This window comes from Roseibium sp. TrichSKD4 (assembly GCF_000148725.1).
GTDB lineage: Bacteria > Pseudomonadota > Alphaproteobacteria > Rhizobiales > Stappiaceae > Roseibium.
On record NZ_GL476310.1, the window covers coordinates 207,219 to 264,338 of the forward strand.

The following is a 57,120-nucleotide window of genomic DNA, read 5'->3' on the forward strand; positions in this document are numbered from 1 at the left end:
GATGGCGGGCCGTTATGCCCATGCCAAACAGTTCAAGCGGATGCGCCGGGAACTCAAAAAGCTGAAGACCTATCTGGGCCGGGTCTATCGCGACATCTCCCGCAAGATCGCAGGCAACGAAGGTCTTGAGCACCGGTTCTCCCGTCTGCTGGGACTGGTGGAGCGGCTTCTGGCCCAGACCCCCAAGGACAAAAACAAGATTTATTCCATGCATGCGCCGGAAGTGGCCTGTATTGCCAAGGGCAAGGCGCGAACACCTTACGAGTTCGGGGCCAAGGTTGGCATTGCCACGACCAATCGGGAAGGATTGGTTCTTGCGGCGAGGGCTTTTGAGGGCAATCCCTATGATGGGCACACCTTGAATGACACCATCAGTCAGGCTGAGAAAGTCTGCGGCACCAAAGCTGAGCGTGTCTATGTGGACCGTGGCTATCGGGGGCATGATTATGAGGGCGACGCCAAGGTCATGATCTCCGGCCAGAAGCGCGGGCTGACGGCACAGATGAAGCGTGAGCTGAAACGACGATCAGCGATCGAGGCCACCATCGGCCACATGAAAACAGATGGACGACTTGACCGGAACTTCCTCAATGGCAAAAATGGCGATGCCATCAACGCCCTGCTGGCCGCAGCCGGTCATAACCTGCGTCTGATCCTCAATGCACTGATCATTTTGCTGCTCTGGATCACAAACCCCATCCCCAAACCGGTCAAATCGAATATTTGCGTATTGCTTCGGCCACGCGCAACATCAATGGCTTAGACGTTGTTCAGGGCGGACTACTGCACATCTGAAAGTTATTGGGCTGAAGCTTGCTCAATGTTCTTGATTTTGAACACCCAGAAGGAACCGCCTTGGCTTACTTCTCTTGTCAGCTTGGCCATGTCCCCACCCCACAGTGGGACAGCTCCACCATATCCAGACGCAAAACCGATGTACTGTTCGCCGTCCATCTCCCAGGTCACAGGGCAAGAGATGATGCCGGACCCAGTCTGGAAGCTCCATAACTCTTCACCCGTTTCTGCGTGGAACGCCTTCATGTAGCCATCAGAGGTTCCAGTGAAGACTAGGTTGCCGGCTGTAGTCATTGTCCCAGCCCACAAGGGGAGTTCTTCTTTGTGCTCCCAGACGACTTCACCAGTTGTTGGGTTCATAGCTCTTAAAAGACCGACATGATCTTCAAACAGGCGTTTGATTGTAAAGCCCATACCCAGATAAGCAGCTCCTGGAGAATAGGTTACCTGCTCGGTCCAGTAATCCTCGGTCCAATGGTTTGCCGGGACATAGAACAATCCGGTATCCGGGCTGTAAGACATCGGGTTCCAGTTTTTACCACCAAGGAATGGCGGCGAAACCTGAACAGAAGCGCCTCTCTTCTCGCCCTCTGCTGGAGGTGGCGGGCGCTGACCTTGGACTTCGATTGGTCGCCCTGTCTTGAGATCAATACCCTCGGCCCACGTGATTTTGTCCACAAACGGGAAAGCGTTCAAGAGAGCGGTTGGACGGTTGATATCACCTCCCCGCTTAGAGCGTGCGTCAATATCTGTTACATAAAAGAAGCCATTCCGATCGGCATGGGCGCCAGCGCGGTGCTTCTGACCTTCCTTATCTGTGTAATCAAACAGTATAATCTCATTGTTGCCTGAAAAGTCCCAGGCATCGTTTGGCGTGTGTTGGTAGAAGCCAATCAACTCACCATTTGAGGGATCAACATATGCTTGGCCGGATGTAAACAGGCTGTCGCCAGGCCATCTTGTCCAACCGTTCCAAGGGGCAGGATTACCCGCGCCGATAATAATTGTGTTGGTTTCAACATCAAATGATGCTGACTGCCAAGGCGCGCCACCACCATGGCGCCATGCTTCAACCAATTCGCCATTTTCGTCGCGCGGCCAAGATGGCGCGTTAGGATCGCCGGTCGGAGTTGACGGCTCGCCCATATAGCGTCCCACATGGCCCTGCACCAATGGACGCATCCAGACTTCCTCCCCGGTTTCCGGGTCACGGGCATAGAGTTTTCCGACAATACCGAATTCATCCCCGGAGGAACCATGTATCAATAGGTCTCGGCCTGATTTTTTATCATGAATTATAGTCGGCGCGCCTGTCATTGTGTAACCGACTTTGTAGTCACCAAACCTTTTGCGCCAGATAACTTTGCCTGTGTTTTTATCAAGAGCCACTATAGAGGCATCCAACAACCCCATATATACCTTGTCACCATAGATTGCTGCGCCGCGGTTAACTACGTCACAGCATGGACGAATTCCTTCTGGTAGACGCGCAGAAAACTGCCACAGTTTCTTTCCAGTTTTGGCGTCCAGAGCAAACATTCGACTATAGGACGCAGTTGCGTAAATCACCCCATCGTGAACAATTGCTTGAACTTCTTGGCCTCGTTGCCGTTCGTCTCCGAACGAGAAAGACCACGCTGGTACAAGGTCATCTACGTTTTCTGTGTTGATTTTCGTCAGTGGGCTGTAGCGTTGAGCGTCTGGCCCAAAGCCATACATCAGAACGTCTTCAGTCGTTTGAGCGTCATTTACGATGTCTTCCCAAGAGACATCAGCAAGTGCTGTCCCAACCATTGAAAATGTCAATAAGCTTGCAGCTAAAATTCTGGCCTTCAATTTCATCCATCTTCCTCCCAAGCAATTTTCTTTTGCTAAGGGGAGGTTACTGCTCATTATTTTGAACAAACTGAGAGCTTTATAAGAAACCTATAAGAAAACATTGGACATAAGTCTAAACATGTTACTTAGTACAATCATCCCAGCATTGGGCAATCAACTTGGAAATTTCAAACGACGGAAATGAGATGCCAACTGCGTACTGATGGGTCTTTTTCCGAAGCTAGCTCCAGCGATTATTTGTACGCAGACTCAAGTCGAAAACCAACTCCTCGAACCGTCTTAATTGTGATTTCAGAACCGGATGCCGCAAGTTTCCTGCGGAGATACCCTACATATACATCGACAACACCTGTAGTATGCTTTTCTTCGTCCCCCAGACATCTCCCAACAGGCTATCCCGCAACACCGCATCGCCACGGGACTGCATAAGGGAATGCAGCAAATCGAACTCACGTTTGGTCAGTTCAATTATGTTGTTATCGGAGTGTACGATCCGTCGGGACGGATTCAGTGAAAGAGAACCAATGACTAGGTTTTTGTTTTGTTTGTAATCTTTTTGCCTGCGAAGATGCGCGGCAATGCGGGCGGACAATTCAGCTGTTGAAAATGGTTTTGTAATGTAATCATCCGCGCCCAACCTCAAGCCCCTCAGCATATCCGCTTGACTGTCACGACAAGTCAACATCACGATAGGAACTGTGACGCCGCTCTCGCGCAAACGCTGGCAAACTTCAAAACCGCTGAAAACAGGCAACATCGCATCAAGTAGGATAAGGTCAAACGCACCAGATGCCCCTGCTATCAAGCCCAACTCGCCATCGTTCACAACCGAAATCTCTTGTCCGGTGTTTTGGAGGGTTTTTGATATCAGGTCAGAGATATCGGGATTATCTTCAACAACAAGGATGGTCATGACAATCATTCTTTGAACGAAGAAGCGGTAGACGAACTGTGAATTCTGCTCCTCCGTTTACGGTGTTCTCAAAGTTGATATTTCCTTTGTGCTGGTCCGCAATTTGGTTGGCCATTGAAAGCCCAATTCCAGTTCCGCCGCTGAAGAAACTGGTATGTCGATCAAAAATCGACTTGCCTTGTAAAACACCGGGCCCATGATCACATATAGACACGACTGCAAACCCATCTGCACCGCCTAACTTTATTTCTAGAGGCTCGCTTTCAGAGGCGAAACGAAGACCGTTCTCAACAATCGCGTCGAAAAGGCGCACAAGCCCATCACGATCTCCTTCAATCTCAAATGGGCCATCATCTGAGGCTGAAAAACTTATATATTCTGCGTTTGGCAAAACCCTGAGTTCAGCCAATCTGTTGTCCAGAAGTTCGGTGAGCTCAACAACGCACCGTGGCGACGTCAGTCTGCCATCATCAGATTGCGCGAGGGATAGCAGTTCAGATATTCGTTGGTTGACGTTGTCGATTGCCAGAAGTGCGATTGGCACCTCCTGCTCGTTATTCTTGATGTTTTCTATCGACCCACGTGCCACCGATAGCGGTGTCTTCAAACTGTGGCCGAGGTCGGTGAGAAATCGTCGTCTTGTTTCGTCAATTTGCTTCAGCCTTGTGTTGCTTAGCTGCAGAGCGTTTGACCGGTGCTCAAGCTCAAATTTAAGGTCAGACTGTACGGTTCTCGATAATGTTCGCTCATCGGACAGTGCCTTCCGCAATTCAACAACTGCCGACCGAATATCCACGTCTGGCAAATCAATACTCGAAAGTTGAGGTTCGGAATCTGTGCGCAGTTCCATCAGACTCTCAACGAGTAGCTTTCGAAAACCAGCATGCATACTTGCCTGCCAAAGCCAGCCAAAAACGGTACTGCATGCCGCTACAAACAAAAGCACAAACAGCAAACGCGACCATCGCGTTTGCTCAGTCTCCAGTGTTTTGTGTGCTCGTTCTATTTCCCCTCGCTCATCTTCAATGGCTTCCTGAACCAATGCTTGTATTCGCTGCCGAGAAGTCACCACAAGCGAGAGGGTCTCTGATACGTCTAAACCGAGGTCAGCCGAGCCTCTCAAACGTATGAGTTGCCTAGCATGCCCTAAAACCTCAATCAGTGCCTCGCGGAGTTCCCTTGGACGTTGTCGCTCGGCTTCTTCTTCATTTTGCTCATCTTCACCGACAAATCCTATCTCGATCTCGGTGAGTTGATCCAAAACACCGAAAGTATGAATTGCGTCCCGCTCGAAAGCATCCAATAGCTGAAGTGTATCTTTCAGATCAGGGTTCAAGATTAGCGAAATCAGTTGATCATCAAGACGAATGGCAACTCTTTCCAAAGCTACAATTTGTCCGGAAGCTTGTTCTATTCGAGTGGTTAGATGTCTCACGCGCTCGAAATTGAAATAAGTCACTGCTGTAGCCAATGTGACAGTCAACAAGGCGATCAAGATCGACAATAATCGCAGCAGATTGCTCATTTTTGTTCTTTTGTAACAAGGTGCAAGCTCCACCCGCCACTTGCATCAATTTGAACACTTATTTTTTCTGTACTCGCAATTTGGTAAGTTCGCTCCCCAACGCCTCCAATGTGAAGATTTTGGATTGTATTGCCATTTTCGTCCAAAACAGTCGCTACAAGAACGGCATCATTGCTGGAGATCAGAATCTTATCGCCTTTCTAGACTTCAAAAATCGGTGTCTGTCCGGAACGCTCTCCCAAGAAAACTCTTTTCTTCTTAAGCGCGGTTTTGGCGAGCTGATCATAACAGCTAAGACGTTCATCTGGCCTAGGCTTCTCTTGGCAAGCCCGCAAGCTCTCATCTAACTCTGCTGCCCACGCTGCCATGGACTGCAAAATCGTCAGCGAGACCACTAGAATTAAATTTCGCATTTGACTCGACCAAACTCAAACGCCGCAATTACCTTGGGTATACGCCAGAAATTCGCCTAAAAAAGCCCTCGTGAGCTTCGCACATCTAAAATCCTACCGATCAAAGGAAACTCTGAATATTGGACCTAAGTACCGTAAAGGCATCTCACGATATGCCCGGCATTTTACACCCGCTGCCAAATAAATAGCATATGTATCAAATTGTCTTATGTTAGGGGCGAGGGTTTCAATAACACTGAAGGTCCCTGCAACACCTAGTCGAATACTAAACTTTGACGTTAATTCATAATTGTTAGCTAGGTTAGAACTTCACCTCATCTTGAGTATTTGCCCCGCCAGTGAGCGCTGTTCAGATGACGCATTTTGATATAGCTCCACAAAGCCATCGTGTTCGGACAATTTCGGTCTTATGCGCAGTGCCTCAATGAGCTCCCGTCGGCGATTGTCATCCAGCTGGCCGTAGTGCTCCTCGGTCGTGCGCATATGCTCGTGACCAAGGTTCTGGCTGAGAGTCTTGCGTTCTTCCATTATCATTGCGATCTCGTCGATCATCAGAGCGAGCGTCGATCTGATTGCATGGGGGACGAAGTACTTCTGCCCAGCCTTTACGGTGGCATGTTTCAGGGTTTTCCGGACCACCGTTGGGCAGGCTCTGAAACACTTGCTCTCGCTCAGGAGGATCAGCGCACTAACTGGCGATGAAGCCAATCTCGAAACGAAACAGCGTTGGCATTAATTTCGTTGATGGAAAGGTAGTACCCCTCTTGTCCGGTGATGGACGCAAGATGCGCCTGTACTAGCAGACCTTCTTTTATGGCGTTACCGGCAAGCAACTCGTTCACCAGCGCGACCCCGTTCCCATGCATGGCAATTTGTAGCGCCATACCATAGGAATCTGCAAAGATGCTCGGCGCACTGCAGCCGGGGAAAACCTCTCCCCAGGCTCGCCAACCACTTGATGTCCCAACGGTCTCGATCAGCGGCAGTTCTTCCAGTTTCCCTTCAAGGCGGGGAGACTTGAGAGCAACCAGTCTGCTTGGCTCCAGAAGTTCCGCATTTTTTCCAACCTGCTTTTGCGATCCAAAGCGAATTTCGACATCCGCGCGGGCGGTGTGAAAGTCATCTGGCCAAATCGCACTCAGGAACCTGAGCCGAACATCTGGATGGTTGGACATAAAACTGGCGAGGTGCGGCGTGATCACCCATTGTGCGACGCTGACTGACGTTGCAATGGTCAGTTGATCCGCGGTTGGGCCAGCGTCGAAAGCTTCCGTTGCGAAGGCCAGTTTTTCGAGGGCAGCTCCAACCTGAGGCAGCAAGCTTCGTCCATTATCTGTCAGCGACAGCCCTCGCGCATGGCGCGTGAACAGCGCAACACGCAGCCTCGTCTCAAGTGCTTTTATCTGTTGGCTGACAGCCGACTGTGTCATGCCGATCTCGTTGGCAGCGGCAGTGAAACTGAGATGCCGGGCAGCGGCTTCAAATGTACGAAACCATGTCAGGGGTGGTAGCGATTTGGTCATTTGTCAAGCAAGCCATTAGTCATTCTAATACCTAAGCCCATAATTCATTCGCTTGTCAAAAATGCTCCTCCAAAACACAGTTTGCGGACCAAGTGAGGGAGAGCACAGAGTGCAGCCGGACATCCGCAAGATCGTTACCTATGATGAAGAAGTTCTGATTGAGGGGTTTCACCCAGCCGCCACGCCCTGGCGAATGTTTGCGGTCGCATGTGTTGTCCGCAATCCTTGGGCTGGCCGTTATGTGGAGGATCTGAAGCCGGAAATTCAGGCCTATGGGCCGGTGCTCGGGAAGCTGATGAGCCAGAGGATGATTGAGTTTGCCGGAGGCGGCGCAGCCATCGAAGCCTGTGGAAAAGCTGCTGTAGTCGGTCTTGATGGCGAAGTGGAACACGCGTCGGGCCTGATCCACACCCTGCGATTTGGCAATTTTTACCGCGAAGCCGTAGAGGCCAGATCCTACCTGTCTTTCACCAACACGCGCGGTCCGGCGAATGCTCCAATCATGGTGCCTCTGATGGACAAGAATGATGCCGGTCGAAGATCGCACTACCTCACAATCCAGTTTGCGATCCCGGATGCCCCTCGAGCCGACGAGATTGTCGTTGTTCTCGGCGGCGCGACCGGGGGGCGCCCGCATCACCGAATTGGTGATCGCTATCAGGACCTGAAGGATCTCGGACATGACGTGGACAATCCGGCCGCGGTCTGACTTCGGTGCCCTGTCGGCCATATCTCAGGGGAGCGGTCCTAAGCTGGTGCTTGTTCATGGCGTTGGACTTCGGGCAGAGGCCTGGAACCGCCAGCTTGACGCTCTCAGCGAACGGTTTGAGGTTACCGCCCTGGATACGCCAGGTCATGGGGAAAGCCCTATACGCGATCCGTTGTCGGCAATTCAGGACTTTACCGATCTGGTCGCGGGGCAGATACCTGAGCCGGTCATGATCATCGGTCATTCGATGGGAGCGATGATCGCGCTTGATCTGGCAATCCGGTATCCAACGCGCGTGCGCGGAGTTGCTGCCCTCAATGCGGTCTACCGGCGAAGCCCTGAAGCCAGAGACGCCGTCATGGCTCGCGCATCAAGCCTTGACGGACGCTCACCCCCCGACCCGTCCGAGCCGCTTCGAAGGTGGTTTGGCAGTGGTGACAGCGAAGAAAAATCCGCCTGCAGCAACTGGCTGACATCGACCGATCCCGCGGCCTACAAACGTGCCTACAGCGCTTTTGCCCGCTCTGACGTTCCCTCTCCAAATGGACTTGAAGCGATGAAATGTCCCGCTCTTTTCATGACAGGAAGCCGGGAACCCAATTCCACACCGGACATGAGCCGGGCCATGGCCGCAGTCGCGCCAGATGGCAAGACGGCCATCCTGGACGGAGCGGCGCACATGATGCCCATGACCCATGCGGACAAGGTAAACCCGATCCTTTTGGATTTTGCTCTAGGTGTTTGGAAATGACAAAGTTTGATCCACGCGCCTTGCGGGATGCTTTTGGCAGTTTCATGACCGGTGTCACGGTCGTGACGGCTTGCACTCCCGATGGGATGGCCATCGGCTTCACGGCCAACTCGTTCACATCAGTTTCGCTGGACCCGCCGATGCTGCTGGTGTGTCCGGGCAAATTTCTGTCGACCTTCGAAGCCTTTTCCTGTTGTCAGCATTTTGCCGTCAACATACTTGCCGAGGACCAGCAGGACATTTCAAATACCTTCGCCCGGCGTGGCGAGGACCGGTTTGCGAGCGTGGCGCATACGCGCAACCACCGTGGTGTGCCATTGATCGAAGGGGCGTTGGCCAGCTTCTCGTGCATCCGTCGCCAATGCTTGCCAGCAGGGGACCACGCCATCCTGCTGGGCGAGGTCGAAGAGTTTCAGCATGGAGATGGTCGCGGGCTTGGGTATTTTCGCGGGCATTATTTCAGTCTCGGATTGGAGCGTTCCGCTCTCGATCCCGGAGCCAAGGTCGTCACATGCGGTGTGATCCTCGAGATCGGCGGGAGAGTTCTTCTTGAAAAGACAGACAAAGGGTTCAGGCCGCCGCAAGTCAATTTGAAGGACCACTCGCTGCTGCGCCAGTCATTGATTGATGGCATGGCTCGACACGGCATAAGCGTCAAGCTTGGACCAGCCTATTCTGTGTTCGACCATGGCGGAAACCGCACGCACTGCGCCTATTTTCTGGCAACCGGCAGTATGAATGCTGCCCCGGAAAACCTTCATGGCATTGGGCTGCAGGAGCTAGCCGGGCTCGACTACGCCTCTCCAGCGATAGCCCAGATGATGACCCGGTATATGCACGAACAGCGAACGGGGGACTTCTCGCTCTATCTCGGTAGCACCGATCGCGGTGATGTTCACAAGTTTGCTTTGGGAGATTGATAAATGGACTTCTCTCTCTTTGTTCACATGGATCGTTCCAGCCCTGAACAGTCCCATGAGGAACTGCGTCTCGAATACATGGACTTGTGCAAGCTGGCCGACGAGGCGGGCATGCGCGCTGTGTGGACCGGTGAACATCACGGCATGGATTTCACTATTTCGCCCAACCCGTTCCTTGAGCTGGTCAATGTGGCCAATCACACGAAAAACCTCCGCCTTGGAACCGGCACGGTCATTGCCCCTTTCTGGCATCCAATCAAACTGGCTGGGGAAGCTGCCTCGGCAGACCTGATCACAGGCGGGCGTATAGAACTGGGGATCGCGCGCGGGGCCTATTCCTATGAATATGAGCGCCTCATGCCGGGCATGGATGCCTGGGAGGCAGGCCAGAGAATGCGGGAGATGGCTCCCCTTCTCCCGAAACTCTGGCAAGGCGATTGTACCCACGAAGGTAAGTTCTTCAGCTTTCCCGCGGCCACCTCCGCTCCCAAGCCGCTGCAGGCCGATGGCCCGCCAATCTGGATTGCGGCCCGCGACCCCAACAGCCACGAATTTGGAGTTCACAATGGCTTCAACATTCAAGTCACGCCTCTTTGGCAGGGTATCGAAGAAATTGAGATCCTGATGCAGCGCTTCAATGCAGCTTGCCAAACCCTTGACGGGCCGCGTCCGAAAATCATGTTGTTGCATCACACTTATGTTGCTGCGGACGAGGCGGATATTTCTAGGGCTGCGGGTGAATTGTCGCGCTTTTATTGCAACTTCGGAGCCTGGTTTCAGAACAAGAGGCCGGTTTCCCAGGGCAGGCTTCTTCCATTGGACGAAGAGGACTATGCCACCAATGTCATGATGGCACCCGATAATATGCGCCGGGACCTGACAATGGGCATGGCGCCCGAGGTCGTGGACAGGATCAAACGCTATGAAGATCTTGGCTATGATGAGTTTTCGTACTGGATCGACAGCGGCATGAGTTTTGAGCGCAAAAAGGCCTCGCTCGAACGATTTGTCACTGATGTCATGCCAAAATTCCGATGAGGTGCCCCGTGAAAAACAATCCGCATTATCAGCTATTTATAGACGGGCAATGGGTTGAGGGGGTAACGGGACAGGTCATGTGCTCTCAAAACCCCGCAACCGGAGAAGATTGGGCAACCTTTGCCTGCGCTTCGCCGAAAGACGTGGACCGCGCCATTTCAGCTGCCCGCAGAACGCTGAACTCAGCAGAATGGCGGGACATGAGCCAGACAAAACGGGGTAAACTGCTTTACCGCCTTGCTGAACTGATCGAGCAGAATGCCGAGCATATCGGCTGTATCGAGACAACCGACAGCGGCAAATTGCTCGCAGAAACTGCCAGCCAGTCGGCCTATGTCGGGGACTATTATCGCTACTATGCAGGCCTTGCCGACAAAATCGAAGGCTCGGTATTGCCGATCGACAAGCCTGACATGCACGTGTTTACGCGCTTGGAGCCGATCGGGGTCGTTGTGGCGATTGTGCCATGGAATGCCCAGATGTTCCTGACAGCCACAAAACTTGGCCCTGCGCTGGCGGCGGGATGCACTGTTGTTCTCAAGGCATCAGAGATCGCCCCTGCTCCCATGTTCGAGTTCGCCAAACTGGTGGAAGCCGCAGGTTTTCCTGCTGGCACTGTATCCGTCATCACCGGTGATGCTCTGAACTGCGCCATCCCTCTCACCCGTCACCCGGATGTAGACCGTATTGCCTTCACTGGCGGGCCGGAAACCGCTCGCCATGTCATCCGCAACTCTGCAGAAAATTTCGCTGTAACGACCCTCGAATTGGGCGGTAAGTCGCCAATCATTGTCTTCGAGGACGCCGACCTTGATGGAGCTGCCAACGGCCTGATCGCCGGAAATTTTGGAGCATCAGGGCAAAGCTGCGTCGCAGGCTCCAGGGGGCTGGTGCATCGATCAATCTATGAAAAACTCGCGGCCCGGATCGAGGAAAAAATGGCAAATGTTGTCATCGGCGATCCGCTTGATAGAAGCACCCATGTCGGTCCCTTGTGCACGTCGCAACAAGTGGCGCGGATCGAGGAAACATTGGCAGCTTCGAAGACATCCGGTGCCCGTATACGCTTCGGAGGGGCGCGCCTCGATCGACCGGGAAATTACATGGCACCGACGCTGGTTGAATGCGCAAACGCCGAAACCGAAACTCTCAAGGTCGAGATGTTTGGCCCGGTCATGTCGCTACTGCCTTTTGACACGGAGGAAGAGGCAATCGCTCTGGCCAATGCCACGCCATTTGGCCTCGGTTCCGGTGTGTTTACGCAAAATGTCGCCCGTGCCCACCGGGTCTCGGCGCGATTGAAAGCAGGTATCTGCTGGATCAACACCTATCGCGCAGTCTCTCCCATCGCGCCCTTTGGCGGCTACAATATGTCCGGGTATGGCCGAGAAGCGGGGATAGCAGCGATTCAGGACTACATCCGCACAAAAACAACATGGATCAACACATCAGAGCGACCGATGGCAAACCCCTTCGTCATGCGATGAAACACTCGCTATTGGGAGGGGGTCTGCCAAGGCGAATAGTCTTTGCCGGGGCTGGCAGTTGTAGTGAATTCGATCGCGGCGAGAAGTTTTTTCGGGAGTGCTCGATGTAGAATTGGTAAGGCATGGATTAAAAGTGGTCGATGTACTCTCTCCTTGAGATAGCTCTTCGGCCCACCTTCGCAGCGCCCGCTCGTCACCTCATCTCGAGAATTTGCCTCGCCAGTGCTCGCCGTTCAGCTGGTGCATTTTGATAAAGCTCCGCAAAGCCTTCCTGTTCAGACAGCTTCGGCCTTATGCGCATTGCCTCAATGAGCTCCTGGCGACGATTGTCATCCAGCTGGCCGTAGTGCTCCTCGGTTGTTCGCATATGCTCGTGACCAAGGTTCTGGCTGAGAGCCTTGCGCTCCTCGAACGTCGCTGCAATCTGGTCGATCATTAGAGCGAGTGTCGATCTGATAGCATGGGGCACGAAGTACGTCTGCCCAGCCTTTGCGGTGGCTTGTTTCAGGATGTGCCGGACAGATGCTGCAGTTTGCCAAAATTGGCTTTCACCACTTTTAACCGGGATCGCGCTGGGTGAGCGCGGGAAGACCGGTTCATTTTCTGAAGATGCAGTCGTTCCGCGCTCGTTGATCCAGTCGATGAAAATCTGTCCAATGTCCTCACCAACCGGGAACCAGAAGGTTGTCATCGTTTTGGAGAATTTGGTTCGCACCTCCTTTGCATTCTGGAAGATTAGACGGTTCTCCAGATCGATATGCTTCAAACGCATGCTGATGAGGGCTGCATCCCTTACACCGGTCAAAAACAAAAATGCCACGATGGCCCGATCCCGTCTCTGCTGGACGGTATCTTTCGGCAGCGCCAGATCGTCGGTACGCTGACGGCGAACATTTGCGCAACATCATCGACGGCCAGATATCTCTGGTAGGTCGGCGCCGAATTAGCCCCGGAAGCCTTGTTCTATGGGGATGGACGCCACGATGCTGGTTTGGACTTCCGCTCCTGACTGTGGGCAAGGGGCTGAGATGCTTTGAAGCTCCTATTTCCTCTACCCTCAGAAGAGTGGAGGCTTTGGCTCTCCGAGCGAGAACCGCCACAGCTGGTAGGCGGGGTGTCAGAAGGTTCAAGACAATGTGCGGGAAACAAATCGTCTTGCAGAGGCGCGTGCATTTGTACGTCCTTCTCCGTCTCTGTTCAGGGCGGTGTTGGAATACAAGCACTCTTGCGCTTGGAGAGACTGATCGAGAATTAGATCAACCGATCAGCTATAATCTTAGCTAATCGGATTTGCGGTTACATGCAACGAGAGGGCGCTAAAAAAATCGCATGCGAGTGCAGGGTGTGGAAATGCAATTCAATTGATGGGCTAAAAATCTGTCCGAAAAAATTATCTCAATAATACAATTGCTTGAAAAAGAAAATGGCGGAGAGAGAGGGATTCGAACCCTCGGAACGCTTGCGCGCTCAACGGTTTTCGAGACCGCCCCGTTCGACCACTCCGGCACCTCTCCGCGGCGCTTGGTATCAAGCGGATCTTTCAGGTGGCGCGGACCATAGACAAGGCTTTTTTCCAGCGCAAGAGGCGTAGCGAGCAAACGCAAATTTTTTCAAGAGGGGCCTGCAGCTCCAAAACTGTCGTTTTCCGCCGTGGAAGCATTGACATGGGAGGGCAGATGCATATAGTGCGCGAGCTTGAAGTGGAAGGTTCTAGTGGACCTTGCCACTTTCATATTGAACCGGGCCCCGCAGGACACGGATCGCCACAAAGCTCTCCAACCTGCCCAAAGACTTGTTCTGGCACGCAAAGTTTGCTGACCGGAGTAGAGCGCCTTGTTTGATTTCGCACACCAACCTCGAAAACGGGAAGGTGTTTGACAAGAACGAAAAGAAGGACGTGCTAGACATGTTCGCAGTAATCAAATCCGGCGGTAAGCAATACACCGTCGCTGCAGATGACGTATTGAAGGTCGAGAAGCTGGAAGCCGAAGCCGGTTCTTCCGTGACCTTTGAAGAAGTTTTGGTTGTTGGCAATGGCACCGACACCACCATTGGCGCTCCGACTGTTGAAGGTGCGTCTGTTGTGGCTGAGGTTGTCGAGCAAGGCCGCGACCGCAAGGTTATCGTTTTCAAAAAGCGTCGCCGTCAAAATTCCCGTCGCCGCAATGGTCACCGTCAATTCTACACCATGGTCAAGGTCACCGACATCCTGACCGGTGGTGCAAAGCCGGCCAAGAAGGCTGCGCCAAAAAAGGCAGCGCCGAAGGCTGAAGAGAAAAAAGAAGAAGCTGCAGCTGACGACGCTGCTCCGCTCTTCACCGCGCCGGAAGGTGCAGCGGACGATCTGAAAAAGATCTCCGGTGTTGGTCCGGTACTTGAGAAGAAACTGAACGCTCTGGGCATCACTACTTATGATCAGATCGTCAATTTCTCTGCTGACGACATCGCCCGCGTTGACGAGGTCCTGAATTTCAAGGGCCGCATTGAGCGCGACAACTGGGTTGAACAAGCCAAGGAACTGGCAGGCAAATAAGCCGCCGTTTCAAACGCTGAAGCTAACGAATTAGACGAGGAGTACCCTCATGGCACATAAAAAGGCAGGCGGCTCATCCCGTAACGGTCGCGATTCCGCCGGACGTCGTCTTGGTATCAAGAAATATGGCGGCGAAGCTGTCATTCCAGGCAACATCATTGCACGTCAGCGCGGTACCAAGTGGCATCCGGGCACGGGCGTTGGCATGGGCAAGGACCACACGATCTTCGCGACTGTCGAAGGCAAGGTAACCTTCCAGCCGAAATCCAACGGCCGAACTTTTATCAATGTGCTTCCAGTGGCGGAAGCAGCGGAGTAACGCCGACGTGTCATTAAAACTCGCCGGCGCCCCATAAGGCCCCGGAGAGCACGACACCACCAGTCAGAGTTCAAGGGGGAGATGGGGTGCCATCTTTCCCTTTTGCTTTTGAACCTGACTGGAGGAAAAAATGGTTGTTGAAAGTGATGGTCTGTTAGACGAAAGCTGTCTGGGTGCGGCTCCACTGCCGCAGGACGCGGTTCGCGTGTGGCTCGATACACCACGTGTGGACGATATGCCGGATCTTGTTTATCTGGCCAATAACCGAAAGGTGGCGGTGAACCTGCTCCAGCAGCCGTTTCCCTTCACCACCAAGGATGCGAAAGCGATCATTGAAAGGGCCGAGTGTCCGGACGATGGCGCAGCAACCTTTGCGATCCGCATGAAGGCGACAGGGCGTTTGATTGGCCTTGCGCGGTACAAAAGCCTGGACGCAGGCTATTCTGTTCATGTTGGTTTCTGGGTTGGAGAGCCGTTATGGGGCAATGGTTTTGCAACCGAGGCAGTCCATGCACTCGTTGATCATGCATTCACCGAGTCTCAGACTGAGGAATTGACTGCAGCTTGTCGGGTGACCAATGCCGCCTCTAGGCGGGTCTTGGTGAAGTCTGGCTTCCAGTACCGCGATCAAAGCATGATCCATTCTGTCGGTGCAGGCGGCACGGTTCCCATTGAGCGCTACAGCTTGGATAAGTCCGTGTGGGCGTCGTTGAAAGCCTGGGGGAGGATGCAATGACCCTGCCGGAGATTTCTACGCGTCGTTTGATGCTTCGACCGCTCAAACTGGAAGATGCCTCTGCGATCATCGAACTGGGCGGCAAGGATTTTGAAGTCGCCCGCTGGATGACATCCTTTACCTGGCCCTATGAAGAAGGGGCGGCGGAGAGCTTCCTGCGATCGATCATTAGGACTGATCCGGTCGCTGAAGAAGCGGTGTTTGCGATCACCTTGGGCGGTGTGTTCATCGGCTTGGTGTCCGTCCAGGCGCCCGGTGATCTGAAAGACCAATTGCCGGAGTGTCCGACAGTTGGCTATTGGATTGGCCGTCCGTTTCACGGGTTTGGTTACGCCACCGAGGCTGTGGTGGCGGCGCTTGAATGGGGATTTGAAAACCACACATGTGATGCGATAGCCGCGCGGGCCTTTGAAGACAATACGGCCTCCCGCGGATTGCTGCGCAAGCTGGGTTTCAAGCCTTATGCACGCACAATGAGATTTTCAAAGGCGCTCGACCGCAATGTTGACAATGTTGTGGTGCGTTTGGCGCGTAGTGATTTTGACATGCAAAGGGCAGTCGCATGACAAATACTCAAATCAAGACCCAACGGCTGGTGTTGCGCCAGCCGCGGGCGTCGGACATTCAAATGATTGCACAGCATCTGGGCGACTATGAAGTTGCCAAGATGCTGGCCCGTGTTCCATATCCATATGATCTGGAAACAGGCCGCCAGAGATTGCAAAAAATCATCGAATGGTGGGAAAAGCCTTCCTCAGCTCCTGAGCTCGTGTTCCATGTTGACCATAAGGGGCAAATGATTGGCAGTGTCTCCTTCAAGGCATTGCATGAAACCCCGGAGATCGGCTATTGGCTTGGGCGTCCACATTGGGGGCAGGGAATGATGAGCGAAGCTGTTGCCGCTGCGATTGATTGGCTCTTTCAAACAACGGACCATGAGATGGTCCTCGGTACAGCCATGGAAGAGAATACAAACTCTCTGAACGTGCTGACCAAATGCGGATTTGAAGCGATTGGCCGCAGCGCCAGCATGAGCCTGGCTCGTGGGGACTATGTTCCCGACATCGTGATGAAACTCACACGGAATGCATTTACGGCACTCAAGGTGGCGTAGGAACGCCCAGGAAAGAATAATAAGATGAAGTTCCTCGACCAGGCCAAGATTTATGTCCGCTCGGGCAATGGCGGCGCAGGCTGCGTCTCCTTTCGTCGCGAAAAATACATTGAGTATGGCGGACCCGATGGCGGTGACGGCGGTCGGGGCGGTGATGTGATTGTCGAGTGTGTTGATGGCCTCAACACACTGATCGACTATCGTTACAAACAGCACTTCAAGGCCGAAACCGGCGTTCATGGTATGGGTAAAAACCGCACGGGCGCAGATGGAGGCCATGTGGTTTTGAAGGTGCCGGTCGGCACCCAGATACTGGAAGAAGACAATGAGACCGTCATCGCTGATCTGACCGAACTGGGTCAGAAAGTGCATTTGCTTAAGGGCGGCAACGGTGGTTTCGGTAACGCCCATTTCAAATCCTCGGTCAATCAAGCGCCACGTCGGGCCAACCCCGGCCTGGAAGGCGAGGAAAAGTGGATTTGGTTGCGCTTGAAGCTAATCGCGGATGCGGGTCTGGTCGGATTGCCGAATGCGGGCAAATCTACATTCCTTGCAACGGTTTCAGCAGCGAAGCCTAAAATCGCTGACTATCCTTTTACGACCTTGCACCCCAATCTTGGGATCGTTCAAATCGATGGCAACAGCTTTGCCATGGCAGATATTCCCGGTCTGATTGAAGGGGCGCATGAGGGCACAGGATTGGGTGACCGGTTCCTCGGCCATGTTGAACGTACGCGCGTCCTTCTGCATTTGGTGGATGGCTCCAGCGAAGAATATCCCGGTGAAGCTTATCGTGTGGTGCGCGGGGAACTCGACGCATACGGGCACGGACTGACAGACAAGCCGGAGATTGTGGCGCTGTCCAAATGCGATGCACTGACCGAAGAGGTTATTGCGGAAAAGGCGGCTGCTTTGGAAGCAGCCTGCGGCCAGAAACCCCTGATCCTGTCCTCTGCCAGCAAGCGCAACGTCGACACCGCGCTTCGCATGATCGTGCGCGCAATAGACAAGGACAAGGAAGACGCGGCCAATCAGGTTCCCTCCGAACAGGAAGAAGGGTGGCATCCGTAATGAATAGTGCCCGGCGCTTGAAAGGTCATGACCGTATTGTGGTCAAGATCGGGTCGGCGCTTTTGATCGAAAATGGCCGTTTGAAGCGCGACTGGCTGCAGGCCTTGATAAGCGATGTTGTTGATCTTGCAAAAGGCGGGGCGGAACTCCTGATTGTGTCCTCAGGTTCCATTGCGCTTGGGCGCGGCATCCTGGGTCTGCCGAGCGGAGCGCTGAAACTGGAAGACAGTCAGGCCGCGGCATCTGTCGGGCAAATTGCTTTGGCGCAGGCTTATTCGGAAGCGCTGGCGAGCCACGGTAAACTGGCAGGCCAAATTCTCCTGACCCTTGGAGATACAGAAGAGCGCAGGCGTTACCTCAATGCGCGGGCCACGATTGGCACGTTGTTGAAGATGGGCGCGATCCCGATCGTGAATGAAAATGATACGGTCGCAACCTCCGAAATCCGCTATGGCGACAATGATCGGTTGGCTGCCCGTGTCGCTACAATGGCAAGCGCGGATTGTCTCGTGCTTCTGTCCGATATTAACGGGCTTTACACTGCCCCACCAGCAAACAATCCGGATGCGATTTTTCTACCGGAAGTTACCCGCATTACGCGCGAAATAGAAGCCATGGCAGGCAGTGCCGGGTCGGAATTGTCGCGCGGGGGCATGAAGACCAAAATTGACGCAGGCAAGATCGCAACCTCCGCCGGCACCTCCATGGTCATCACTTCTGGCGAGGCAATGAACCCGCTGAAAAAGCTGGATGAAGGTGCGCGTTGCACCTGGTTCCCGGCACTGGCATCCCCCGCCAGTGCCCGCAAGGCCTGGATTGGCGGGCACCTGGAGCCAAGAGGTGAAATCCACCTTGATGAAGGTGCTGTTAAAGCATTGGGGCGCGGCAAGAGCCTGCTCCCAGCGGGCGTGACCAAGGTTGAAGGCCACTTTGATCGGGGAGATGCGGTTTCTCTTCGCGACCCAGACGGGGCAATTATCGGCCGCGGTCTGATTGCTTATGATCACGGGGAGGCAGTTCTGATCGCCGGGCGCAATAGCCGTGAGATTGAGACAATTGTAGGTTATCCGGGGCGGGCAGAAATGATCCACCGCGATGATTTGGCGATGGAAGATGCACTTTCGGGCCGAAACGTATAAACAACACTGAAAGTTTTGCGCAGGCTGATCAGGTAGGGGCAGCGAGAAATGTTGGACAAGGTTGAAGCGGCAGATGTAACCGGTCTTATGGCCGAATTGGGCCAACGCGCGCGCGCGGCAACCCGTGTTCTGGCGACTGCTCCAGCCAGTACCAAAAATGCTGCTTTAACCGGGATGGCATCAGCCATTCGTGCCGCTGCACCCGACATTTTGGCGGCAAATGCACAAGATCTGGAGGCGATGCGTGCCAATGGGCAGACTGCTGCGTTTCTTGATCGCGGAACACTGACTGATGAGCGAATTGAAGCCATCGCGGCCGCACTGGAAGATATTGCAAAGCTGGAAGACCCGGTTGGTAGCGTTATTGCCAGCTGGCCGCGCCCAAATGGGCTGCAGATTGACCGGGTTCGCACCCCGCTTGGCGTGATTGGCGTGATTTACGAGAGCCGTCCGAATGTCACGGCGGATGCCGGTGCCTTGTGCTTAAAGGCAGGCAACGCCGTGATCTTGCGCGGTGGGTCTGACACCATCAATTCCAATCGCGCCATTCATGCGGCCTTGCAAAAGGGCTTGGAAGCTGCAGGCCTGCCGAAAGATGCCATACAAATCGTCCCGGTCGCAGATCGTGCGGCCGTTGGCGAAATGTTGAAGGGGCTCAGCGGCAATCTGGATGTAATTGTCCCGCGTGGGGGCAAGAGCCTCGTCGCCCGTGTTCAAACAGAAGCACGCGTGCCCGTTTTTGCGCATCTGGAAGGCTTGGTGCACATCTTCATCGACAAGGCTGCAGACGCAACCAAAGCAAAAGAGATTGTTTTTAATTCCAAGCTACGCCGCACAGGCATTTGCGGTGCGCTGGAGACGCTGCTGGTCGACGAGACTATTGCAGATAAACTGCTGCCGGACGTATTGGAGGTCCTGCAAAAAGGTGGCTGCGAGATTCGGGGCGATGAGCTAACACAACGCCTTGGCAAGGACGTGGTTGCTGCGACTGAAGCCGACTGGACAACAGAATATCTCGACAAGATACTGTCCGTGAAAGTTGTGTCCGGGCTGAAAGAGGCTATGGATCGCATCGCGCAATATAGCTCCTGCCACACGGATTGCATTGTCACGGAAGATGAAGCCGCAGCAGAGACCTTCTTAAACGAAGTCGACTCAGCCATCGTCCTCCACAATGCATCAACCCAGTTTGCCGATGGCGGCGAGTTCGGAATGGGGGCCGAAATCGGCATCGCGACTGGACGCATGCATGCGCGTGGGCCGGTTGGCGTCGAGCAGCTTACAAGTTTCAAATATCAAGTGCGCGGGACGGGGCAAACCCGTTCATGAAGGCATCGACGAGATCTGGTGATGTTTCGGTAGACTGGCTAAAGCTGCCGCATGCGGAGACCGGCAACCGGATTGGTCTGTTCGGCGGGTCATTCAATCCTCCGCATTCGGGTCATTGGTTGGTAGCGGAAACGGCCCTCAAGCGTCTGAAACTGGATCAGGTCTGGTGGCTCGTCACGCCCGGAAATCCGTTAAAGGATCACGCTGATCTCGCTCCTCTGGACCGTCGATTGCGGGCAACCAGATTGCTGGCGGATCACCCGAAGATGAGGGTGACGGCAATCGAGCGGATGCTCGGGTCTGCCTACACCGAGCGCACAATCGACATGTTGATCAAGATGCGCCCAAGGTTGCGATTCGTCTGGTTGATGGGGGCGGACAATCTAGCCGGGTTCCACTATTGGCAAAGCTGGCGATCAATTGTGGGAAAAGTTCCGATTGCGATCGTCAACCGCCCGGGGGCGTCCCTGTCAGCAGTGTCAGCCCCCATGGCAAAAACCTATGAAAACTACAGGCTTCCAGAAGAAGAGGCTGCTCTTTTGCCGGATCTGCAGCCCCCGGTCTGGACGTTTTTGCATGCGCCCCTTGATGGTGCATCCTCCACATCAATTAGGGAAAATGACCTTACCGTTGACCTCATCTAAGCCTTGCGAAATGTGCTTGTCTTGAAAATGCCAAGGTAGGCGAGGTATTATACAACCGACTGCAGGGTGTGCAGTCAGGGGAAGGTCAACCGGCTTTGCCCCGGAGTAGCCGAGCAAATATGACTGTTTGGACACTTCAAAAAAGCAAAGCGGACTTGAAAGCGAAAGGCGATACCACTGACCATGACCTTAGAAAGTGAGGGGGCGTCCATGTCCACTCCACATCAGACAACCGTAGGCTCTGATCTTGCGGCTGATCTGCTCGACACTGTCCTCACCAGTCTTGACGACTCCAAAGCCGAGGACATCACAACACTCGACATTGCTGGAAAAAGCTCACTGGCAGACCACATGATTGTGGTGTCAGGCCGGTCCCACCGTCATGTGGGAGCAATTGCCGACCACCTTTTGCGTGCCTTGAAAGAGGCAGGAGTGAAAGGGGCGACGGTTGAAGGGCAGTCTGCATGTGATTGGGTGTTGATCGATTCCGGCGATGTGATTGTTCACATTTTCCGTCCGGAAGTACGCGGCTTCTACAATCTGGAAAAGATGTGGGCGCCGGAAGACGAGCAAGCGCCGCAATTTATAGGCTGACCCAAATCGGCAGTCAGTTTGAAACCGGCTGATTGTCGCGCGATTTGGCAAACGTGGAACCGGCCATCTTGGCCGGTCGATAAAAAATGCGCCTGAAAATTGGTTGCATCGGCAAGATGAAAGCCGGCGCAGAAAAAGACCTTTTTGACCGTTACATCGACAGAGCCAGAAAGTCCGGACGGCCGTGTGGCGTGACCGACGTGACTTTGGTTGAGTATCCCGAAAGCAGGGCTCAACGTGCAGAGGATCGTAAACGGGAAGAGGCGCAGCAACTGCTGGGTCAATTGGATGCAAAAGCCAGATTGGTTGCGCTGGATGAGCAGGGCAAGTCAGTGACCAGTGAAGCCTTCAGTTCAAAACTGTTTGCCTGGGGCGATGACGGCGTCTCGGAAATCATGTTTGCTATCGGCGGTGCGGATGGACATCGCGAAGAGCTTCTCCAGCGCGCCGAACTGAAGATCGCTCTGGGTGCCATGACCTGGCCACACCAGATCGTTCGCATTTTGCTCGCCGAACAAATCTACCGCGCCATTACCATTCGTTCCGGGCACCCTTATCATCGCAGCTGAACCTTCTGCCTGCGTTTTGCCGCATTGCCCCGTCTTAACTTGGCCAAAGTGCCATGGCCTGAGCACGAAATATCGTGATCGACATGGTAAACGCTTCGTTAATTTTGGTGCTGCATAAAGACCATATGAAACAGTTGGGTGGACAAAACGGTAAGCGATTTTCCGGGCCTTTGGGTCGCTGGGTCAATCCTGCGTTTTACCTTTCTGCCAGTTTACTTATTGGCTCAACTAGTATTGCCGTTGCGACTGAAGAAAACCAAGCAACCAAGCCAATTGTTGAGCCGACTTCTGAGACCGCAAAAGCTGAAATCCGCAAGCAAGCTCGGGAAGCGGAACTGGCAACACTTTCTCGCGATATCGAATTGTCTGCTGACACGCAGGGCGAAATCGAGCGCGAAATTGCGTTGATCGACCGGGATCGTGAAACGCTGAATGGAAAGATCATCGGCACGGCCGACAATATCAAGCGGATTGAAGGCAAGCTGACAGACACCGAGCGCCGCCTTGGCACATTGGGCGCAAATGAAGATGCGATCCGCCAGTCCTTGAGGGCTCGGCGCGGTGTACTCGCGGAGGTGCTAGCTGGTCTCCAAAAATTGGGCCGTCGCCCGCCGCCTGCTCTCGTGGTGCGGCCAGATGATGCTCTTTCTGCGGTTCGGACAGCGATTCTTTTAAATGCCGTGATGCCGGAATTGAAGCTGGAGACAGAGGCGCTGGCCGCCGACTTGGCCGAGCTGAACCGCTTGAAATCCGAAATCGCGGAGGAAAAGAACCGCCTGCGCGGCGATGCCATGCGACTTGCCGAAGAGCAATCGCGTCTTGAACTGCTGTTGAGCGCCAAACGCCGCGAGCGGGAGCGCACAGCGCAAAATCTGGAAGCAGAGAAAAGACGCGCGCAGGAGTTGGCCGAAAAGGCAGACAGTCTGAAAGGTCTTATTTCCGATCTGGAGAGGGAAATCGCCAGCGCACAAAGAGCAGCCGAAGAGGCGCGGCAGGCTGCTGAAGCTCAGGCAGCGCAAAAACCGGACAAGGCGAATCCTTTTGCCAACGCGGGCCGCCTTGCGCCTGCAGTGGCCTTTGTTGACGTTCAAGGTAAGCTTCCACGGCCGGTTTCTGGAGCACTTTTGCGTGATTATGGTGAAGAAGACGATTTCGGCAACTTGACCGAGGGACAATCGATTTCTAGCCGTGTAGGATCAACTGTAACGTCACCTGCTGACGGATGGGTGGTCTATGCTGGGCCCTTTCGGTCCTTTGGCCAGCTCTTGATCCTCAACATGGGGGATGGGTACCATGTTCTCCTCGCCGGTATGGACCGGATCGATGCGGAACTGGGCCAATTCGTTCTGGCAGGTGAGCCTGTTGGTGTCATGGGGACAACCAAATGGGCGAGCGCTTCAACAATCGGGTTGGGTTCCACTCAGCCTGTACTATATGTAGAGTTTCGAAAAGACGGACGTGCAATTGATCCTGCCCCGTGGTGGGAGAGCACAGAAAAAGAAAAGGCACGCGGATGATAAGGAAAGCTTCTCTGCTGCTCGCTGGCGCCCTGATTGGGGCTGTCGCGGTCACTACACTGTCACAGGTTCCGCTCCGTGTGTCTGATGCGGCCAATGCAGCGGCCTCCGATACGTATCGACAGTTAAACCTCTTCGGTGACGTTTTTGAGCGCGTGCGCTCCGACTATGTTGAGGCGCCCGACGACGCCGAGCTCATTGAAAGCGCTATCAATGGCATGCTGACATCGCTGGATCCGCATTCCAGTTACATGTCCCCGAAAAGCTTCCGCGACATGCAAGTTCAAACCCGCGGTGAGTTTGGTGGGCTTGGAATTGAAGTCACCATGGAAGACGGCTTGGTGAAGGTTGTGTCTCCAATTGATGATACACCCGCTGCGAAGGCGGGCGTTCTGGCCGGCGACCTGATCACCTATATCGACGGTGAGCAGGTGCAAGGTCTCACGCTCAATCAGGCCGTTGAAAAGATGCGTGGCCCGGTAAACACCGACATTGTTATCACCGTCCGTCGCGAGGGTGCCAACGCACCTCTCGATATCACGATTACCCGCGATATCATTCGCATCCGGTCTGTTCGTTGGCGTGAAGAAGGTGACGTTGGTTACGTACGTGTAACGCAATTCAACGAGCAAACTTTTGACGGTCTGAAAAAAGGCATTGAGGAAACCTCTGCCAATATCGGTGGTGATCTTAAAGGCTACATCATCGACCTTCGCAACAACCCGGGCGGCTTGCTGGATCAGGCTATTGCCGTATCCGATGCATTCCTCGATCGCGGTGAGATCGTATCAACCCGTGGCCGGAACGCCGATGAGACCCAGCGATACAATGCACGCGGTGGCGATCTGACAGAAGGCAAGCCGGTGATCATTTTGGTCAATGGCGGCTCTGCATCTGCATCTGAAATTGTGGCGGGCGCACTTCAGGATCATCGTCGTGCGACAGTTCTGGGAACTCGTTCATTCGGTAAAGGGTCTGTGCAGACCATCATTCCGCTGGGTGCCAATGGCGCGATCCGACTGACGACAGCGCGCTACTACACACCGTCTGGAACATCGATCCAGGCCAAGGGCATCACGCCGGACATTGAGGTTCTGCAGGATCTGCCTGAGGAGCTTGTTGGCCGCGCCGAAACCAAGGGCGAAGCAGGCCTTCGCGGTCACCTGGTTGGCGAAGATGCGGAAGAGGGAGAGGAAGAATCCGGTAGTCAGGCCTATGTCCCTGCCGATCCGGAGGAAGACAAGCAGCTGCAACTGGCGTTGGATCTTCTGCGCGGCGTTCAGGTGAACAGCGCCTTTCCGCCTGTCGGTGACGGAGCGTCCGTCCCCAACTGATTTATGGTCTGTAACTGCGGCGGGTATCCCGCCGCAGTCTTGTAGCGTATGCGTTTTCAGAGAGACACCAACGAAAGCTGCTTTTGCGGCTTCAAACCCTGAGCGCCATGGCGAACGAAGATCTATCAGCTCCCCTAGGATTAGGTAAAAGACGGTTTCTCCGGCTGCCTTTCGGCTTGATCGGCATTGGCATCGTTTCGGTATTTGCGACCGTTGCTTTGATCTGGATAGGGATCGTGGATGACCCGCTCGGCGGAGAGCCAACTGCGGTCATCCCTCTCAGCACAGCTGATGGCCTTGCATCTCGCGATATTGAAGTCGTCGAAATTCGCCCGGCAATGGATGGGGAACTCGGTCCGAGCTTACGCAAAAACGGCGGAGACCAACGCTTGGGTCCTCGTTATGAACTGATGGATCAAGAAGCACTCAACGCTGCTGCAGGTGGCTTGCCCAATTATCCAGACCCGCGAGTGAGTGAGCGGACCGGCTTTGGGTTCCTTCCAAGGATCGGTTCCGAGGGTGTCAGGCCGCTCGACGCCTATGCGCGGCCTTTTGAAACCGAATTCGCGTCAACGCCCAAGATTGCAATTGTCATCACCGGCTTGGGGCTCAGTGAAGCAGGGACGCAAAACGTTCTCGATCAACTTCCTGCTGACACGACTTTGGGGCTGAGCCCCTATGGGGCCAATCTGGACCGCTGGATTCAAGGTGCTCGGACTAAAGGTCATGAAATTGTGCTCAGCTTGCCGATGGAACCCTTTGACTTTCCGGATAATGACCCCGGTCCCCACACGCTTCTGGTCAGTTTAACTCAATCCGAATTGACAGAACGCCTCACTTGGCTGCTCACACGCATCACCAACTATGTCGGTGTCATGCCGGAGATGGGGGCACGCTACACATCGACACGGCCAACGCTGCAGCTGCTGATGGAAAAGCTGCGAGATCGTGGGCTGATGTTTGTCGACAATGGAACGTCTTCTCGCTCTGTGGCAGATGAGATTGCTGAAGAAACAACCACGCCATTTAGTGGAGTGGATGTGGTTTTGGATGCCGTTCCTCGCGAAGATGAGATCAATGCCAAGCTTCTTCAGCTTGAGGGAATTGCCCGCGCACGCGGTGTTGCTGTGGCGACCGGATCTGCGCTTCCGGTAACAGTCCGGCAGATCGAAAAGTGGGCGCGGGATCTGGAGGAGCGTGGGCTTCTTTTGGTGCCCGTCAGCGCAACAATTGACAGGTAGAAAACACCGTGAAGACTGACTGGCTTGGCCCTGATTTTCCCAAAGGAAAAGGAGAGCAGCAGTACCGCCCCTGTGTCGGTGTTTTTCTGATAAACGGCGATGGACTTGTCTGGGTCGGTAAGCGCGATGACGGCAGCGGAGAGTCTGCCTACGAATATTCATGGCAAATGCCGCAAGGCGGGATCGACAAGGGCGAAAATCCGGAAAAGGCTGCTTTTCGCGAGCTTTACGAAGAAACGTCAATCAAATCAGTCTCCTTGATCGAAGCTGCCCCCGGGTGGTTCACCTACGACTACCCGCCAGAAGTGGCAGCCAACTCTCGCAAGGGCAAACATTGCGGTCAGGCACAGCGCTGGTATGCCCTTCGATTTGAGGGAAGCGACGGCGAAGTGGATATCATGAGCCCGCCTGACGGCCATTCTGCCGAATTCGGCGAATGGCGTTGGGAGCGGGCAGAAAACCTTCCCGGCCTGATAGTCCCCTTCAAGCGCCCCGTCTATGAAGCGGTGGTTCAGGCTTTTTCTCATCTAACAGCTTGACTTGACGTCCAAATTGTCTTGCCATCCTGTAAAGGTTTGGGAGGACCAATGTGACATTTGACCTTGCGGGTAAGCGGATACTCATAACAGGTGCATCGAGCGGCCTTGGGGCTCATTTTGCGCGTGTTTGTGCAGCAAACGGCGCTTCGGTTGCCATCGCCGCTCGGCGCGCCGATCGTCTTGCAGCGCTTGCCCAGGATCTTCAAGCAGCAGGGGCGGAAGCTATCTCCGTCCACACACTGGACGTCACCGATGAGGCGTCCATCAACATCTGTGTCGCCGAGGCGGCCACCGCATTGGGCGGTCTAGATGTATTGGTCAACAATGCGGGCACTGCCCGCGACGGCTCTCCTTTGAATCAGTCAGCGGCTGATTTCGACGCAGTCATGAACGTCAATTTGCGCGGTGTCTGGTTGATGGCGGTGGCCTGCGGCCAGTTCTGGCGCGATGAGGGCACCCCCGGCGCAATCATCAACACCGCGTCGGTGCTGGGCGAGCGTGTCGCCTCAGGTGTTGCCGCCTATTGTGTGTCAAAGGCCGGGGTCGTGCAGATGACCAAAGCGCTCGCGCTTGATCTGGCGCGCCACAACATCCGTGTCAATGCGTTGGCTCCCGGATATTTTGAAACCGAGATCAATGCCGGCTTCTTCGAAACGGAAAACGGTCGGAAGATGATCAACCGCATCCCGATGCGCCGGATCGGAAACTTTGAGGAACTTGATGGCCCGTTTCTGCTGCTCGCAAGCGATGCCTCCCGCTATATGACCGGGACAATCATTCCGGTTGATGGCGGGCATCTGATTTCATCCATGTAAGGGAGGCTGACATGGACTTCACTCTTTCGCAGTGCGCAGAGGACATGCGCCAACGAGTGCGCAGTTTTGTGGCCGAACATGTCCTGCCCCTGGACGCGGACCCGGCATCCTATAACGAGTTCGAAAACATCCGCATGGACCTGCGCGACACTTTGCGGGAAAAGGCGAGGGCGGCAGGTCTTTGGGCACCGCAAATGCCAGAGGGACGCGGTGGTCTGGACCTGACAATGGTCGAGCAGGCTGTTTTCTACGAAGAAGCCAATCGCTCTATCTTTGGACCAGTTGCCTTCAACTGTGCCGCGCCGGACGATGGCAACATGCGTTGTCTGGAAATGGTCGCGCGGGAAGATCAGAAGGAAAAATGGCTGCAGCCGATCATCGACGGCAAGGTCAATTCATCCTTTGCCATGACCGAGCCACATCCGGGCGGGGGCTCCGATCCGGGCATGATACAGACCCGAGCAGAGCGCGATGGCGACATTTGGAAGATCTATGGCCGCAAGTGGTACATCTCCGGCGCAGCGGTCTCCAAACACTTCATCCTCATGGCGCGGACCGATCCGAACCCGGACGAAAAGCGGCGGCACCTCACGGCCTTTCTGTTTCATGCCGACAGTCCCGGATGGCGGATCGTGCGTCGGATCGGAAATATGGGACCGGACGAGCATGGCGGCGTGTGCGAACTGGAATTCAACGGGCTGGAAATCCCCGATGAGGACCGGCTCATGGAGATTGGCGACGGCTTACGCCTGACCCAAATTCGTCTTGGGCCTGCACGCCTCACCCACTGCATGCGCTGGCTGGGCCTTTCGAAACGCTGCATGGAAGTCGCACAGGACTATGTATCTACCCGTGAGGGTTTTGGCATCAAGTTGGCAGAACGAGAATCTGTCCAGCTGACCCTTGGCGAAGTGGCGCATGATATTCAAATTGGACGTCTGCTGACCATGCACGCCGCCTGGAAACTCGATCAGGGAGGTCGGGCCCGCAAGGAAGTGTCTTCGGCAAAAATCCACGTGGCCGACACCCTGTTCAAGGCCGTCGACACGGCAATCCAGCTAAATGGGGCGAGGGGGTATTCGACAGACACCATTTTGGAATGGGTCTACCGGTATGCTCGGGCTGCCAAGCTGGTGGGCGGGGCTTCTGAGGTGCACAAGATGGTGCTTGCCCGGTTCTATGGTAAGGACAGCAGTGATTACTGGCAGTGGGGCTGAGGTAGACTGATAATCATGGACCGCCTGCCTCCGTATGATCTTGTTGACCTCCGCTTGTTGGTTGCTTTGGCCGAGCATCGGCATTTTGCTCGAGCGGCAGCGGCCTGTGCGTTGTCGCAGCCAGCCTTGTCATCCCGTATTCGAAGGCTGGAGACAACTCTGAACACCCCGCTCATCTTTCGCGGAAAACGCTTCGAAGGGTTCACGCCTGAAGGGGAAAAAGCGCTGGAGTGGGCTCGCCGGATTTTGGCAGACTGTTCGGGACTGGTTCAGGATCTCAATGAAAAGGAAAGCGGTCCCGGCGGCATCCTGCGTCTCGGCGTTGTGCCGTCTGCAACACCCTATGCTGGACAGTTAAGTGGTACTTTGGCGAGCCGGTATCCAAGACTGAGAATTCAGGTGCTCTCAATGTCCTCCAAGGCGCTGGAAGCAGGGCTGGCAGATTTTTCACTGGATGCTGCGATCAGTTACTACGACGGTTCAGAGTCGCGAAGTAGCGGCCTGGTGCCATTGTTTGAGGAAACATACTGCCTTGTGGCACGGCCAGAAGTTGTCGGAAAACCGGTTGGATTGATGACTTGGGAAGACGCAGCCACAATGCCGCTTTGCCTGCTTACCAATGACATGCAGAATCGTCGCATCATCGATCAGGTCTTCAATACTGCCGGGTGTTCACCTGAACCCCGGTTTGAAGCCAACAGTTTCAATGCTCTTTTCGCGCTGGTTCGCAAACATGCCTTTGCAACGATACTGCCGCGGGTTCAGATCGAAGCTGGTCTCACAGACGATCTGGGCGTTTGGGAATTGGTTGCCCCCGTACACAAAAGCTATATTGGCCTCGCTTTTCCTGACCGAGACCCAATGCTGCCCGTGACACGGGCATTGATGGACTATATCCGACAAAACCCCGTTGATTGATTTGCTGGGCTTATCACGTCATTGGCAATCACGATTTGCGCGAATATGACGTAACGTCTTAATCTGGTTGGAAAAATCGCCAGCCAGAGAGAATAACATGACATTCGGCAAGGGGCTTTCCAGAAAGCCGTCCCAGCCCAAGGGTCGTCAGATAGACGATGTGGCGCTGGAAGAAGTGCAAAAGCTGCTCCAAGATGAGCCGCGCCGCCGCGATCTTCTGATCGAGCATCTTCACAAGATCCAGGATGCTTACGACCATCTCTCGGCAGCTCATCTCAGGGCACTCGCAGACGAAATGCGTCTGTCTCAGGCTGAGGTTTATGAAGTCGCCAGCTTTTACCACCACTTCGACATCGTGAAGGAAGGCCAAGCCGCGCCCGCTCCGCTGACGATCCGTGTGTGTGACAGCGTCGCTTGTTCGCTGAAAGGCGCTGATTCTCTGGCAAAGGTACTCGGTGAAACACTGGACCCTGCCAAGATACGCATCCAGAAAGTGCCGTGCATCGGGCGCTGTGCGTCGGCGCCTACCGTTCAGGTAGGCAAACGCGCTGTCGACAATGCGAGCGAACTCTCCGTGAAGGCAGCCGTCTTTGAAGGGGCAAGCGAAGCAGAAGTCCCGGCTTATGTGAACCTTGAGGCTTACCGGAAAGACGGTGGCTACCAGAAGCTGGAAGACGTGCGCTCCGGCAAGGTCGGGGCGCTGGATATTGCGGACCAGCTTCTTGCAGCAGGCCTCCGGGGCCTTGGCGGAGCCGGGTTCCCGACCGGCACGAAATGGAAGATTGTCAACGATCTGCCGGGCCCGAAATACCTCACCATCAATGGCGATGAAGGGGAGCCGGGAACCTTCAAGGATCGGTTTCATCTGGAGCGCGACCCGCATCGGTTACTGGAAGGGGCTCTGATTGCCGCTCACGCCGTCGGCGTTGAACGCATTTATCTCTACATGCGCGATGAGTATCCCGCTGTTCTGGAAATCCTGAGGCGGGAAATTTCGGCTCTTAGGGATGCCGGTATCATCACGAATATCGACTTTGAACTTCGCCGCGGCGCTGGCGCCTATATCTGCGGCGAGGAAAGCGCGATGATCGAGTCGATCGAAGGCAAGCGCGGCCTGCCGCGTCATCGTCCGCCCTTCATTGCGCAGGTTGGCCTCTTCGGACGCCCAACTCTCAATCACAACGTCGAAACCCTGTTCTGGATTCGAGATATTCTTGAAAAGGGGGCTGACTGGTTCGCAAATCAGGGGCGGCGCGGTCACAAGGGGTTCCGGTCGTTCTCGGTGTCAGGCCGCGTGAAGGAGCCGGGCGTAAAGCTGGCCCCTGCTGGCGTCACCATGAACGAGCTGCTGACTGAATTTTGCGGCGGCATGGAAGAAGGCCATAATTTCAAGGGTTACCTGCCCGGCGGCGCGTCTGGTGGCATCTTGCCAGCATCCCTTGCTGACGAGCCATTGGACTTCGGTACGCTCGACAAGCACGGCTGCTTTATCGGCAGCCATGCCATTGTGGTCTTTTCTGACAAGGATGACATGCGCGATGTTGCCCTGAACCTGATGCAGTTCTTCAAACATGAAAGCTGCGGGCAATGCACGCCATGTCGTTCAGGCACCGAAAAGATGGTGAGCCTCTTGAAAGACCCGAACTGGGACAAGGCGAAAATCGCCGATCTTGATGCGGTCATGCGCTCTGCCTCCATCTGTGGGCTTGGGCAGGCCGCCAGCAATCCCGTTGCATCCGTCCTGAAATTCTTCCCGGAGGAGTTTGACCGATGAGCTCCGAAATCAAATTCACGCTCGATGGACGAGAAGTTGTCGCGAACGAAGGCGAAACCATCTGGCAGGTGGCGAAGCGCGAAGGCGTTGCCATTCCGCATTTGTGCCACAAGGATGCGCCGGGTTATCGCTCCGATGGCAATTGCCGCGCCTGCATGGTCGATATTGAAGGCGAACGCACTTTGACGGCGTCCTGTGTCCGGGCCCCGTCCGATGGGATGGTCGTCAACACGGCGAGCGAGCGGGCAGAAAAGGCCCGTGAGATGGTGTTCGAACTTCTGATGGCGGACCAGCCATCCCGCGATCAGCACCCGGACCCTGAAAGTGATTTCTGGAAATGGTCCGATGAGATTGGGGTGACGGAAAGCCGTTACGCGGCGTGCGGAAAACCGGCGCAGGACATCTCCCACCCCGCTATAGCGGTCAATCTGGATACCTGTATTGCCTGCAATCTCTGCGAACGGGCCTGCCGGGAAGTTCAGGTCAATGACGTGATCGGTATGGCCGATCGTGGATCGCATACGGTGCCGGTCTTTGACCTGATGGACCCGATGGGTCTCAGCTCCTGTGTGGCCTGCGGCGAGTGCGTATCGGCCTGCCCGACTGGCGCGCTGATGGAAAAGAGCCTGCTGGACGAGGCGGCAAAGGTCCGTACGGTTTATGCAGAAGAGAGCATCGACAGTGTCTGCCCGTTCTGCGGCGTTGGATGTCTGACCTCCGTGAAGGTCAAGGACGGTAGAATCGTTCAGGTGGAAGGCCGGGATGGTCCGGCAAATGAAAACCGGCTTTGCGTCAAGGGCCGGTTCGGCTTTGACTATGTTTCAAATCCTGAGCGTCTGACCAAGCCGCTGATCCGCCGCGACGATGCGCCGAAGAATGCTAAGGCAGGTCTCAAGTGGGAAGACCGGTTTGACGTGTTCCGCGAAGCCACGTGGGAAGAGGCGCTTGACCGGGCAGCGAGCGGTCTGAAAACCTCCCACGCTGCCAAGGGTGGAGCCGGCATTGCCGGGTTCGGGTCAGCCAAGGGATCGAACGAGGAAGCCTATCTCTTCCAGAAATTCATCCGCCAGGGCTTTGGCACCAACAATGTCGACCATTGCACTCGGCTGTGTCATGCCTCGTCTGTTGCCGCCCTCATGGAAGGCATTGGCTCCGGCGCGGTCACCGCGCCGTTTACGGCAGCCGCTGATGCCGACTGCATGATCGTGATTGGCGCACGTCCGGAACAGAACCACCCCGTTGCGGCGACCTACATCAAGCAGGCTGCAAAGAACGGCACGAAGCTGATTGTCATGGACCCACGCGGTCAGGGCCTGATGCGCCATGCCGACTATGGCCTGAAGTTCAAGCCGGGCACCGATGTTGCCATGCTGAACGCGATCCTGAATGTGATCATCACCGAAAAGCTTTACGACGAACAGTATATTGCTGCCCACGTCGACGGCTTCGAGGCTTTGCAGGAAAAGATTGCTGACTTCACGCCGGAAGCGATGGAATCAGTTTGCGGGATTACAGCTCAGACCTTGCGCGAAGTGGCACGGCTTTATGCGACGAGTGCCAAGTCGATCATCTATTGGGGCATGGGCGTCTCGCAGCACGTTCACGGCACGGACAATGTCCGCTGCCTGATCGCCATGGCATTGACGACCGGCCAGATCGGCCGTCCCGGTACAGGTCTGCACCCGCTGCGCGGCCAAAACAATGTGCAAGGAGCGTCGGATGCAGGCCTGATCCCAATGGTATATCCGGATTATCGCTCCGTTGAAAATGCGGACATTCGCGGCGAATTCGAGGACGCCTGGGGACGGACACTCGATCCTGTGCGAGGATTGACCGTTGTCGAGATCATGGACGACATTCTGGTGGGCGGCATCGAGGCCATGTATGTGATGGGTGAAAACCCGGCCATGTCCGATCCGGACCAGAACCATGCAAGGGCAGCGCTATCCAGCCTGAAACATCTGGTGGTTCAGGACATTTTCATGACCGAGACAGCATGGCATGCGGATGTGATCCTGCCAGCGTCGGCCCATGCGGAAAAGCTCGGCACGTTTACCAACACCAACCGTCAAGTCCAGATCGGACGTCCCTGTGTTCCAATGCCCGGAGAGGCCCGAGCCGATTATGAGATCATTGTTGATCTTGCGAATCGGACGGGGCTGAACTGGTCCTATGACGGGGTGCCAGCGGTCTATGAGGAAATGCGCTCGCATATGAAGTCGCTCTCCAACATCTCCTGGGAGCGCTTGGAGCGAGATGGCACCGTGACGTATCCGGCCGATGCGCCCGACAAGCCGGGCAACGAAATCCTGTTCGGCCAGTCGTTCCCGACAGCCGACGGCCGAGCACGAATTGTGCCGACGGACCTTGTCCCGCCCGATGAAGTGCCGGATGAGGATTTCCCGCTGGTGCTGACAACGGGCCGCATGCTGGAACATTGGCACACGGGTGCCATGACCCGACGGGCCACAGTTCTGGATGCGATTGAGCCGGAACCGGTTGTCTCGATGAACCAGAAGGACATCGGGCGTCAGGGGCTGGATATCGGCCAGCAGGTGACCGTCGAAACGCGGCGCGGCGCCATCACGCTGACCCTTCGGGCGGACAGGGACGTTTCGGAAGGCATGATGTTCATACCGTTCTGCTTTTTTGAGGCCCCGGCGAACTTCCTGACCAATCCGCAGCTGGACCCGTTCGGGAAAATCCCGGAATTCAAGTTCTGCGCGGCGCGTATTAGGCCCGCCGATGCTCATGCGCAGGCAGCTGAATAGTCTGAAGCCTGAGGGGTGAATTGAAAAAGGCGGAGAGGAAAACCTCTCCGCCTTCTTTTTGGGCTTATATTTCTGATGCTGATTAGTTCGCGGACACCTGAATATTCAGCATGTCAGGAATGGCCTGCGGGGCGACCATAGCGCCGAGGATCTGTGTCATCGGCACGCTTTTCACTGGCTTGGCAGTGATCTGCAAGCTGCCCGGATTGTTCACGAACGATGTGACAGCCTCGCGAACCATCGCGCTGAACGCTTCATTCTGCAGCATGGCGGTGCCACCGACGGCCCGCTCAACCACAATTGCCTTCAAGATATCCGGTGTTATGCCTGAATCTTCAGAAGCGAATTTCAGGCCCTTCTGGGTCAACCCGGCATCTGTGAACTGAAGATCAGCTTCGACAAAGGATGCCAGCGCAAGCGCCATTTGGCCTTGACCCATCGGGTCTTCGAGAACGTCACGGGCAACATTGGCAAAACGCATGCTGCCTTCAAAGGCGCCGAGATCGTCAACCTTGATTGTCAGGTTTTCAAGGATAAGGTCCTGTGTTTCCTCGTCCCACTCCATGCGCAGTTCGTCGGAATAGGTCACTGTTTCCAGTCCCATGCCGCGAAGCAGTTTTTGCGTGTCTGGCTCTTCGATGGCGTCAACCGGCAGTGTCAGATCAACAGTCTTGGAATTGATCGTTGTCGGGATTGGGGCAACAACTGTCGCGAGGTCAAGGGTATAGCTCCCCAGAGCCACTTCAGCTTCACCCGGGATGGAAAATTCTAGACCTTCGACGCTGGTGGACAATGAAAGCGGCGCGAATGTGCGTGCCATCAGGAACGGGTCTTGCTCTGCAAGTTGCGGCATCACAACGAGTTTGCCAATCATGTCTTTGATCGGACCGAATTCTGCAAATTCCAGATTGCCGAAGCTTGCGCTGTCCAGCTTGAAGGACACTCCGTCGGGAAGGCTAGGGGCTCCAAGGTTGGCGACCTTCATCAGGCCAATCCGGTCTGAGCTGAGATCTTCCATTCGAGCCTCACCTAGTGTGACGCGAATTTCTTCCTGCGGATTATCCGGGTTTGGAACGGCAATAACCATGTCCTTGATTGCAGCTTCTTCCAAACCGAAAGACCGGTAAAGCTGCAGCACGCCAAGGGCGATTTGCTCAATGTTTGGCTCGCCACCTGCGATCAAGCTGTCAAAGAATCCAAGGAAGTCAAAATCACGCTTCACGGCAAAGAAGTTTTTGGCGTGCGCGGCTCCGCCATTTAGCTGCAGAGCAAAGCCTTTTTCAATTTCCTGTGTGGAGCGATAGCTTTCTACCGTTTGGGAAGCAACGACCATGACCTTTTCGTCACTGGCCGGAACAGACGGGTCGAAGAGGTCAATGAATGCCTTGTTGTTGATGTCCTTGTAGACCGTGCCAGTTTGAACAACGGACTGGGTGAGCATGTCGTCGGAATGCTCAGCGCGGGTCAGAATGTTCTGGGTGATTTTCTCCATCACATAGCTGCCGACTTGACCATTCTTGGAGTCAAGCACTTGATACCCGTCCATCTGCATTGTCGCGGACATTACCAGCTTTTCGTCGTCACCATTGCCTTCATAGGCCTCTAGCGTCATGCCCAGGGTGTCTACCTTGGTTTCGTCGAAATTCTGGAGCATCAGCTTTTGAATGAACGGCAACCAGCGAGAGACAGGTTTCCCTTCGTCGCTTGCAGGGATTGCTGGCATCTCGAAACTGTAGTTGGTGATCGCCATGCCAGAGAGGCGAATTTCCATCTTCCCGCGGCCCAGATCACCGGCTGCACCGACCGCTTCAATCTTGGCATCATCTGAAAGCATCCAGCTCTCAGCACTGTAAACGCCATCGGCTTCGCTCAATCCTTCGATAGTCGTGGTGCCGTTGGAAATGGTAACACTGTAGGTGAGCTCATCCGGAAGCTTGATATCCGGAGCCGCTTCACCTTCCTTGGTTTCAGGGGTCGAATAAGCGCCTTCAAAGACCCATTTCTCGTTTGAAATGGTCAGCTTGTCCGCCCCGGAATCATAGGAAACACCGCTGTTGCTGGCAGAAAAACCAAGCGCTTCCATGTCCTTCACATAGGCGCTGTAGGCATCTTCAGCAGCCGATTGAGCGAGTGCTGGTTGGGTGAGAATAAGGGCGAGGACGCTTCCGGTCAGCAATGTCGACGCTTTGAATGAGCGTTGTTTGCGAGTGGGAAATGCGTTTTTGATCAGAAAAGCGGTCGACAAAACCAAAATCCTCCGTAAGGGAAATATAAGGAGAAGGGACGATGGGAAGCCCCTTACCTAAGGTGCGATGACTATCACAACACTGTGTTAGAAAGCGACCATGACTTTATTTTGTCATTGTAAAAATTTGACCAGATGGATCGAAATTTTAGGCAAGTGACTTGGGGAAAGCACCTAAGGTCCCCATTCCAGGCGCACAAATTCGTCTGTTTCTGTCTGCAACAAGGAGCGTTTCAGCTCTGCATAATCCGTGTCTGAAAGCAGTCTCGACAAGGCCCAGACTGCGGCACCCCGCACCATCGGGTCAAGGTCACTAAGGTGTGGTTTGACAAGTACGCTCAGGCTTTCATCGCCTGAGTTGCCAGCGGCGATAAGCACATTTCTCAAGAAACGGTTCCGACCGATCCGTTTGATCGGCGAGCCTGAAAAGAGTGACCGGAAGGTTTTATTGTCAAGAACCAAAAAATCCGCCAGCTTTGGTGAGATCAGGTCTTCCCGTGCCTTGAGCTTGGCTTCTTTTGCTGCGCGGGCAAATTTGTTCCATGGGCAGGCTGCCAGACAGTCATCGCAGCCATAAATCCGGTTGCCCATTTTCTCGCGAAACTCGGCTGGGATCGGCCCTGTATGCTCAATGGTCAAATAAGAAATACAGCGCCGCGCATCGAGTTGATAAGCGGCAGGAAAGGCGTCTGTCGGGCAGCCGTCCAGACACGCCCGGCACGAACCGCAATGATCGGCTTCCTCAGTTCCTTCAGGCAGGTCCAGCGTTGTGAAGATTGAACCGAGGAAGAACCAAGATCCCAGATCGCGGGAAACAAGGTTTGTGTGCTTGCCCTGCCAGCCAAGACCGGCTGCTGCCGCAAGCGGTTTTTCCATGACAGGTGCCGTGTCAACGAAAACCTTCACATCGGGCTCAGCAAAGTCTTTGGCCCAGGAGACCAGAAAGCTGGCCAGCTCCTTCAAGCGCCCCTTGATGACATCGTGATAGTCGCGGTGACGGGCATAAACGGATATGCCACCCGTATCAGGGGCTGAGAGATGGGAGAGCGGATCAACGCCCTCATCAGGACCGTAGTTCATTGCCAACATGATGACAGAGCGAACCTCTGGCCACAGCACCAAAGGAGCGGCGCGCCGGTCTTCGGTTTGAGCCATCCACTCCATGGAGGCATGGTAGCCTTCATTCAAGAACTGGCGGAGCCGATCCGGAGCGTGCGGAATTGCATCAGGTGTTGTGATCTCAAGGCCGTCAAACCCAAGTTGTTCCGCTCTGGACCTCAGTGCGTTGACGAGTTTCTGGCGTTTTTTATCCGAGCGATCGGATGACATCAAAAATCCAGATCCGCGTAGGTCGGCGCGGGTGGCATGCCAAGTATCTTCTCCTGCAGCAGCGGGCGTATGGCCGGTCGGGATTTGATCTTGGCGTACCAGTTTTTCACGTTGTCTTCGCTCGCCCATGGTACTTCGCCCAGATAGTCCGCGCAGGACAGTTCGGCGGCCAGAGCAAAATCTGCAAAGGATAAGCGTTCGCCCGCCAGCCACCGTCGATAGGCGACAAGATAGCCGAAATACTTCATATGATGTTCGATATTTGCGCGTGCGACGCGCAAGGCATTGGAATCAGGTTCGCCGCCACCAGCGGTACGCGGCATGGCCTGTTTGTAGATGCGCTCGCGCACAAAATGCCCGATTACTTCGTTGTCGAGTTTGGATAAACACCAGTCAACGAGACGTCTGGTTTCGGCCCGCGCCTCTGGATGATCCGGCATCAGGCGGCGGTCAGCCAACGCATAGCCACGCGTTTCGTCCAGATACTCCATGATTGGTCCGGGTCCGCAGATGCCAGGTCCGTCGTTTTCGACCAGAACAGGAATGGTGCCTGACGCATTCAGGGACATGAGAGCCTGCGGGCGTTCCCACGGATTGACGAGCACAGTCTGAAAATCGGCACCGTATTCAGACAGAATCATCCTGACAAAGCGGGAAGATGGCGAAAACGGATGTTGATAGAGCGTCAGCATGGCGCCGCGTTACAGCCTTGAATTGAAAATGGGTCATCAGCTCGATAGCAGCTGTTATCCCAACATTATGACTCAAACTTGGTTATCAATGACTTGACGCCGGATTATCGGCGAAAGGTTATTTTGACCATTTACAAAAGTGTGATCGGGCGGCACTGAAAGGGCCTCGAGTTCTCTGGACGGAATCACGATGGACAATCAAACGATCATCAATGCGCTTATTCTCGGAATTGTTGAGGGATTGACCGAGTTCATTCCCGTGTCTTCAACGGGGCATTTGCTCTTGTTGGGCCATTTTCTGGGGTTCGAAAGCACTGGAAAGACGTTTGAAGTTCTGATCCAGCTCGGGGCGATATTGGCCATTCTCTCAGTTTATTTTTCCCGGCTTTGGAACCTTGCGACGAGTTTGCCGAACGATCCATCCAGTCGCCGGTTTGTGTTTGGCATCTTTCTGGCCTTTCTGCCTGCCGCAATTATTGGGGTCATGACGCATGGGTTCATCAAGGAAGTGCTGTTTGAAACCCCGGCTCTAGTTTGCTCCACCTTGCTATTAGGCGGCCTTGTTCTCTTGTGGGTGGACCGCCTTCCATTAAAGCCGCGCTATACGGATGTCACCGACTATCCGCTGAGCCTGTGTCTTAAGATCGGCCTTTGCCAGTGCCTTGCCATGGTACCAGGGGTGTCGCGGTCTGGTGCCACGATTGCTGGGTCCCTTTTAATGGGTACAGACAAACGATCTGCGGCTGAGTTTTCCTTCTTCCTCGCCATGCCCACCATGGCGGGAGCTTTTGCCTACGACCTTTACAAGAACCGCAATGTTCTTTCCGTCGATGATCTAACGCTCATCGGCATTGGGTTTGTGGCATCATTCATTGCAGGTGTTTTTGTCGTAAAGGGATTGCTTGATTTTGTCAGCAAGCACGGCTTTGCCCCCTTTGCTTACTGGCGGATTGCTGTCGGGATTTTGGGTTTTGTCGGACTGTATATCTTCGGCTAAGCGACGCGCTCATATTTGTCCGCCATCGTCTTCAAATCTGCCAGTAGTGCTTCTCTTAATTCAGGTGGACCCAACAGCTCTGCATCTGGGCCGAGCCAACGAACCAGCGGGAGAAGGCGGGCTAACCCGGTAACAGGGACACGCATGATCAAGCCGTTCTCATCATCGGCTTCAAAAACAGCGTGCTTGTAATACCAATCAGATTGCAGGCGGGATGCTTGCCAGTCGGACAAACGGATTTCTGCAATCTGATTGGTGTCTTCCCATCGGCGCATCGCCTGATTCAGCCACACACCGCCCAGCATGTCGCGGATTGTGAAATCCGGATCTGGACGAAACCGCATGCCGCTGACTGCACAGTCTTTAATACGGTCTGCGCGATAAGTTTTGACGGTCCCGGTGTCGACGCACCGCCCGGCGAGATACCAAAGATCGCGGTCGAGAATTGCCCCTCTCGGTTCAACATCGTGTTCCTTTAGATCCTTGCGGGATGGGTTGAAATATTGAAATCGGACACGGCGATTTTCCAACAGGCCAATCATGAAGTTGTCCAGCGCCTGTTGCCAGAACGCTGTCGGCTCGGCCTTTGTGCCGGAATGAAAAATGTCCGGCGGCACCGGTTCGGTGCCGATGAAGCGATCTGCATCACTGAGAAGTTTGTGCATGCTGGTCGGCAATGAGGCGATGAGTTTTCGTTCCGCCGCCTCCAGATCAGCCGCAAGCGGCATGACGCGCATCACCCGAAACAGCGATAGGGCAGCCAGAAGCGCAGCTGTTTCATTCCGGTTCAGGGCGACCGGCGGCTGCAAATAGCCCTTGGCAAGGCGATAGCCGCCTTCAGCCCCTCGCGCCGCTTCTACCGGCACACCCAGCGCATTCAAACGGTCAATATCTCTGTAGATGGTTCGCAGCGACACGCCGAACCGCTCGGCAAGTGTTGTGGCACTTACCAGTTTTCCACCTGACATGAGAAGCAAAATGGCAAGGGCTCTTTCGATGGAGTTCATGGTCTGCGCTCGGTCCGTTCGAATCGTCTCTGAAAAAGAGAACATAACGAGATCATACATGACTCCATGCTGTCAGGTATGGTTTGGCAGTCTCCTTTTTGTCTTGGGAAAAGAGGCTCCGCTGCCTCCTAAAACGAAGGAGTTTCAAAATGTCATTTTATGAACAACAGCACCTTGTGGCCCGCATTCGGGGCCGCGGCCTTCTGTTTGATCTGGGAGCCAAAATGGTTGAAGGATTTGCCGTGGCTTATCACCGACGTCGCACCCAAAAAGCCTTGTCCAAACTTGATCACCGACTGTTAGACGATGTCGGGTTGGAGCGTGGGCTGAATGGCGTTTATCAGCGCCGTAAGGGCCCAGGTGAATAGTGATGGATGAACCAGCTGAAAAGACCGCCGGAAAGGGCGGTCTCTTCGAACTGAATAGGCTGAAAAAAGTCGTCGCAACTAGCTGGTCCGATACGTTGCGTACTGGCCATGCTCGGCAAACATGCCGAGATAGGTCGGCAAAATCGCTGCAACAGTGCTTGAGTCGATCCCAATGCCTTCCAGCGTCCGACCTTCCTTGGCAGCTTCTTCTGAAACGATGTTGTCGGATTTCAAAAGTTCTACCTGATCTGCCGTTAATAGGGGCGATGGGAGCATCTGCATGATTTTACCCATGGCAGATGCGACCGGGAACGGGATGGGCAAGAGCAGGCGCTTGCGGTCGATAACCGCTAACATCAACTCCAGACATTCCTTGAAGCTGAGGGCTTCTGGTCCGCCGAGTTCATAAACGGCCCCGGCTTTCAGCTTGCCATCAACGGCCTGGGCTACGGCCTCGGCAACATCTTGAACATAAACTGGTTGGAACAAGGTCTCACCGCCGCCGATCAAAGGCAGCGCAGGGGCCATGCCGGACATGGCTGCAAACTGGTTGAAGAAGTTGTCTTCCGGTCCAAAGACGATGGACGGGCGCAGGATAACGCTGTCAGGCAGGGCTTCAAGAACCGCAGCCTCACCTTCGGCTTTGGTGCGCGCATATTCCGAAACAGAGTTCGCGTCTGCGCCAATGGCAGAGATATGAACCATGGACGACAGGCCTGAATCGCGCGCAGCTTCTGCAATTGCGCGCGCGCCGAAGCTTTGAACCGCATCGAACGTCTGCTTTCCCGTGGGGGCCAAAATCCCGACGGCATTGATGACGGCATCCACTCCCTCAATGGCGCGGTCAATGGACCAGCGGTAGCGCAGGTTTGCCTGAATGGCCATGGTCTGCCCCGGTGTACCGAGCGGTTGAAGGTGCGTTGCAAGATCGGGGCGGCGCACGGCGGCGCGCACACGATAGCCCCTACGGGCCAGTGCGCGGATGACATGCCGACCGATAAAACCGGAGCCGCCAAATACCGTAACCAGTTTGCCGTTCAATGCCGTGGACATGCCTCTGCCCTTTCCTTGCGTCCTTAAAGGTCCCAGTGTGCGTTTCACTGGCACAACTGTCTCATAGCCCTTTGTACGGAAGCTGTGAAGGGCTGGATGTGAATGAATGGTTTTCCCGTCATTTTGTTGATTGACAAGAGTGTTTTAGAGCCTTACAAGCCCCCCTCACAGCCCAGGTGGCGGAACTGGTAGACGCGCTAGCTTCAGGTGCTAGTGCCCTTATGGGCGTGGAGGTTCGAGTCCTCTCCTGGGCACCATCACTCCAAAAGAGTGTTTCCCCACAAAAAGATAAGCCTAGTCAAGGCGTTGCGTTCATCGTAGTGTGATACAACGGTGTGATTCAATGCTCTTTAGGTTAGTCGATCCGGTGCAGCGAAAAGGCTCCCGATATCAACAGTTCTCAAAGCGGGTTCCCACTGATCTCATTGAGGACCTCGCAGGGAAAAAGCTCTTCGTCCCTGTAGGCGATGGGGTCTACCCAGTGACCGTCTCAAAGGACGGCTTGGTGCGCTTCTCACTACGCACTGCCACACCAGAAGAAGTCCGCGAAAGACAAGCCACGGCGCTTGCCTACCTCGAGAAAGTCTTTAAGGCAGCGAGGAGTGAAGCTCCCATCCCTCTCTCTCGACAACAGTGTGTCGCCCTCTCTCAGTCGATCTATGAGGCATGGAGTGCAGACCCCGGTGTCAGTTCCCGAACGATTGCCATCGAGATAGACACACAGACCAGAGAACAACGTGTCTCCACCCTGAGTGAGGATGATGAAGCGGAGCTACTCCGAACACTCGCAGGGATACTCGATGACGACCGCAAAGACTCCACCGAGGAAGCCTTCGAGCGCCTTGAAGATCGTTTCCATCAAGTCGTGGACAGGGCATTGGACGAGAAGGGCATCAGGGAGACCGATCAAGCATCACGCCGCCTGATCCTGAGAGAGTTTGCTCGAAGTGCGTCTCAAGGTCTTGGCGTCCACACAAGAAAGCTTGCGGATGGCGATTACTCTCCTGACCCCAACGCCAATAGGTTCCCGCAATGGACATCCACAGAGGTTGCTTCAGCGGCTCCACAAAGCCCACACAGCAGCGTATCCCTTGTTGGACTACCAAATGACTGGTGGCAGGAGGCATCGCGTACCGGGCACTCCGAGAGCACGAGAGAGGCGTACACGAGGGCTTTCAGGCAACTCTCCGAGTTTGTAGGACACGATGACGCCTCTCGCATATCCACAAAGGACATAATCAGCTTCAAGGACCACCGATTGACACAGGTGTCTGCAAGGACCGTTGCGGATGGCGATCTGCCAGCCTTGAAGAGTATCTTCGAGTGGGCCGTCAAGAACCTGATACTTAATGACAATCCTGCAAGAGACGTGGCGGTTGCCAAGAGTTCAAAGACACATCGCCGCATGAGAGACTTCACCATTGAGGAAGCCTCTGCGATCCTGTCAGCAAGTGACGGCACCAAGAGACAAAACAAAGAGAAGCCTCAACGATGGGCATCAAGGCGCTGGGCACCGTGGCTCTGTGCTTATAGTGGCGCTCGTGTAGGAGAAGTCTTGCAGCTTCGCAAGGCGGATATCATCACGATTGACGGCCATGTGTGCATGAAGATCACCCCTGAGGCCGTCACAGTGAAGGGAGGGGAGGAGAGGATAATCCCACTTCACCCTCACATCATCGAGAAAGGCTTCATGGGCTACGTTGAGGCAGCTCCCGATGGACCGCTCTTCATGTGGACCGGCACAGGGCGAAGCGCATGGAGAACCTCGAAGAACAAACTCCGTGAGTTCATTCGAAAGCATGTGTCTGACCCTTCCGTCCAGCCTAGCCACGGATGGAGACACACCTTCAAGACCATCGGCAGGGAAGTAGGCATCGAGAGCGATATCCTTGATGCAATCTGTGGGCACCGACCAGCAACAGTCGGCAAGAGCTACGGCGAGTTTAACGTCAAGGCTATGACAAGAGCGCTCCAGAAGTTCCCCAAGTTCAATCCACTAAGTTCCTGACATAACGAATCCCCGGTGAGCTGCCGGGTGGAATCCGCCTAGAATACGCAAAGGGAGAAATGCGTGATGCTTACATTCAGACTATTTGGCCGTGAGTTCCTCATGGAACAACATTGCGGAACAACTGCGAAAGACAAATGGGACTTCGGAATGGAGGTCCACGAGGATGACTTCAAGACCCTCGAAGCGTGGTTCGGACCATGGCACTTCGCAACGAGTTCCTTAACGGCGATAGATGGTGAAGCAACCCCCCTCGTTAGTTGAGGGTGGTAGACGCGAAGTGGTTCTCAGGAGGCGAACTGGTAAAGATTACCCTCCTGCTTTTCATGTTTTCGGGTCCAATGACAAAGGTATGAATAAAAAATTGCGACAGGATACAGCCATTTCTTGCCAGATTTGTGGCGGTGTTAAAGATTTAAGTTATTGATTTTATCAGTTCGTAGCAAGAATATATATCTTACTATTCTACCAAAACAGCCATTCTAAAGAAAAGAAACAGTTGAAAATGTAAAATTATTTACTATTTTACTGGCTCACCCAATGCTAAATCAGCTTTCTGGTGCGTTCTTTGACAATTTAATACTACTCTCATGCGCGAAATATCTCTCGTAACGTAATGAAGGAGGAATGAAATGATTATGCCACATGACAACCAAAAGGAGGCATTATGACACTGATAGGCTTAGAAACCGAACACTTCCCTATGTCCGACATTCCATTGAAATTTACCGGAGACACATTGAATGTTATCGCTGCAACCAAGAGAGCTGGTACATCTTCCTTTGCGGCCAGCGAAATGAACGCCATCGGTGTTGCCGCATTAATCCAAGGGGACGATGACGAAATCAGTCTCCGTTGGAGTGGGTATGCTGCGAGTGACGATATGGCCCGAGCATTCGTCGTTGCGTTTATTCTCAAGCATGTCCGCCAAAATCACCAACTCATAAATATTTGCTGTCGGCCAATAGAGACCCTGAGGCATATCGAGGGAGCGCGTAGTCGCGGAGGGATGAGGAGCGGAAAGAACAAGGGTGTACCTTTCGCAGCATATACACTCTTTGATTTCGTAGAGCGGGCGAAAGGTGATTATTGGTCCCTTTACCCCATTCAAAAACGCCGAGAGCCACCTCGGTATGCTGAAATCCAGTCCAATGCAGAGAAAGCGTGTAGCGATGCGGAGAAGTTAGTAGACGACTTTCACATGCATAATACTCGGCACCCTGATTGGTGGTTTATCAAAGGCGATTTGTCCCATGTGATCAGAGATGAGGTAGGTTTCGAAGATTATCTTTCTGATTACCATTAACAGGATGAAGTATGGGTATCTACAGCGAAAGGACGACTTGCCTAATACCCGGTTGCGGGCGACCAATCCAAACTTTAACTGGAACAGGGCACTCAAAGAAATACTGTAAACAACACGTAGAGTTTCACAGGCGACACGGTTCCTATTGGTTCAGCAGTCTGAAAGCAGAAGATGTTGCACCGTTCCGCAGGATTTCCGAAAAGTGGATAAAGAAAAACGCTGCGGACTTCCGAATTAATTTTGGTTTGCAGCAAATAGAATCTCTTTTGGAACAGGCAGGACGAGCTGAGAATGCATATGATCTCAGGTACTTTAGCGGTAAGGAGAAAGCGCGGATTGCTCTTGCAAGGATCAGGGCGGCTGGTATCGCTCCTAAGGAAATCCTTACGCGGATCATCGCGATCACGTTATGCTGTGAAGCGAGAGGAGTAGATAACAGGCTTCGAGAATACCGGCACGTCCAGCTCGCCAAGTCTATTCATCGCCTCGCTAGTGGTACGCACAGGACTACATCAGGTTTCCGTATGAAAACCAAGTATCCCCGCTCCGAGGGAAATGTGCTTCGATATCTGGGACGCCAGTTGGACGACATTGCTGCATTCGTACTCAATGATCGGGATTTGTCTCAATTTCTTCCGCCTGCGAAATAGGGTCACGGACACTATGTCAGTCACATCCCGCGAGTTTCTACCTATTATCTACCTCGATCAAAATAAAGCGCCGCAATACCCTCCTGTGTCTGTCTTCTGGTTCTTTTCTAGGTGTGAGAGGTGCTCAAGGTGGGTCTTGACGATTGGGAAGGGGGAGGGGAGTTCACCGCTTCCTCCTCCCAACTTAATGACTGTATGTTCGATGAATGGGCGACGATAGGTGAAGGCCCTCTAAAGGACCTCGCAAAGGGAATCGCAGAAGACATCCTTTGTGTCTTGGCACCTACAGGGCGAAAACCAAGGGAAGAATTGATCAAAGGAATTGACGCAATCGTGGCCTCGCTGGTCGCAAACTTACTGATACTTCACCGAGACAAGGCTGAAGGGAAGAGACTTGCGGTCCCTTTAGAACGCAAAAAGAAAACCAGATACGACCGCAAGGGCTTTAGGAAGCTGCCAGAAGTTGTCTCCGCATTAGCAGCGAAAAACTACATCGTGAAGCATAATGCGCAATTCAAAAGACGGCGCACAACAATAGAGGCGACAGGGCCCCTCCTTCAAACATTGAAGTCTAATGTTGCAAAATTCGCTCCGATAGAACGGGCAGATGGTGAGGAGGTGATCCAGCTAGCTGCAAGGCCGAGGCTGCTTCGCGTATACGGTCGCAAACAGCCGAATATCTTGATTGACTATCAGGATGAAATCGACTCAGCCCGCCTGCGGATGGAACTGGATATGGTCAATCGGTTTCTAGCTTCGCATTCGATAGTACTTGAAGGTGCTCCTAGAACTAGCTTCCGGCTAGTCCGTCGTTTCTCACTGAGGGACCCTGATGACCCCATAGAGTTCGAGTTCCATGGACGCTTATATGGTGGGTTTTGGATGACACTTAAAGCAGTAGAAAGACACCGTATTCGGATTGATGGAGAATCGATTACCGATTTGGATTTTGCGGGGATGTTCCCTCGGTTGGCTTACTTGTCAGTTGGCGAAGAACCTCCGCAAGGAGACCTATATTCGGTTCCCGGACTTGAAGACCACCGAGAAGGAGCTAAGGCTGGGTTGTCTGCCCTGCTATCCTACCCGACACAAATGAAAAGCCTACCCACAAGGTTGAAGGCTATGCTTCCTGAAGGATGGACAGCAAGCCGCCTTCGTTCTGCGTATGCCGAACACCACCCCCAGCTAGTGCCGTTCTTTGAGAAAGACTTTGGTCTCGATCTCATGTTTACCGAAAGTAAGATACTACTTACAGCCTGTTGATTTTCACTGAGAACTGACCCGGTATTTTCACCGAGAATTGACCCACCTTTAGTTATGCGTCGTGGTCTATGACGCGGTCAATGTTGGGGTCTCCTTTCTAGTTTTCTTTGTATCCTTGGAACTGGCTTTGAAGCGGTAGCTGTCGTTGCCTGTTTCCAAGATGTGGCAGCGGTGCGTGAGGCGGTCTAAGAGAGCGGTGGTCATCTTTGCATCTGTGAAGACCTGCGCCCATTCTGAGAAGCTACGGTTGGTTGTGATGATGACGCTTGTGCGCTCGTAGAGCTTGCTGAGCAGGTGAAAGAGCAGTGCCCCACCTGATGAACTGAACGGCAGGTAACCGAGCTCATCCAGGATGACCAAGTCGACTTTGGTCAGCATATCAGCGATTTTCCCAGCCTTGCCAATCGCTTTTTCTTGCTCCAGTGCATTGACCAGCTCCACTGTTGAGAAGAACCGAACCTTGCGCCTGTGGTGTTCGATCGCCTGAACGCCGATTGCTGTGGCGGTGTGGCTTTTGCCCGTGCCGGGCCCACCGATCAGAACGACATTCTCGGTGTTTTCGATGAACTCACACCGGTGTAACTGCCGGACTTTCGCTTCGTTAATTTCACTGGACGCAAAATCAAAGCCGGTGAGGTCTTTGTATGCAGGGAAGCGGGCGACCTTTGTGTGGTAAGCGATGGATCGAACCTCTCGTTCCGCCATTTCAGCCTTGAGCAGCTGTGATAACATCGGGGTCGCGGCTTCAAAGGCTGGGGCACCTTGGGCGACCAGGTCTTCGACGGCATTTGCCATGCCATAGAGCTTGAGGCTGCGCAGCATGATGACGATAGAGGCTCCGGCTGGGTCATGACGCATGGCGCTTCTCCCCAGCCTGTCTCAGGCCATCGTAACGATTTAGATTTGCCTCGGGCGTGGTTTGCAATGCCAAGGCGTCCGGTGGGTCGACTTCTGGATGTTCCGTCGGCTTACGGTCGATCAACCGGTGTAGAAGGTTCAGGATATGCGTCTTGGTTGGCACACCCGCTTCCAGCGCCTTGTCCACGGCGCGTAATACCAACCGTCAAAATTCAGAACCGATGGGCCCAATCTCGCATTCCGATGGACATGATGGTCCATGGTTGTTCAATTAACCTGTTCCATGCGCGGCAACAGATATCGATGATTTGTTCGTAGGATTTGAAGACCCGGTTTGACAGCCAGTTATCCCTGATGAACTGCCATAGGTTCTCGACCGGGTTCAATTCGGGAGACCTCGGTGGCAATGGGAGAAGGGTAATGTTGTTGGGAATGTCGAGTTTGCCAGATGTGTGCCAGCCAGCCTGGTCAAGGATGACAACGGCGTGGGCTCCCGGAGCGACTTGCGACGAGATTTCCTGAAGATGCATTTGCATGGCCATGATGTTGCACTTGGGAAGGACGAGCGCAGCACCGACACCCCGTTCCGGGCAGATGGCCCCAAATATCCATGCTGACTTTGTCCGCTGATCCTTGGGGGCCCGCGGCCTTGTCCCGCGTTTTGCCCATCGCCTTGTGATCTTGGTCTTTTGACCCACACGCGCCTCGTCCTGAAACCAAACCTCTATCGGGGTGCCGCTTTCAAGCTGATTGCCGATTTCCGCCAGTTCGGCTGGGAAGCTTTTTTAAAATCCTCGACGGCAAACTCGTTTTGCGCCGGATGCTGCGGCCGGGCCGTCAGACGCCGATAACCCGCATTCTTCAGCTCCCGCGATACGGTACGCTCGTCAACGACAATGCCAAATTCAGACAGGATCCACGCAGCGAGATCCTTCAAGCGCCAACGTACCACTGCATCCACCGATGGATACGGGCCTCGTTCGACAATCTCGATCAACGCACGACGCTGCTGCTCGTCAAGTTTTGAGGGGCGACCTGACTTGGGCGTATCCTTCAGACCATTGGGACCAGAAGCATTGAAACGCAGCACCCAATCGCGAATGATTTGGAGCGTCACTCCGCCAATATGAGCTGCGTCCGAACGGCTCCCCCCATCATAGATCACCGCCAATGACAAAAGGCGACGGGTCTGTTTGGCGTCCCGGCACACCCTCGCCAACCGGCGAAGGGTACAACCGTCAAAGTCATCTCGAAGCGGTATCGCGGCTCCCATGGCAAACTCCCATCGTTTGCCATCTGGAATCATATTCGCAACAAAACCGGAAGCCCAAATATGAGTCACTTCATCTGACGTTTGGTATAACACGTCCTCTTCGTTATGCTGCAGAACCAATGAGAGGATGTCGACCATTTCCCTGTCACCCCCCTCCTTGCGTAACATGCGTTCCTGCAGCCGTTGGAAGGCTTCCGGCATCTCGGTGAAGGGCGCGCCATTGCGAAGGGCGCCAGGTTTGCGCTGAATGACAGCAAGATAGTGCCGCCAGTCATAAACAACCTTGCCTGATTTGCGGCAGGACCGATCAATGAGCCGTGCATGTTCACAAACTGTTTGCCCTTCGGCCACAACGACCAGTCGGTCAGGGTAGACATGCAGGCTGACACGGCGGTTCGCAAAGCTGGCGGGCACGCTATACCTGTTGCGTTCGAATGTGATCAGGCATGTGGGAGACACTCGCTTGCTATGTTCGATAAATCCATCGAAGGCCGGCGGCAGAGCCATCAGCATTGGCTTCTCAGCTTTCCACACATCGGCGAGAGACCCCGGCAAGGCTTTGTGCGGCGTCTCCGCCCAAAGGGCGATGCACCGATCTTCAAGCCATTGGTTCAGTTCAGCCAGATCTGCAAGGACGGGCATGACCTGCCAAAGCCGATTGCGCGCGTCCTGGACGTTCTTCTCGACCTGGCCTTTCTCCCAACCTGAAGCCGGATTGCAGAACTCAGGCTCAAAGACGTAGTGGCTAGCCATCGCCTTGAAACGGACGTTGATGTCCCGCTGCTTGCCTTTGCCGACGCGATCAACCGCTGTCTTCATATTGTCATAGATCCCTCGGCCAGGAACGCCGCCAAACACGCGGAACGCGTGCCAATGGGCGTCAAACAGCATCTCGTGCGTTTGCAGCAGGTAAGCCCGGACCAAAAACGCCCGACTGTGTGACAACTTGATATGCGCGACCTGAAGCTTCAGTCGCTCGCCGCCAATATTGGCCCAGTCTTCACTCCAATCAAACTGGAAAGCTTCGCCGGGCTGGAAGATCAGAGGCACAAATGTGCCGCGCCCTGTCGTCTGTTCCGCCCGCTGCCGGTCCGCACGCCACGCACGGACAAAGGCCGCCACACGTTCATAGGAGCCATCATACCCTAACTGCACCAGATCCACGTGCATCTGTTTGACGGTTCGACGCTCTTTGCGCGACTTGCGCGTCTGGGCCACAAGCCAAGAAGACAAACGGTCCGCATACGGATCAAGTTTGGTTGGTCGCGGCGGGGTTTTGAACTTCGGCTCAACAATGCCCTCGCGCAGATACTTCTTCACCGTGTTGCGAGATAAACCCGTGCGACGGGAAATCTCTCTGATTGGCATTTTGTCACGCAATGCCCAGCGTCGAATGACACTCAAAAATCCCATGTCGATCACTCCATATCCCCCGAGCCAAAAACGTCGGGGTAGTGTGTTCACATGGGTCAGTTCTCAGTGACAATTTATGGGGCCACCGGGTCAGTTCTCAGTGAAAATCAACAGTCCATGCCCGATCCACAGCGTTTTCCATAACGTGCCAAACAGTTCGGATAAGCTCATCCTGTTCTACGGGGGAAAGACCAAGCTGTTCGACGAGATGTCGAAATTCATCCGGGTTACATTGCATGGAAATATCCTCTGAGCCTGACAGCACGAATGGACGTGCCTTCAAGCCGGGTGGTTACTTTGGGGTGTTATTGGAAAAAAGGCGGAGCAATTCGCTCAACGCTTACCAGATGTGGCAATTGCACACGCACTTTATATGGTGGTCCGGTGGTCCAGTCGCAAGCGATACACTTGGGCGGAGGCGTCGAAAACAATCCCGAACTTTCTGCACGGAAATACCGATAGTGTTTCTGAGATGCGAGCGAGAAGGGTAAATTGTTCCGTGCAGCGGGTGTTCCGCTGTCTGGCTTCAAATCCGGTAAACGAGCTGTCTCGATGTGAGGCCGGATTCTCCTGAACTAAGGCATTATGCACGAATAAGGGAGGCGCATGCTCGTATGTGATTTGAACGTCCCGCCACCAGGACAAAAAGGAATATGCCTATGATCAATAAAGATTGTAATATTGGTTCGTACTATGACGAAAAGTTTAATCGCCTCAGCGAGCGCACAAAGGCGGCTTTGAAAAATATCGAGCTTGAATGTGAAGCCATCAATGACCTGTTGGAAGGTCATGCAAGTTCATCCGAAGACGCAGAATAAATGCAACATTCAAATGGTTTTACAGCCCTGTTGGCTGCAAGATGTGTGCAGGTGTATGACACTGCACCCCTTGCGAAGGGAGATGGCTAGCGCTCTCCCGTTCGATCCCTCTTGCATCCGGCTCACGGTCTGAACCGAATTTCAAGCTGCCGCCAGCTGATTTGGCGACAGTTATGGTGTTAGATCTGGACGTCAAGATCAGGCCGTTTCGCGATTGGAATTGCTGCCTTTCAGAGCGTCACGGCGGTGTTTTTCGGCGCGGATTTTGGGCTGATAAAAACGATCCTCGAATTGCTTGCCTTCTTCATAAAAGTCACGGCCTTTGATCCTCCCCCTTTGAAGTGGTCCATCGTTATGTTTAGGAAAACGGAGGATCAACATGGCTACGAAACGTCACAAGCCAGAAGAAATTGTCTCGAAGTTGCGGCAGGTTGAAGTCCTTGTCGGCCAAGGCATGCCGCGCATTGATGCCATTCGGCAGGTTCGTATCACCGAACAGACGTATTACCGGTGGCGAAAGCAGTATGGTGGGATGGGAACCGACCAACTGAAAGAACTCAAACGCCTTCAGAAAGAGAACGAGCGGCTGCGCAAGGCAGTGTCTGACCTGACCCTGGACAAGTTGATCTTGTCGGAGGCCGCAAAGGGAAACTTCTGAGCCCCGCCCGTCGTCGAGCCTGCATCAATCACATTCGTCAGCATCTCGGCGTGTCAGAGCGCCGAACCTGTCGTGTTCTGGGTCAGCACCGGTCTACGCAGAGGAAACCTCCAGCAGGGCGTGCTGACGAAGAACATCTTGTGGCGGATATGATCGCACTCGCCCGTGAGTTTGGCCGTTACGGTTACAGGCGTATTGCAGCTCTGCTCAGAGATGCTGGTTGGCATGTGAATGACAAGCGTGTTGAGCGGCTGTGGCGACGAGAGGGGCTGAAAGTGCCAATGAAACAACCGAAGAGAGGGCGGCTCTGGCTGAACGACGGATCATGTGTCCGGCTGCGGCCAGAGTATCCCAATCATGTCTGGAGCTATGACTTCGTGCACTGCCGAACCAATGAAGGAAAAGCGTTCCGGACACTGAACATCCTGGATGAGTATTCCCGAGAGTGCCTGGCAATCCGGGTGAAGCGAAATCTGAACTCCACCGACGTGATTGATGTGCTAACGGATCTCTTCATCCTGCGAGGTGTTCCAGCCTACATCAGATCAGACAATGGGCCGGAGTTCATTGCTCAGGCAGTCAGGGACTGGATCAACGCTGTGGGTGCAAAGACCGCGTACATCGAACCAGGTTCGCCATGGGAGAACGGATACTGCGAGAGCTTCAACGCCCGCCTCCGAGATGAGCTACTCAATGGTGAAATCTTCTACAGCTTAAAGGAAGCACAAATCCTGATTGAACAATGGAGGAAACATTACAATACCAAACGCCCACACAGCGCCTTGGGCTACCGACCACCGGCACCAGAAACCATCGTCCGGATGGACCAAAGCCCAGTCATGCACTAACAATCAAAACGGACCACTCAGGTGGGGCTGATCATTATGTTTCGAAGACTTTCACCTTTCAGAACAGGCGTTCAGATCCTCGCGGCAATCGTATTGCTCGTCACAAGTACTGTTTGTGATGCGCAAGCCAGAACCTTCAAACAGACCGTTGCATCGGGAAAAACAACTTTGGTGAATTGGCATCATCGCATTCGTCAAGACTGCAAAATCCAGCCAATCTCGCTCGATATTGTCAAACAACCCCAAAACGGTGTCGTCACCGCCAAATTGTCAAGAAGGAAACTGGACAGGAAAACGGCAGGAAACTTGCGACACTGTTATGGCAAAACAGCTGTGTTCATCGAGGTTTATTACAAGTCCAACAAGGGATTTAAAGGCAAAGACAGCTTTAGTTACAAGAGGGTCAGCCCGCAAAGCAATGACAAGTGGAACCGCCATGTTGTAAAAATGAATATTACTGTCAAATGAGGCTATGACATTCTACCAAAGTGGCTCACCCCAAAAAGGGTGCATCAAAGGGCAAGTGACAACAGCAAGAGGTTGTGACGGAAGAGTGCGCATATTTAAAGAATATTGGGATCAATGCCGATTTGAAGGTTCAATGTTCCAGTTCGCGCTCATAAATGGAGCTGGCTTTATTGTCTGGCCCGTGCCCGGATCTGGGGCCGCTTGAATGATCATAAATTCGCAGATCCTGTTTGTGCCTTGTCATGGCGACATAGGAGAGATGCTTATCCATCGTGCGGGACTTGAGTACAAAAGCATGATCAACGGTTGCACCTTGAGATTTATGGACAGTGGTTGCATAGCCGTGATCGAAAGATGAAAACCGCTTTGTGTCAAAGGTGACTGAGCGGGGTGATTTGGTGTTCTCTGCATTGTGCAACTGGACTGTGAATTTGTCACCATCAATTTCAGTGACCCAACCAAGCATACCGTTTTTGACATTGAGATCATAATCATTGCGCGTGATCAGGACCCGGTCGCCCTTGGCAAAGACGCGTTTGCCAAAATCCGTATCAAACACACGCTCATTTTCTAGCTCACCTGCCGAGTGCCGCGCGGAGCGAATGGCTTTGTTGATCGCAAAAACATCCTGCCTGCGATGGGCTAAAGCCATCCGGGATTTACCTTCGCCATGGAGTTCCCAGTCAATCATGTAATCTTCCACCAGAGCAGATATGGCATCATGCTCAGATTGGGCATGTTCTACCTTCCCCTGGTCTTCATAGGATTTGATGGCCTTCTCAGTCTCACCATGCGCCAGATCAAGCGTAGCGGCTTTTTGCCAAACTGACTTTTGACGCCGGATTTCAGTGAGTTCTACAAAACCGGTTTTCCCTGCAATGTCCTTGAAGGGTGTCCCCGCCTGGATAGGTTGGAGTTGTTCAGGATCACCAACCAGAACAAGTTTGGCTTTGTGCGCCCGCACATGTTTGGCAATTCGTGCTAATTGCGCGGTCCCAACCATACCGGCTTCATCAATGACAAGAATGTCTCCGGCTTTAAGGTGGTTGTTGCCATTTTTCCAACCATGCTCCCAGGAATGCAAGGTTCGGCTCGCAATACCAGAAGATGATTGTAAGCTATCTGCAGCCTTGCCCGCCAAAGCCCCACCGATAACGCGATAGCCTTGGCGTTCCCATGCATCCCGCGCCGCGTTGAGCATCGTCGATTTACCCGCACCCGCCAGACCAACAACACAAGCGATTTGCCTGCGATTGAGCACATGCTCAATTGCGGCACATTGTTCATCACTGAGATTTACGCCAGCCGTTTTTTGCAATTGCTTATTCTGGCTATTGACTGCCGCCTGCATATGCTTGCGTTCCACCCCATAGGCTTTGTTCGATGAAAGGAATGAAGCCGTATCCATCAATTGCCTGTCTTGTTGCTGAAAGCTTCGCGTTGTGAATCTGGGATCGGTTTCTGCTTTTCCGTTCACGAGGATCAATTCTGACGAAGCCAGGGCGCTGTCAACAGCACAGCGAAGCTGTTCAGGACCGCAAATATATTCAGACAATTTGCGAAGGATATCATTGCGTGAGAATTCAGCGTGGGTTTCACAGAGCAAGCGCAGCACATAATCAGGTGATCGCTCAATCTGGGACTTATGAAACGCAAAGTCAGGGTCAGGGAGGCGCTTGAATTCGTCCTTTGCAACAGGTGGATAAACCAATGGCTGGATCGAATTGCGTTGTCTTTTTAATTCGGCGATCTGTGAGCGGAGCTTCCGCAGTTCCAAGCGCTGCTCTTCACTTTGGTATTGGCGTTCTGCCGTAAATTGATCTTCGACCACCTGAAGTGCTTCTTGACGTTCTCGCAGCAGTTTCTTGCGATTGCCAACCGCCCATTGCCATAAACGACGAAGTGGAGAGTGAGACCGTTTAAATGTTTCGATTTCCTCTTTCCGCTGTTTTTGCTGCTGCCCTCGTAAATCAACACGGGCTTTTCTGTGAGATTGGATCAGATCACTTTTGGCCGATTCCAGATCAGCAATTTTCTGATCAAGATGAATGATAAGAGGATCAGGCTTCGCTGATACTGCTTTGAATTCCGAGAATGGCGAAACATCATCATTCCGAGGTGCGTTTTCAGAGTTGAACCGCGACAGAGCCTCTTCGACCGAAAGCAAAAGCTCAGGATCGCCCAGACGCAGTTTCAAGAGTTTTGGCTTTACATTCAGCCAACGACTTAGGGAATAAACCTTGCCGTCCTTGTCGATGGCGACGAAGCCCCGGCGGTCCCCGCGGCAGAGCTGAAAATCATACTCCTTCAATGCTGCTTCAAAGCTGGCTTTGTTATCGGATTGCGCCCAGCATTCCTTTAGCGCTGCTTTGAGTTCCAGGGGGTCGCGCTTGGCACGCTTGGCAACCTGATATTCTTCCAGGGAATAATTGAGGGGATCGGAAAGTTTGCGGTCAACGTGGCCTTGAGGCAACTCCCAACCATGTTGCAAAAACAACTCCCGTGATAAATCACAGAGCCGGTCCTTGAAGAAGGATAGATTAATCGCTGTCATTGAACCCGCATCAATGCGTGACACGACCAAATGAGCATGACGTCTTGCATGCTTTTCATGAAAAATCACGACGTGAGGCTGGTCTGCCAGCCCCAAACGCTTCATGGCCTGTGCAATAGCTACCTCAAAATCGGCATTGCTGACATTTGCTTCTTCTGGCGGTGATAAGGACAATGAGAACAAATATTGCTTACAATTGGTCGCCTGAGCAGCTGCCCTGATTTCCTGGAAAGCGCCAGCGACATCATTGGAAATAAATCCATTGATGGCATGCACTTCAATATGGTCATTGTCATCAGCGTTCGTGAGGTGAGCAGCCAACGCTGCATCACCTCCACGCTGGGAAGCTTTCAAGATCATAGGCGTTTCATTGGGTGGTTGAGTTTAACGTCGGAGGCCCAGAGCCTTCAGAAGATCTGAACGCAATAAGCTGAGTTCAGCTTGAACTGCATTCAAAGAACCCATCAGTTCAGGGGAGGCGTCGATCAGACCTGATTGCAGCGCCGACAGAAGATCATTCAAAGTGCTGAATGCATCCCGCTGACCCAATTGAGTCAAAATCTGCACCAGCAATTTTTGACGGTTTAACGGCGATAGGCGATCATTGTGACATTGAGTGGCAGCGATCTCGGCTCTATTGACCGAAAACAATTGCCGTCTCACATATTCGCTAACTGAAAGACCACCAGCGGCACTTTTGAGTTCACAGAGTTCCTCTTCTGTGAATCTGATGCTGATAGGTTTTGTGAGCGCTGAGCGTTTTTGACCCCGCGTTGTCTCAATATTGATTTCCATGATTTCCGTTACGAATTCGCGGCAAGTTCACACGCGTGTGCAAACTGTAGCCAAGTTGAAGAAACATGGAAAAATCGTGAGCGTTCGGTATTCCCGCTCTGACGGGGAGCGCAGTGGGGTGATAATGTCCATTTTCGTTAATGGACATTGTGAGGCACATTTTGGGTACGAAGAAGGGCAGCAAGAAGCGGTTTTGGTCGGATGACGAGAAGCGGTCGATCTGTTTGCAGGCCAGAGTGCCGGGGGTTTCGGTTGCGCAGGTTGCGCGCCGCTCTGCGATGAATGCGAACCTGATCCACAACTGGCTGCGTGATGAGCGGTTTGCGCCAGAAGACAGCGATTGCGTCCTTGATGGAGCGGCGTTTCTACCAGTGGAGATAGAGGGCCCGCAGGCCGCACCAGGCCACCAGATCGCGGCGCTTGCCTCGGA

51 protein-coding genes, 2 tRNA genes and 3 pseudogenes (1 of these 56 cut by a window edge) are annotated in these 57,120 nt (G+C 53.9%); 37 read left to right on the plus strand and 19 right to left on the minus strand.

Translation table 11 applies throughout. The features are described from left to right. Positions 1-763: IS5 family transposase (locus TRICHSKD4_RS30645; protein WP_040616454.1), on the plus strand; the 763-nt coding region annotated here is incomplete at its 5' end. Positions 764-798: 35 nt separating this feature from the next. Here TRICHSKD4_RS30645 and TRICHSKD4_RS06715 read toward each other — a convergent pair. From TRICHSKD4_RS06715 to TRICHSKD4_RS06740, 5 genes and pseudogenes are all read right to left on the minus strand, one after another. After that, on the minus strand, positions 799-2,637 hold the full coding sequence (locus TRICHSKD4_RS06715; RefSeq protein WP_009466733.1) for a methanol/ethanol family PQQ-dependent dehydrogenase: 1,839 nt from the start codon (positions 2,635-2,637) through the stop codon (positions 799-801). 230 nt (positions 2,638-2,867) lie between these two features. Next, a pseudogene (locus tag TRICHSKD4_RS06720) lies at positions 2,868-3,556 on the minus strand (response regulator transcription factor). After that, positions 3,528-5,072, minus strand: a complete 1,545-nt coding sequence (locus tag TRICHSKD4_RS06725; protein ID WP_040616455.1) for a HAMP domain-containing sensor histidine kinase — start codon at positions 5,070-5,072, stop codon at positions 3,528-3,530. Before TRICHSKD4_RS06725 ends, TRICHSKD4_RS06720 begins: the two are co-directional and overlap by 29 nt. A gap of 722 nt (positions 5,073-5,794) precedes the next feature. After that, entirely contained in the window at positions 5,795-6,124 is a 330-nt protein-coding gene (locus TRICHSKD4_RS31170) for a hypothetical protein (RefSeq protein ID WP_040616457.1), read from the minus strand. A 41-nt stretch (positions 6,125-6,165) separates the two neighbouring features. Continuing rightward, the gene (locus TRICHSKD4_RS06740) at positions 6,166-7,008 is read right to left on the minus strand and encodes a LysR family transcriptional regulator (RefSeq protein WP_009466738.1); all 843 of its coding nucleotides are present in this window, start codon (positions 7,006-7,008) and stop codon (positions 6,166-6,168) included. A gap of 109 nt (positions 7,009-7,117) precedes the next feature. Here TRICHSKD4_RS06740 and TRICHSKD4_RS06745 point away from each other — a divergent pair, with 109 nt between their 5' ends. The 5 genes from TRICHSKD4_RS06745 to TRICHSKD4_RS06765 are packed head-to-tail and all read left to right on the plus strand — an operon-like array spanning position 7,118 to position 11,913. Next, complete coding sequence (locus TRICHSKD4_RS06745; protein ID WP_009466739.1) at positions 7,118-7,717, plus strand: amino acid synthesis family protein; 600 nt, start codon at positions 7,118-7,120, stop codon at positions 7,715-7,717. Then, on the plus strand, positions 7,689-8,468 hold the full coding sequence (locus TRICHSKD4_RS06750) for an alpha/beta fold hydrolase (protein WP_009466740.1): 780 nt from the start codon (positions 7,689-7,691) through the stop codon (positions 8,466-8,468). The genes TRICHSKD4_RS06745 and TRICHSKD4_RS06750 overlap by 29 nt, the downstream gene beginning before the upstream one ends. Further along, entirely contained in the window at positions 8,465-9,388 is a 924-nt protein-coding gene (locus TRICHSKD4_RS06755) for a flavin reductase family protein (protein WP_009466741.1), read from the plus strand. The genes TRICHSKD4_RS06750 and TRICHSKD4_RS06755 overlap by 4 nt, the downstream gene beginning before the upstream one ends. Positions 9,389-9,391: 3 nt before the next feature. Continuing rightward, a complete protein-coding gene (locus tag TRICHSKD4_RS06760; RefSeq protein WP_009466742.1) occupies positions 9,392-10,426 on the plus strand; it encodes an LLM class flavin-dependent oxidoreductase in 1,035 nt (344 codons plus the stop codon). Continuing rightward, positions 10,423-11,913 carry an aldehyde dehydrogenase gene (locus TRICHSKD4_RS06765; protein ID WP_208993017.1) on the plus strand — a complete coding sequence of 497 codons (1,491 nt, stop codon included), beginning with the start codon at positions 10,423-10,425 and terminating at the stop codon, positions 11,911-11,913. The genes TRICHSKD4_RS06760 and TRICHSKD4_RS06765 overlap by 4 nt, the downstream gene beginning before the upstream one ends. A 193-nt stretch (positions 11,914-12,106) precedes the next feature. On the opposite strand, the gene TRICHSKD4_RS06770 is transcribed toward TRICHSKD4_RS06765, so the two are convergent. Next, entirely contained in the window at positions 12,107-12,781 is a 675-nt protein-coding gene (locus tag TRICHSKD4_RS06770; protein WP_083782748.1) for a site-specific integrase, read from the minus strand. A 556-nt stretch (positions 12,782-13,337) separates the two neighbouring features. Then, positions 13,338-13,427: transfer RNA gene (locus TRICHSKD4_RS06775), tRNA-Ser, on the minus strand. A 392-nt stretch (positions 13,428-13,819) separates the two neighbouring features. On the opposite strand from TRICHSKD4_RS06775, the gene TRICHSKD4_RS06780 reads away from it, so the two are divergent. The 20 genes from TRICHSKD4_RS06780 (at position 13,820) to fdhF (ending at position 34,087) form a co-directional block, all read left to right on the plus strand. After that, positions 13,820-14,446 (plus strand): 50S ribosomal protein L21, encoded by a 627-nt coding sequence (locus TRICHSKD4_RS06780; protein ID WP_040616529.1) that lies wholly within the window; start codon positions 13,820-13,822, stop codon positions 14,444-14,446. Positions 14,447-14,495: 49 nt separating this feature from the next. Continuing rightward, positions 14,496-14,765, plus strand: a complete 270-nt coding sequence (rpmA, locus tag TRICHSKD4_RS06785) for a 50S ribosomal protein L27 (protein ID WP_009466746.1) — start codon at positions 14,496-14,498, stop codon at positions 14,763-14,765. Between the two features lie 130 nt (positions 14,766-14,895). Continuing rightward, positions 14,896-15,501 carry a GNAT family N-acetyltransferase gene (locus tag TRICHSKD4_RS06790; RefSeq protein ID WP_009466747.1) on the plus strand — a complete coding sequence of 202 codons (606 nt, stop codon included), beginning with the start codon at positions 14,896-14,898 and terminating at the stop codon, positions 15,499-15,501. After that, positions 15,498-16,067, plus strand: coding sequence for a GNAT family N-acetyltransferase (locus TRICHSKD4_RS06795; protein ID WP_009466748.1), 570 nt, complete (start codon positions 15,498-15,500; stop codon positions 16,065-16,067). Before TRICHSKD4_RS06790 ends, TRICHSKD4_RS06795 begins: the two co-directional genes overlap by 4 nt. Beyond that, positions 16,064-16,615, plus strand: coding sequence for a GNAT family N-acetyltransferase (locus TRICHSKD4_RS06800; protein WP_009466749.1), 552 nt, complete (start codon positions 16,064-16,066; stop codon positions 16,613-16,615). The genes TRICHSKD4_RS06795 and TRICHSKD4_RS06800 overlap by 4 nt, the downstream gene beginning before the upstream one ends. 24 nt (positions 16,616-16,639) lie before the next feature. After that, positions 16,640-17,686 (plus strand): GTPase ObgE, encoded by a 1,047-nt coding sequence (gene obgE, locus TRICHSKD4_RS06805; RefSeq protein ID WP_009466750.1) that lies wholly within the window; start codon positions 16,640-16,642, stop codon positions 17,684-17,686. Next, on the plus strand, positions 17,686-18,825 hold the full coding sequence (gene proB / locus TRICHSKD4_RS06810; RefSeq protein ID WP_040616458.1) for a glutamate 5-kinase: 1,140 nt from the start codon (positions 17,686-17,688) through the stop codon (positions 18,823-18,825). The genes obgE and proB overlap by 1 nt, the downstream gene beginning before the upstream one ends. Before the next feature lie 48 nt (positions 18,826-18,873). Then, positions 18,874-20,154: a glutamate-5-semialdehyde dehydrogenase gene (locus TRICHSKD4_RS06815; RefSeq protein ID WP_009466752.1), complete on the plus strand. Its 1,281-nt coding sequence runs from the start codon at positions 18,874-18,876 to the stop codon at positions 20,152-20,154. Continuing rightward, entirely contained in the window at positions 20,151-20,798 is a 648-nt protein-coding gene (locus TRICHSKD4_RS06820) for a nicotinate-nucleotide adenylyltransferase (protein ID WP_009466753.1), read from the plus strand. Before TRICHSKD4_RS06815 ends, TRICHSKD4_RS06820 begins: the two co-directional genes overlap by 4 nt. Positions 20,799-21,008: 210 nt before the next feature. Continuing rightward, on the plus strand, positions 21,009-21,392 hold the full coding sequence (gene rsfS / locus TRICHSKD4_RS06825) for a ribosome silencing factor (protein ID WP_009466754.1): 384 nt from the start codon (positions 21,009-21,011) through the stop codon (positions 21,390-21,392). 86 nt (positions 21,393-21,478) lie between these two features. Then, positions 21,479-21,961: a 23S rRNA (pseudouridine(1915)-N(3))-methyltransferase RlmH gene (gene rlmH, locus TRICHSKD4_RS06830; protein ID WP_009466755.1), complete on the plus strand. Its 483-nt coding sequence runs from the start codon at positions 21,479-21,481 to the stop codon at positions 21,959-21,961. Positions 21,962-22,086: 125 nt separating this feature from the next. Further along, entirely contained in the window at positions 22,087-23,478 is a 1,392-nt protein-coding gene (locus TRICHSKD4_RS06835) for a murein hydrolase activator EnvC (protein ID WP_139051998.1), read from the plus strand. After that, positions 23,475-24,812 carry a S41 family peptidase gene (locus TRICHSKD4_RS06840; RefSeq protein ID WP_009466757.1) on the plus strand — a complete coding sequence of 446 codons (1,338 nt, stop codon included), beginning with the start codon at positions 23,475-23,477 and terminating at the stop codon, positions 24,810-24,812. The genes TRICHSKD4_RS06835 and TRICHSKD4_RS06840 overlap by 4 nt, the downstream gene beginning before the upstream one ends. 107 nt (positions 24,813-24,919) lie before the next feature. After that, positions 24,920-26,053, plus strand: a complete 1,134-nt coding sequence (locus TRICHSKD4_RS06845) for a divergent polysaccharide deacetylase family protein (RefSeq protein WP_040616460.1) — start codon at positions 24,920-24,922, stop codon at positions 26,051-26,053. An 8-nt stretch (positions 26,054-26,061) separates the two neighbouring features. After that, positions 26,062-26,592 (plus strand): RNA pyrophosphohydrolase, encoded by a 531-nt coding sequence (locus TRICHSKD4_RS06850; RefSeq protein WP_009466759.1) that lies wholly within the window; start codon positions 26,062-26,064, stop codon positions 26,590-26,592. A gap of 50 nt (positions 26,593-26,642) precedes the next feature. Then, positions 26,643-27,407 (plus strand): SDR family NAD(P)-dependent oxidoreductase, encoded by a 765-nt coding sequence (locus tag TRICHSKD4_RS06855; RefSeq protein ID WP_009466760.1) that lies wholly within the window; start codon positions 26,643-26,645, stop codon positions 27,405-27,407. An 11-nt stretch (positions 27,408-27,418) separates the two neighbouring features. Then, positions 27,419-28,624, plus strand: a complete 1,206-nt coding sequence (locus tag TRICHSKD4_RS06860) for an acyl-CoA dehydrogenase family protein (RefSeq protein ID WP_009466761.1) — start codon at positions 27,419-27,421, stop codon at positions 28,622-28,624. 15 nt (positions 28,625-28,639) lie between these two features. Next, the gene (locus TRICHSKD4_RS06865) at positions 28,640-29,542 is read left to right on the plus strand and encodes a LysR substrate-binding domain-containing protein (protein WP_009466762.1); all 903 of its coding nucleotides are present in this window, start codon (positions 28,640-28,642) and stop codon (positions 29,540-29,542) included. 97 nt (positions 29,543-29,639) lie between these two features. Further along, positions 29,640-31,316 (plus strand): NAD(P)H-dependent oxidoreductase subunit E, encoded by a 1,677-nt coding sequence (locus TRICHSKD4_RS06870; RefSeq protein ID WP_040616462.1) that lies wholly within the window; start codon positions 29,640-29,642, stop codon positions 31,314-31,316. Further along, entirely contained in the window at positions 31,313-34,087 is a 2,775-nt protein-coding gene (gene fdhF / locus TRICHSKD4_RS06875; RefSeq protein WP_009466765.1) for a formate dehydrogenase subunit alpha, read from the plus strand. The genes TRICHSKD4_RS06870 and fdhF overlap by 4 nt, the downstream gene beginning before the upstream one ends. A gap of 82 nt (positions 34,088-34,169) precedes the next feature. On the opposite strand, the gene TRICHSKD4_RS06880 is transcribed toward fdhF, so the two are convergent. The 3 genes from TRICHSKD4_RS06880 to TRICHSKD4_RS06890 form a co-directional block, all read right to left on the minus strand. Continuing rightward, positions 34,170-36,332 (minus strand): hypothetical protein, encoded by a 2,163-nt coding sequence (locus TRICHSKD4_RS06880; RefSeq protein WP_009466766.1) that lies wholly within the window; start codon positions 36,330-36,332, stop codon positions 34,170-34,172. Positions 36,333-36,506: 174 nt separating this feature from the next. Beyond that, positions 36,507-37,661: a tRNA epoxyqueuosine(34) reductase QueG gene (gene queG / locus TRICHSKD4_RS06885; RefSeq protein WP_009466767.1), complete on the minus strand. Its 1,155-nt coding sequence runs from the start codon at positions 37,659-37,661 to the stop codon at positions 36,507-36,509. Continuing rightward, positions 37,661-38,353, minus strand: coding sequence for a glutathione S-transferase family protein (locus TRICHSKD4_RS06890; RefSeq protein WP_009466768.1), 693 nt, complete (start codon positions 38,351-38,353; stop codon positions 37,661-37,663). Before TRICHSKD4_RS06890 ends, queG begins: the two co-directional genes overlap by 1 nt. A 190-nt stretch (positions 38,354-38,543) precedes the next feature. Between TRICHSKD4_RS06890 and TRICHSKD4_RS06895 the strand changes: the two genes are divergently transcribed. Then, on the plus strand, positions 38,544-39,350 hold the full coding sequence (locus tag TRICHSKD4_RS06895) for an undecaprenyl-diphosphate phosphatase (RefSeq protein WP_009466769.1): 807 nt from the start codon (positions 38,544-38,546) through the stop codon (positions 39,348-39,350). On the opposite strand, the gene TRICHSKD4_RS06900 is transcribed toward TRICHSKD4_RS06895, so the two are convergent. Continuing rightward, complete coding sequence (locus tag TRICHSKD4_RS06900) at positions 39,347-40,417, minus strand: YafY family protein (protein WP_208993019.1); 1,071 nt, start codon at positions 40,415-40,417, stop codon at positions 39,347-39,349. The genes TRICHSKD4_RS06895 and TRICHSKD4_RS06900 overlap by 4 nt on opposite strands. A gap of 89 nt (positions 40,418-40,506) precedes the next feature. On the opposite strand from TRICHSKD4_RS06900, the gene TRICHSKD4_RS06905 reads away from it, so the two are divergent. After that, positions 40,507-40,725, plus strand: coding sequence for a DUF1127 domain-containing protein (locus TRICHSKD4_RS06905; protein WP_009466771.1), 219 nt, complete (start codon positions 40,507-40,509; stop codon positions 40,723-40,725). Between the two features lie 78 nt (positions 40,726-40,803). Here the strand turns inward: TRICHSKD4_RS06905 and TRICHSKD4_RS06910 are convergent, their stop codons facing one another. Then, positions 40,804-41,778, minus strand: a complete 975-nt coding sequence (locus TRICHSKD4_RS06910; protein ID WP_009466772.1) for a complex I NDUFA9 subunit family protein — start codon at positions 41,776-41,778, stop codon at positions 40,804-40,806. 170 nt (positions 41,779-41,948) lie between these two features. On the opposite strand from TRICHSKD4_RS06910, the gene TRICHSKD4_RS06915 reads away from it, so the two are divergent. The 5 genes from TRICHSKD4_RS06915 (at position 41,949) to TRICHSKD4_RS06935 (ending at position 47,005) form a co-directional block, all read left to right on the plus strand. Continuing rightward, positions 41,949-42,035, plus strand: a tRNA-Leu gene (locus TRICHSKD4_RS06915). Positions 42,036-42,283: 248 nt separating this feature from the next. Continuing rightward, entirely contained in the window at positions 42,284-43,786 is a 1,503-nt protein-coding gene (locus TRICHSKD4_RS06920; protein WP_168156985.1) for a phage integrase N-terminal SAM-like domain-containing protein, read from the plus strand. Positions 43,787-43,852: 66 nt separating this feature from the next. Further along, positions 43,853-44,050 carry a hypothetical protein gene (locus TRICHSKD4_RS30165; RefSeq protein WP_009466774.1) on the plus strand — a complete coding sequence of 66 codons (198 nt, stop codon included), beginning with the start codon at positions 43,853-43,855 and terminating at the stop codon, positions 44,048-44,050. 403 nt (positions 44,051-44,453) lie between these two features. Further along, positions 44,454-45,092, plus strand: coding sequence for a hypothetical protein (locus TRICHSKD4_RS06925; RefSeq protein ID WP_040616464.1), 639 nt, complete (start codon positions 44,454-44,456; stop codon positions 45,090-45,092). A 779-nt stretch (positions 45,093-45,871) separates the two neighbouring features. Continuing rightward, a complete protein-coding gene (locus tag TRICHSKD4_RS06935; protein ID WP_009466777.1) occupies positions 45,872-47,005 on the plus strand; it encodes a hypothetical protein in 1,134 nt (377 codons plus the stop codon). 66 nt (positions 47,006-47,071) lie between these two features. Here TRICHSKD4_RS06935 and istB read toward each other — a convergent pair whose 3' ends face one another. The 5 genes and pseudogenes from istB to TRICHSKD4_RS29110 all read right to left on the minus strand — a co-directional run bounded on the left by istB (position 47,072) and on the right by TRICHSKD4_RS29110 (position 50,787). Next, positions 47,072-47,863 carry an IS21-like element helper ATPase IstB gene (gene istB / locus TRICHSKD4_RS06940; protein WP_009465782.1) on the minus strand — a complete coding sequence of 264 codons (792 nt, stop codon included), beginning with the start codon at positions 47,861-47,863 and terminating at the stop codon, positions 47,072-47,074. Then, positions 47,853-48,062, minus strand: a pseudogene (locus TRICHSKD4_RS06945) (IS21 family transposase); the annotation flags it as partial. The gene istB and the pseudogene TRICHSKD4_RS06945, both read right to left, overlap by 11 nt. Positions 48,063-48,075: 13 nt before the next feature. Further along, positions 48,076-49,136, minus strand: a protein-coding gene (locus tag TRICHSKD4_RS29105) for an IS630 family transposase (RefSeq protein ID WP_085979595.1) whose coding sequence is annotated in 2 segments (ribosomal slippage) — positions 48,076-48,644 and positions 48,644-49,136 — 1,062 coding nt in all. Because the reading frame shifts where the segments join, the coding sequence is not laid out codon by codon here. Between the two features lie 87 nt (positions 49,137-49,223). After that, a pseudogene (istA, locus tag TRICHSKD4_RS06955) lies at positions 49,224-50,549 on the minus strand (IS21 family transposase); the annotation flags it as partial. A gap of 97 nt (positions 50,550-50,646) precedes the next feature. Next, a complete protein-coding gene (locus TRICHSKD4_RS29110; protein WP_208993020.1) occupies positions 50,647-50,787 on the minus strand; it encodes a hypothetical protein in 141 nt (46 codons plus the stop codon). A gap of 421 nt (positions 50,788-51,208) precedes the next feature. Here TRICHSKD4_RS29110 and TRICHSKD4_RS29115 point away from each other — a divergent pair, with 421 nt between their 5' ends. The 3 genes from TRICHSKD4_RS29115 to TRICHSKD4_RS06975 all read left to right on the plus strand — a co-directional run bounded on the left by TRICHSKD4_RS29115 (position 51,209) and on the right by TRICHSKD4_RS06975 (position 53,341). Continuing rightward, the gene (locus TRICHSKD4_RS29115) at positions 51,209-51,367 is read left to right on the plus strand and encodes a hypothetical protein (RefSeq protein WP_009466781.1); all 159 of its coding nucleotides are present in this window, start codon (positions 51,209-51,211) and stop codon (positions 51,365-51,367) included. 379 nt (positions 51,368-51,746) lie between these two features. After that, positions 51,747-52,873 (plus strand): IS3 family transposase gene (locus TRICHSKD4_RS29120; protein ID WP_085979609.1). Its coding sequence is split into 2 segments (ribosomal slippage): positions 51,747-52,011 and positions 52,011-52,873, totalling 1,128 coding nucleotides; the frame shifts between segments, so codons are not numbered across the junction. A 168-nt stretch (positions 52,874-53,041) separates the two neighbouring features. After that, entirely contained in the window at positions 53,042-53,341 is a 300-nt protein-coding gene (locus TRICHSKD4_RS06975; RefSeq protein WP_208993021.1) for a hypothetical protein, read from the plus strand. A gap of 130 nt (positions 53,342-53,471) precedes the next feature. Here the strand turns inward: TRICHSKD4_RS06975 and TRICHSKD4_RS28005 are convergent, their stop codons facing one another. Together TRICHSKD4_RS28005 and TRICHSKD4_RS06985 are read right to left on the minus strand one after the other, a co-directional pair. Then, positions 53,472-56,255, minus strand: a complete 2,784-nt coding sequence (locus TRICHSKD4_RS28005) for an AAA family ATPase (protein WP_009466785.1) — start codon at positions 56,253-56,255, stop codon at positions 53,472-53,474. Positions 56,256-56,279: 24 nt separating this feature from the next. Then, complete coding sequence (locus TRICHSKD4_RS06985) at positions 56,280-56,690, minus strand: hypothetical protein (RefSeq protein ID WP_040616469.1); 411 nt, start codon at positions 56,688-56,690, stop codon at positions 56,280-56,282. 161 nt (positions 56,691-56,851) lie between these two features. Here TRICHSKD4_RS06985 and TRICHSKD4_RS06990 point away from each other — a divergent pair, with 161 nt between their 5' ends. Next, positions 56,852-57,120, plus strand: partial view of a transposase gene (locus tag TRICHSKD4_RS06990; protein WP_009465943.1) — the 5' portion only. The gene runs 118 nt beyond the window's last position; the window shows 269 of its 387 coding nt (coding positions 1-269); the start codon lies at positions 56,852-56,854; its stop codon lies beyond the right edge, outside the window.

Excerpts from the sequence above, each read along its gene's own strand:
- TRICHSKD4_RS06755 (WP_009466741.1), top strand. The coding sequence starts at position 8,465 with ATGACAAAGTTTGATCCACGCGCCTTGCGGGATGCTTTTGGCAGTTTC.
- obgE (WP_009466750.1), top strand. The coding sequence starts at position 16,640 with ATGAAGTTCCTCGACCAGGCCAAGATTTATGTCCGCTCGGGCAATGGC.
- istB (WP_009465782.1), bottom strand. The coding sequence starts at position 47,863 with ATGCGTCATGACCCAGCCGGAGCCTCTATCGTCATCATGCTGCGCAGC.
- fdhF (WP_009466765.1), top strand. The coding sequence starts at position 31,313 with ATGAGCTCCGAAATCAAATTCACGCTCGATGGACGAGAAGTTGTCGCG.
- rpmA (WP_009466746.1), top strand. The coding sequence starts at position 14,496 with ATGGCACATAAAAAGGCAGGCGGCTCATCCCGTAACGGTCGCGATTCC.
- TRICHSKD4_RS06815 (WP_009466752.1), top strand. The coding sequence starts at position 18,874 with ATGTTGGACAAGGTTGAAGCGGCAGATGTAACCGGTCTTATGGCCGAA.
- TRICHSKD4_RS06780 (WP_040616529.1), top strand. The coding sequence starts at position 13,820 with ATGTTCGCAGTAATCAAATCCGGCGGTAAGCAATACACCGTCGCTGCA.
- TRICHSKD4_RS06760 (WP_009466742.1), top strand. The coding sequence starts at position 9,392 with ATGGACTTCTCTCTCTTTGTTCACATGGATCGTTCCAGCCCTGAACAG.
- TRICHSKD4_RS06750 (WP_009466740.1), top strand. The coding sequence starts at position 7,689 with ATGACGTGGACAATCCGGCCGCGGTCTGACTTCGGTGCCCTGTCGGCC.
- TRICHSKD4_RS29110 (WP_208993020.1), bottom strand. The coding sequence starts at position 50,787 with ATGCAATGTAACCCGGATGAATTTCGACATCTCGTCGAACAGCTTGGT.
- TRICHSKD4_RS06860 (WP_009466761.1), top strand. The coding sequence starts at position 27,419 with ATGGACTTCACTCTTTCGCAGTGCGCAGAGGACATGCGCCAACGAGTG.
- TRICHSKD4_RS06845 (WP_040616460.1), top strand. The coding sequence starts at position 24,920 with ATGGCGAACGAAGATCTATCAGCTCCCCTAGGATTAGGTAAAAGACGG.
- TRICHSKD4_RS06895 (WP_009466769.1), top strand. The coding sequence starts at position 38,544 with ATGGACAATCAAACGATCATCAATGCGCTTATTCTCGGAATTGTTGAG.
- TRICHSKD4_RS06865 (WP_009466762.1), top strand. The coding sequence starts at position 28,640 with ATGGACCGCCTGCCTCCGTATGATCTTGTTGACCTCCGCTTGTTGGTT.
- TRICHSKD4_RS06820 (WP_009466753.1), top strand. The coding sequence starts at position 20,151 with ATGAAGGCATCGACGAGATCTGGTGATGTTTCGGTAGACTGGCTAAAG.
- TRICHSKD4_RS06900 (WP_208993019.1), bottom strand. The coding sequence starts at position 40,417 with ATGTATGATCTCGTTATGTTCTCTTTTTCAGAGACGATTCGAACGGAC.
- TRICHSKD4_RS06800 (WP_009466749.1), top strand. The coding sequence starts at position 16,064 with ATGACAAATACTCAAATCAAGACCCAACGGCTGGTGTTGCGCCAGCCG.
- TRICHSKD4_RS29115 (WP_009466781.1), top strand. The coding sequence starts at position 51,209 with ATGATCAATAAAGATTGTAATATTGGTTCGTACTATGACGAAAAGTTT.
- TRICHSKD4_RS06840 (WP_009466757.1), top strand. The coding sequence starts at position 23,475 with ATGATAAGGAAAGCTTCTCTGCTGCTCGCTGGCGCCCTGATTGGGGCT.
- rsfS (WP_009466754.1), top strand. The coding sequence starts at position 21,009 with ATGTCCACTCCACATCAGACAACCGTAGGCTCTGATCTTGCGGCTGAT.
- TRICHSKD4_RS06925 (WP_040616464.1), top strand. The coding sequence starts at position 44,454 with ATGACACTGATAGGCTTAGAAACCGAACACTTCCCTATGTCCGACATT.
- TRICHSKD4_RS06765 (WP_208993017.1), top strand. The coding sequence starts at position 10,423 with ATGAGGTGCCCCGTGAAAAACAATCCGCATTATCAGCTATTTATAGAC.
- TRICHSKD4_RS06905 (WP_009466771.1), top strand. The coding sequence starts at position 40,507 with ATGTCATTTTATGAACAACAGCACCTTGTGGCCCGCATTCGGGGCCGC.
- TRICHSKD4_RS06715 (WP_009466733.1), bottom strand. The coding sequence starts at position 2,637 with ATGAAATTGAAGGCCAGAATTTTAGCTGCAAGCTTATTGACATTTTCA.
- TRICHSKD4_RS28005 (WP_009466785.1), bottom strand. The coding sequence starts at position 56,255 with ATGATCTTGAAAGCTTCCCAGCGTGGAGGTGATGCAGCGTTGGCTGCT.
- TRICHSKD4_RS06985 (WP_040616469.1), bottom strand. The coding sequence starts at position 56,690 with ATGGAAATCAATATTGAGACAACGCGGGGTCAAAAACGCTCAGCGCTC.
- TRICHSKD4_RS06725 (WP_040616455.1), bottom strand. The coding sequence starts at position 5,072 with ATGAGCAATCTGCTGCGATTATTGTCGATCTTGATCGCCTTGTTGACT.
- TRICHSKD4_RS30165 (WP_009466774.1), top strand. The coding sequence starts at position 43,853 with ATGCTTACATTCAGACTATTTGGCCGTGAGTTCCTCATGGAACAACAT.
- TRICHSKD4_RS06795 (WP_009466748.1), top strand. The coding sequence starts at position 15,498 with ATGACCCTGCCGGAGATTTCTACGCGTCGTTTGATGCTTCGACCGCTC.
- TRICHSKD4_RS06835 (WP_139051998.1), top strand. The coding sequence starts at position 22,087 with ATGAAACAGTTGGGTGGACAAAACGGTAAGCGATTTTCCGGGCCTTTG.
- TRICHSKD4_RS06790 (WP_009466747.1), top strand. The coding sequence starts at position 14,896 with ATGGTTGTTGAAAGTGATGGTCTGTTAGACGAAAGCTGTCTGGGTGCG.
- proB (WP_040616458.1), top strand. The coding sequence starts at position 17,686 with ATGAATAGTGCCCGGCGCTTGAAAGGTCATGACCGTATTGTGGTCAAG.
- TRICHSKD4_RS06890 (WP_009466768.1), bottom strand. The coding sequence starts at position 38,353 with ATGCTGACGCTCTATCAACATCCGTTTTCGCCATCTTCCCGCTTTGTC.
- queG (WP_009466767.1), bottom strand. The coding sequence starts at position 37,661 with ATGTCATCCGATCGCTCGGATAAAAAACGCCAGAAACTCGTCAACGCA.
- TRICHSKD4_RS06870 (WP_040616462.1), top strand. The coding sequence starts at position 29,640 with ATGACATTCGGCAAGGGGCTTTCCAGAAAGCCGTCCCAGCCCAAGGGT.
- TRICHSKD4_RS06910 (WP_009466772.1), bottom strand. The coding sequence starts at position 41,778 with ATGTCCACGGCATTGAACGGCAAACTGGTTACGGTATTTGGCGGCTCC.
- TRICHSKD4_RS06740 (WP_009466738.1), bottom strand. The coding sequence starts at position 7,008 with ATGACCAAATCGCTACCACCCCTGACATGGTTTCGTACATTTGAAGCC.
- rlmH (WP_009466755.1), top strand. The coding sequence starts at position 21,479 with ATGCGCCTGAAAATTGGTTGCATCGGCAAGATGAAAGCCGGCGCAGAA.